The organism is Haloarchaeobius salinus, assembly GCF_024464185.1.
GTDB classification, from domain to species: Archaea; Halobacteriota; Halobacteria; order Halobacteriales; family Natrialbaceae; genus Haloarchaeobius; species Haloarchaeobius salinus.
Map to the genome: position 1 here is coordinate 57672 of NZ_JANHAU010000007.1, position 57671 is coordinate 115342.

Annotated in this window: 48 protein-coding genes and 5 pseudogenes (2 of these 53 cut by a window edge); 34 read left to right on the top strand and 19 right to left on the bottom strand. The window is 57.6% G+C overall.

Annotation, left to right across the window (positions count from 1 at the left end):
- The 6 genes from NO345_RS18055 to NO345_RS18080 form a co-directional block, all read left to right on the top strand.
- Positions 1-775 carry the 3' portion of an acetaldehyde dehydrogenase (acetylating) gene (locus NO345_RS18055; protein WP_256301614.1) on the top strand. 167 nt of this gene lie to the left of the window's left edge, so only the last 775 of its 942 coding nucleotides appear in the window; its start codon lies off the left edge, out of view; it ends in the stop codon at positions 773-775.
- The gene (gene dmpG / locus NO345_RS18060; RefSeq protein ID WP_256301616.1) at positions 768-1793 is read left to right on the top strand and encodes a 4-hydroxy-2-oxovalerate aldolase; all 1026 of its coding nucleotides are present in this window, start codon (positions 768-770) and stop codon (positions 1791-1793) included. The genes NO345_RS18055 and dmpG overlap by 8 nt, the downstream gene beginning before the upstream one ends.
- Positions 1794-1948: 155 nt before the next feature.
- On the top strand, positions 1949-2932 hold the full coding sequence (locus NO345_RS18065; RefSeq protein WP_256301618.1) for a VOC family protein: 984 nt from the start codon (positions 1949-1951) through the stop codon (positions 2930-2932).
- Between the two features lie 86 nt (positions 2933-3018).
- Positions 3019-4317 carry an aromatic ring-hydroxylating oxygenase subunit alpha gene (locus NO345_RS18070; protein ID WP_256301620.1) on the top strand — a complete coding sequence of 433 codons (1299 nt, stop codon included), beginning with the start codon at positions 3019-3021 and terminating at the stop codon, positions 4315-4317.
- A gap of 4 nt (positions 4318-4321) precedes the next feature.
- Positions 4322-4840: an aromatic-ring-hydroxylating dioxygenase subunit beta gene (locus NO345_RS18075; RefSeq protein WP_256301621.1), complete on the top strand. Its 519-nt coding sequence runs from the start codon at positions 4322-4324 to the stop codon at positions 4838-4840.
- 102 nt (positions 4841-4942) lie between these two features.
- Positions 4943-5929: an aldo/keto reductase gene (locus NO345_RS18080; RefSeq protein ID WP_256301622.1), complete on the top strand. Its 987-nt coding sequence runs from the start codon at positions 4943-4945 to the stop codon at positions 5927-5929.
- Between the two features lie 45 nt (positions 5930-5974).
- On the opposite strand, the gene NO345_RS18085 is transcribed toward NO345_RS18080, so the two are convergent.
- Positions 5975-6880: an alpha/beta fold hydrolase gene (locus NO345_RS18085; protein ID WP_256301623.1), complete on the bottom strand. Its 906-nt coding sequence runs from the start codon at positions 6878-6880 to the stop codon at positions 5975-5977.
- A 232-nt stretch (positions 6881-7112) separates the two neighbouring features.
- On the opposite strand from NO345_RS18085, the gene NO345_RS18090 reads away from it, so the two are divergent.
- The 4 genes from NO345_RS18090 (at position 7113) to NO345_RS18105 (ending at position 9138) form a co-directional block, all read left to right on the top strand.
- Complete coding sequence (locus NO345_RS18090; protein ID WP_256301788.1) at positions 7113-7646, top strand: hydantoinase B/oxoprolinase family protein; 534 nt, start codon at positions 7113-7115, stop codon at positions 7644-7646.
- A gap of 12 nt (positions 7647-7658) precedes the next feature.
- Complete coding sequence (locus NO345_RS18095; protein ID WP_256301624.1) at positions 7659-7901, top strand: hypothetical protein; 243 nt, start codon at positions 7659-7661, stop codon at positions 7899-7901.
- A 2-nt stretch (positions 7902-7903) separates the two neighbouring features.
- The gene (locus NO345_RS18100; RefSeq protein WP_256301625.1) at positions 7904-8194 is read left to right on the top strand and encodes an acetone carboxylase subunit gamma; all 291 of its coding nucleotides are present in this window, start codon (positions 7904-7906) and stop codon (positions 8192-8194) included.
- Positions 8195-8367: 173 nt separating this feature from the next.
- Entirely contained in the window at positions 8368-9138 is a 771-nt protein-coding gene (locus NO345_RS18105; protein ID WP_256301626.1) for an SDR family oxidoreductase, read from the top strand.
- 40 nt (positions 9139-9178) lie between these two features.
- Here the strand turns inward: NO345_RS18105 and NO345_RS18110 are convergent, their stop codons facing one another.
- On the bottom strand, positions 9179-9994 hold the full coding sequence (locus NO345_RS18110) for an alpha/beta fold hydrolase (RefSeq protein WP_256301627.1): 816 nt from the start codon (positions 9992-9994) through the stop codon (positions 9179-9181).
- A 197-nt stretch (positions 9995-10191) separates the two neighbouring features.
- Here NO345_RS18110 and NO345_RS18115 point away from each other — a divergent pair, with 197 nt between their 5' ends.
- Genes NO345_RS18115 through NO345_RS18135 form a run of 5 tightly spaced genes read left to right on the top strand, consistent with a single transcriptional unit; the run spans position 10192 to position 14827 of the window.
- The gene (locus tag NO345_RS18115) at positions 10192-11430 is read left to right on the top strand and encodes an ABC transporter substrate-binding protein (RefSeq protein WP_256301629.1); all 1239 of its coding nucleotides are present in this window, start codon (positions 10192-10194) and stop codon (positions 11428-11430) included.
- 53 nt (positions 11431-11483) lie between these two features.
- On the top strand, positions 11484-12218 hold the full coding sequence (locus NO345_RS18120; RefSeq protein ID WP_256301631.1) for an ABC transporter ATP-binding protein: 735 nt from the start codon (positions 11484-11486) through the stop codon (positions 12216-12218).
- Complete coding sequence (locus NO345_RS18125) at positions 12218-12937, top strand: ABC transporter ATP-binding protein (RefSeq protein ID WP_256301633.1); 720 nt, start codon at positions 12218-12220, stop codon at positions 12935-12937. The genes NO345_RS18120 and NO345_RS18125 overlap by 1 nt, the downstream gene beginning before the upstream one ends.
- Entirely contained in the window at positions 12937-13815 is an 879-nt protein-coding gene (locus NO345_RS18130) for a branched-chain amino acid ABC transporter permease (protein ID WP_256301635.1), read from the top strand. The genes NO345_RS18125 and NO345_RS18130 overlap by 1 nt, the downstream gene beginning before the upstream one ends.
- Before the next feature lies 1 nt (position 13816).
- Positions 13817-14827: a branched-chain amino acid ABC transporter permease gene (locus NO345_RS18135; protein WP_256301637.1), complete on the top strand. Its 1011-nt coding sequence runs from the start codon at positions 13817-13819 to the stop codon at positions 14825-14827.
- A gap of 416 nt (positions 14828-15243) precedes the next feature.
- Here the strand turns inward: NO345_RS18135 and NO345_RS18140 are convergent, their stop codons facing one another.
- Positions 15244-15486 (bottom strand): hypothetical protein, encoded by a 243-nt coding sequence (locus NO345_RS18140; protein ID WP_256301639.1) that lies wholly within the window; start codon positions 15484-15486, stop codon positions 15244-15246.
- 102 nt (positions 15487-15588) lie between these two features.
- A complete protein-coding gene (locus NO345_RS18145; protein ID WP_256301640.1) occupies positions 15589-16758 on the bottom strand; it encodes an MFS transporter in 1170 nt (389 codons plus the stop codon).
- A gap of 153 nt (positions 16759-16911) precedes the next feature.
- On the opposite strand from NO345_RS18145, the gene NO345_RS18150 reads away from it, so the two are divergent.
- A complete protein-coding gene (locus tag NO345_RS18150; protein ID WP_256301642.1) occupies positions 16912-17412 on the top strand; it encodes an LUD domain-containing protein in 501 nt (166 codons plus the stop codon).
- Between the two features lie 3 nt (positions 17413-17415).
- Positions 17416-19599, top strand: a complete 2184-nt coding sequence (locus NO345_RS18155; protein WP_256301644.1) for an LUD domain-containing protein — start codon at positions 17416-17418, stop codon at positions 19597-19599.
- Between the two features lie 667 nt (positions 19600-20266).
- Here the strand turns inward: NO345_RS18155 and NO345_RS18160 are convergent.
- Positions 20267-21466: pseudogene (locus NO345_RS18160) on the bottom strand (IS701 family transposase).
- A gap of 327 nt (positions 21467-21793) precedes the next feature.
- Positions 21794-22201, bottom strand: a complete 408-nt coding sequence (locus NO345_RS18165; protein WP_256301646.1) for a hypothetical protein — start codon at positions 22199-22201, stop codon at positions 21794-21796.
- 89 nt (positions 22202-22290) lie between these two features.
- On the opposite strand from NO345_RS18165, the pseudogene NO345_RS18170 reads away from it, so the two are divergent.
- A pseudogene (locus tag NO345_RS18170) lies at positions 22291-22932 on the top strand (IS6 family transposase).
- A 107-nt stretch (positions 22933-23039) separates the two neighbouring features.
- Positions 23040-23550 (top strand): annotated as a pseudogene (locus NO345_RS18175) (transposase); the annotation flags it as partial.
- Here the strand turns inward: NO345_RS18175 and NO345_RS19900 are convergent.
- Positions 23544-23700: pseudogene (locus tag NO345_RS19900) on the bottom strand (site-specific integrase); the annotation flags it as partial. The pseudogenes NO345_RS18175 and NO345_RS19900 overlap by 7 nt on opposite strands.
- 442 nt (positions 23701-24142) lie before the next feature.
- A complete protein-coding gene (locus NO345_RS18180; RefSeq protein ID WP_256301648.1) occupies positions 24143-25819 on the bottom strand; it encodes a transposase in 1677 nt (558 codons plus the stop codon).
- Between the two features lie 298 nt (positions 25820-26117).
- Here NO345_RS18180 and NO345_RS18185 point away from each other — a divergent pair, with 298 nt between their 5' ends.
- The 6 genes and pseudogenes from NO345_RS18185 to NO345_RS19905 all read left to right on the top strand — a co-directional run.
- Positions 26118-26429, top strand: coding sequence for a hypothetical protein (locus NO345_RS18185; protein ID WP_256301650.1), 312 nt, complete (start codon positions 26118-26120; stop codon positions 26427-26429).
- A gap of 85 nt (positions 26430-26514) precedes the next feature.
- Positions 26515-27018, top strand: a complete 504-nt coding sequence (locus tag NO345_RS18190; protein WP_256301652.1) for a redoxin domain-containing protein — start codon at positions 26515-26517, stop codon at positions 27016-27018.
- A gap of 45 nt (positions 27019-27063) precedes the next feature.
- The gene (locus tag NO345_RS18195; protein WP_256301654.1) at positions 27064-28131 is read left to right on the top strand and encodes a two-component system sensor histidine kinase NtrB; all 1068 of its coding nucleotides are present in this window, start codon (positions 27064-27066) and stop codon (positions 28129-28131) included.
- A gap of 559 nt (positions 28132-28690) precedes the next feature.
- Positions 28691-30139, top strand: coding sequence for a cytochrome ubiquinol oxidase subunit I (locus NO345_RS18200; RefSeq protein WP_256301656.1), 1449 nt, complete (start codon positions 28691-28693; stop codon positions 30137-30139).
- Complete coding sequence (locus NO345_RS18205; RefSeq protein ID WP_256301658.1) at positions 30132-31127, top strand: cytochrome d ubiquinol oxidase subunit II; 996 nt, start codon at positions 30132-30134, stop codon at positions 31125-31127. Before NO345_RS18200 ends, NO345_RS18205 begins: the two co-directional genes overlap by 8 nt.
- A 31-nt stretch (positions 31128-31158) precedes the next feature.
- A pseudogene (locus NO345_RS19905) lies at positions 31159-31340 on the top strand (helix-turn-helix domain-containing protein); the annotation flags it as partial.
- 119 nt (positions 31341-31459) lie between these two features.
- On the opposite strand, the gene NO345_RS18210 reads toward NO345_RS19905, so the two are convergent.
- The 3 genes from NO345_RS18210 to NO345_RS18220 all read right to left on the bottom strand — a co-directional run bounded on the left by NO345_RS18210 (position 31460) and on the right by NO345_RS18220 (position 36309).
- Positions 31460-32548 carry a DUF4268 domain-containing protein gene (locus NO345_RS18210; RefSeq protein ID WP_256301660.1) on the bottom strand — a complete coding sequence of 363 codons (1089 nt, stop codon included), beginning with the start codon at positions 32546-32548 and terminating at the stop codon, positions 31460-31462.
- Between the two features lie 147 nt (positions 32549-32695).
- Positions 32696-35542: a DEAD/DEAH box helicase gene (locus tag NO345_RS18215; protein WP_256301662.1), complete on the bottom strand. Its 2847-nt coding sequence runs from the start codon at positions 35540-35542 to the stop codon at positions 32696-32698.
- A 35-nt stretch (positions 35543-35577) separates the two neighbouring features.
- The gene (locus tag NO345_RS18220) at positions 35578-36309 is read right to left on the bottom strand and encodes a hypothetical protein (RefSeq protein ID WP_256301663.1); all 732 of its coding nucleotides are present in this window, start codon (positions 36307-36309) and stop codon (positions 35578-35580) included.
- A 334-nt stretch (positions 36310-36643) separates the two neighbouring features.
- Here NO345_RS18220 and NO345_RS18225 point away from each other — a divergent pair, with 334 nt between their 5' ends.
- Entirely contained in the window at positions 36644-38422 is a 1779-nt protein-coding gene (locus NO345_RS18225; protein ID WP_256301665.1) for a DEAD/DEAH box helicase, read from the top strand.
- Positions 38423-40227: 1805 nt separating this feature from the next.
- Here the strand turns inward: NO345_RS18225 and NO345_RS18230 are convergent.
- The 3 genes from NO345_RS18230 to NO345_RS18240 all read right to left on the bottom strand — a co-directional run bounded on the left by NO345_RS18230 (position 40228) and on the right by NO345_RS18240 (position 41316).
- Entirely contained in the window at positions 40228-40731 is a 504-nt protein-coding gene (locus NO345_RS18230) for a hypothetical protein (RefSeq protein ID WP_256301667.1), read from the bottom strand.
- Positions 40732-40923: 192 nt separating this feature from the next.
- Positions 40924-41124 carry a hypothetical protein gene (locus NO345_RS18235; RefSeq protein ID WP_256301669.1) on the bottom strand — a complete coding sequence of 67 codons (201 nt, stop codon included), beginning with the start codon at positions 41122-41124 and terminating at the stop codon, positions 40924-40926.
- A 3-nt stretch (positions 41125-41127) separates the two neighbouring features.
- Positions 41128-41316, bottom strand: a complete 189-nt coding sequence (locus NO345_RS18240; protein WP_256301671.1) for a hypothetical protein — start codon at positions 41314-41316, stop codon at positions 41128-41130.
- Between the two features lie 291 nt (positions 41317-41607).
- Between NO345_RS18240 and NO345_RS18245 the strand changes: the two genes are divergently transcribed.
- From NO345_RS18245 to NO345_RS18265, 5 genes are all read left to right on the top strand, one after another.
- On the top strand, positions 41608-41865 hold the full coding sequence (locus NO345_RS18245; RefSeq protein ID WP_256301673.1) for a hypothetical protein: 258 nt from the start codon (positions 41608-41610) through the stop codon (positions 41863-41865).
- Positions 41862-42794 (top strand): hypothetical protein, encoded by a 933-nt coding sequence (locus tag NO345_RS18250; RefSeq protein WP_256301674.1) that lies wholly within the window; start codon positions 41862-41864, stop codon positions 42792-42794. The genes NO345_RS18245 and NO345_RS18250 overlap by 4 nt, the downstream gene beginning before the upstream one ends.
- Positions 42795-42799: 5 nt before the next feature.
- Positions 42800-43696, top strand: coding sequence for a hypothetical protein (locus NO345_RS18255; protein WP_256301675.1), 897 nt, complete (start codon positions 42800-42802; stop codon positions 43694-43696).
- A 432-nt stretch (positions 43697-44128) separates the two neighbouring features.
- Positions 44129-45124, top strand: coding sequence for a ParA family protein (locus NO345_RS18260; protein ID WP_256301677.1), 996 nt, complete (start codon positions 44129-44131; stop codon positions 45122-45124).
- Entirely contained in the window at positions 45121-45603 is a 483-nt protein-coding gene (locus tag NO345_RS18265) for a DUF7970 domain-containing protein (protein ID WP_256301679.1), read from the top strand. Before NO345_RS18260 ends, NO345_RS18265 begins: the two co-directional genes overlap by 4 nt.
- Positions 45604-45779: 176 nt before the next feature.
- Here NO345_RS18265 and NO345_RS18270 read toward each other — a convergent pair whose 3' ends face one another.
- Positions 45780-46031 carry a hypothetical protein gene (locus NO345_RS18270; RefSeq protein ID WP_256301681.1) on the bottom strand — a complete coding sequence of 84 codons (252 nt, stop codon included), beginning with the start codon at positions 46029-46031 and terminating at the stop codon, positions 45780-45782.
- Between the two features lie 178 nt (positions 46032-46209).
- On the opposite strand from NO345_RS18270, the gene NO345_RS18275 reads away from it, so the two are divergent.
- Positions 46210-46677, top strand: coding sequence for a hypothetical protein (locus tag NO345_RS18275; RefSeq protein ID WP_256301682.1), 468 nt, complete (start codon positions 46210-46212; stop codon positions 46675-46677).
- Positions 46677-47714: a PIN domain-containing protein gene (locus NO345_RS18280; RefSeq protein WP_256301684.1), complete on the top strand. Its 1038-nt coding sequence runs from the start codon at positions 46677-46679 to the stop codon at positions 47712-47714. Before NO345_RS18275 ends, NO345_RS18280 begins: the two co-directional genes overlap by 1 nt.
- Before the next feature lie 9 nt (positions 47715-47723).
- Here NO345_RS18280 and NO345_RS18285 read toward each other — a convergent pair whose 3' ends face one another.
- Complete coding sequence (locus NO345_RS18285) at positions 47724-49286, bottom strand: AAA family ATPase (RefSeq protein WP_256301685.1); 1563 nt, start codon at positions 49284-49286, stop codon at positions 47724-47726.
- A 323-nt stretch (positions 49287-49609) separates the two neighbouring features.
- Here NO345_RS18285 and NO345_RS18290 point away from each other — a divergent pair, with 323 nt between their 5' ends.
- Positions 49610-51718, top strand: a complete 2109-nt coding sequence (locus NO345_RS18290; RefSeq protein ID WP_256301687.1) for a vWA domain-containing protein — start codon at positions 49610-49612, stop codon at positions 51716-51718.
- Positions 51719-51782: 64 nt separating this feature from the next.
- Here NO345_RS18290 and NO345_RS18295 read toward each other — a convergent pair whose 3' ends face one another.
- The 3 genes in view from NO345_RS18295 to NO345_RS18305 are tightly spaced (each overlapping or abutting the next) and all read right to left on the bottom strand, a layout consistent with a single transcriptional unit that may run on beyond the window.
- Positions 51783-55250, bottom strand: coding sequence for an ATP-dependent helicase (locus NO345_RS18295; protein ID WP_256301689.1), 3468 nt, complete (start codon positions 55248-55250; stop codon positions 51783-51785).
- Positions 55243-56160, bottom strand: coding sequence for a PD-(D/E)XK nuclease family protein (locus NO345_RS18300; protein ID WP_256301690.1), 918 nt, complete (start codon positions 56158-56160; stop codon positions 55243-55245). Before NO345_RS18300 ends, NO345_RS18295 begins: the two co-directional genes overlap by 8 nt.
- A protein-coding gene (locus tag NO345_RS18305) for a PD-(D/E)XK nuclease family protein (protein WP_256301692.1) crosses the window boundary here: on the bottom strand, positions 56153-57671 show its 3' portion. 533 nt of this gene lie beyond the right edge of the window; the window shows 1519 of its 2052 coding nt (coding positions 534-2052); the start codon falls outside the window, past its right edge — the gene reads right to left on this strand; the stop codon is at positions 56153-56155. The genes NO345_RS18300 and NO345_RS18305 overlap by 8 nt, the downstream gene beginning before the upstream one ends.

Genomic DNA, 57671 nt, shown 5'->3' on the forward strand with positions numbered 1-57671 from the left:
AAACAACGGAATCGAGAGTCTGAAAGAGCACGCAGATGAGATCGACATTGTGTTCGAAGCAACGAGCGCAGGAATTCACGAGCAGCATGCCCCGGTCTATGAGGACCTTGGGCTGTTCGCAATTGATCTCACACCCGCTGCGGTGGGCCCTTACGTTGTACCGGCCGTCAACTTCGACGAAGCGTACGGTGATACTCAGAACATCAATATGGTTACCTGTGGTGGACAGGCGACGATTCCGCTTGTTCACGCCGTTGACCGCGTCACAGATGTCGAGTACGGCGAAATGATTTCGACGATCGCGTCGAAGAGCGCAGGTCCCGGGACTAGACAAAATATAGATAAGTTTACACAGACGACGTCTTCAGGGCTTGAACACGTTGGCGGTGCAGATGAGGGGAAGGCTATTATCGTCTTGAACCCGGCCGAACCACCAATTATGATGCGCAATACCGTCCACACGATGGTCAACGAGAGTACGAGCATCGAGGCAGTTCGCGACTCTGTGGCCCGCATTGAAGCGGAGATACAGACGTACGTACCCGGCTACCAGATAACGATCGAACCGACCGTCAGAGACGACGAAAACGTCGGGTTCGATCTCGACGATTCCATCGTCCTCACAATGACGCTCGAAGTCGAGGGCGAGGGCCAGTACCTGCCGCCTTATGCCGGGAATCTGGACATCATGACGAGCGCTGCGCTTGGGGCGGCGGAACGGGTCGCCGAACGGTCTGGCGACGCGGGACCTCTCGGGGGTGTGGCTGATGACTAAGAACCCGCGCATTGTCGACATGACGCTACGGGACGGAATGCACGCCGTCGACCACCAGTTCACTCCGGAGCAAATGGCGGACGTCGCCACGTCGCTGGACGCCGCGAACATGGACGTTATCGAGGTCTCCCATGGCGACGGCATGGGCGGATCGTCGATTAATTACGGAATCTCGGCTGCTGACACGGAGGCCTACCTCGACGCCGTTGCGCCCGAACTCAGCGATACCGAACTTTCGGTGTTGCTCCTCCCCGGTATCGGGACTATAGAGGAACTCGACCTTGCCATCGACAAAGGGGCTGACATATGTCGAATCGCGACCCACGTCACCGAGGCCGATATCTCCCAGGATCACTTCGAGTACGTCAACGAGCGGGGGCTCGAGGCTAACGGTCTACTGATGCTCTCCCACATGGCCTCACCAGAAACAGTACTAGAACAGGCCGAGCTGATGGAAGAGTACGGGGCAGACGCTGTCTATGTCATGGACTCGGCCGGCGCGATGGTTCCGTCGGACGTCCGCGACCGTGTCTCCCTGCTCGCGTCGGAACTCTCCATCGACGTTGGCTTCCACGCCCACAATAACCTAGGACTGGCTATTGGAAACTCGCTAGCCGCACTTGAAGAGGGCGCGGTGACAATCGACGGCTGCTTGCGCGGCCTTGGTGCCGGGTCGGGGAACGCACAAATAGAAGTGCTAGTTAGCGTGCTGGAGAAGTCAGGATACGACGTCAACCCGGACGTGTTTGGCGTCATGGACGCTGCTGGGGATACGCTCGTTCCGATGCTGGACGCGGACACAATGCCAACACTCGATAACGATTCGCTCACGCTCGGCTACGCGGGCGTCTACTCATCATTCCTCCGGCACGCTAGAAGAGCCGCCGACGAGTATGATCTCGACCCGCGGGAGATCCTGGTCGAACTCGGCGAAATTGGCGTCGTCGGTGGTCAGGAGGACATCATCACTGACGTCGCCGACCGCCTGGCCAACGAATCGACGGGCGGAAACGACTGAACATACCCGACTGAAGTGCATAGAGGACGGCCGACGCAGACGGGAGTCGAGGAGAGGCAGCCGTTCCCTCAGACGCAAGTAGCCACCGCCTCATTCCCGCGAATATCGTTGCCGAAACAGAAATATTAAAATCCGAAGAGCGTGGGATCCAACTTATGGGCCAGTTTAACTCGGCACCTGAGCGTCCGGAACTCGCGCGGCTGGGACATGTCGCCTTGGAAACACCGGATCTTGACGAGTCGCTACGGTTCTTCCGGGATACAATCGGACTTCAAGAAACGGATCGAACTGAAGACACGGCATTCCTGCGGTCGATGTACGACACGGAGCACCATACGTTGAGTCTCACTGAGACCGATACAGCCGGGGTCAACCACATTGGGTGGCGCGCTCAGCGCCCCGAACACTTAGAGTTGTTCGTGGACCAACTCGAGAAAGAAGACATAGACGTCTCACGGCTCTCTGCTGGCGAGGAGCGTGGACAAGGCGAGGCTATTCGGTTCGAAGCGCCCAACGGGCACCCCTTCGAAATCTACTACGACGTCGAGAAGCCCGACCCTCAAACAGAAAAAGAATCGCAGCTCAAAGCGAGACGGGTCAGCGGCGACACGCTGGTGCGCGGCGCGCCGACCCGTCTCGACCACGTTCACCTCCGCGACCGGGATGGCGCCGCAGCAACGGAATGGCTTGAGGAACACCTTGGGTTTCAGGTAAACGAGTTCTACCGGAACAAAGGAAAACGCTGGGGAACCTGGCTGAGCGTGACGCCACAACCGCATGATCTTGCGCTCAGCACGCATGAGGATACCGGCGACTCTGATGGCCGAGCCGAACAGTTCCACCACGTCTCGTACCGCGTCGAGACCGAACACGACCTCTTCGCAGCTGCTGACCGTCTCCGAGAGAACGGATACAAACTCGATGCCGGCCCCGGCCAACACGCCATTACCGAGGGGAAGTACCTCTACATGCGTGAACCTGCCAGTGACATCCGTCTCGAACTCTACACTGGTGGGTACCTCATCTTCGACCCCGACTGGGAGCCAATTGAGTGGTCCGACGAGGATATTGGCATTGCCGGCGATCACCAGTGGATCGGTGAACTTGACGAGAGGATGAAACCGACCATCCCCTACTGAGACGACTACATCCAAGACAAAAACTCTCAGCCACCCTTGGATTAGCGTACCAAAGATATAATAATCTACCCAGTTATCCGTGTTGTATGGCGGTTGACCGCATACAGAACCAGATGTCGGACGCGCTTGAAGTCCTAGAACAGGACGGCACAGTTCCGGACGACATCTACAGCAGCAACGAGATATTCGAGCTAGAACAGGATAGAATCTTCCGACGAAAGTGGATACCTGTCGGCCACGAGTCGGAGATACCGGACGAGGGCGACTATATCGTTCGATACATCCTGGAGGAGAGCTTCATTGTCGTCCGTGATGAAGAGGGCGAAGTTCAGGTCTTCGCGAACGAGTGCTGCCACCAGGGCCGACAGGTCTGTCACGGTGAGATGGGCAACGCATCCCACTTCCGGTGCCCCTATCATGGGTGGACATTCGACAACACTGGTGAGCTTGTTGGGATTCCCAATCTCGAGGATGCGTACCAGGGGAACATCGACAAGGACGAAGTTGGAGGCCTTCGACAGCCCAGATTCGACACGTATGACGGACTTGTCTTCATCTGCCTGAGCGAAGAAACCGAGCCGCTCGAGGACTTCCTCGGAGACTTCAAGTTCTATCTCGACTACCACCTCAAAAGAACGAGTGAAGGGATGGAATTACTCGGCCCCCACCGCGTAATCAAGGATACGAACTGGAAGATAGGGGTCATCAACAACATGAGCGACCACTACCACTCACTCGTCACCCACCGCTCGTTCGCGGACGTTCCGAGCATCCTCCCGACAGACCGCCTCGAAGAAGACGAACCTCGATACCACATCCATGCGGGACCGGGCGGACTCGAGATGGCGGAGACTGGGTCGTGGTTCGACATCTATCCCGAGGAGATGCACGATAGTATGCGGGAAGGACTCCCTGAGGAGAACCTCAAGCTGATGGAAGAGAAAGGATACACACCCATCAACGGTGGGTTCTTTCCAAACTTCATCATCAACACCACCGCCGTCGCCACGCCGGAGGGTGAAGATTCCGCTATCGGGATGACGTACGTCATGATGTATCGGCCGATAAGCGCGACGCAATCCGAGGCGTACCTGTGGTGCGCAGTCGAGAAGAACGCCCCCGAGAAGTACAAGGAACGCGCCCACCAAGCGTTCGTCGGCGCATTTGGGTCGTCGGGGGTTGCGGACCAAGACGACGCCAAGAACTGGATGAGCGTGACGAAGGGCTCGAAGGGGACCACTATGGATCTCCGATACGATATGCAAAAGGAGACAAAACCGGTCGACTGGGACGCCCCTGGGACCGCGTACCACAGCTGGTTCAATGAGGCGAACGCACGCCACTTCCTGCGACAGTATTTCGAAGCGATGTCAGGGGAGGACTGATACCATGGCAAGTAAACAGACTGCATACGTCGACCGGAATACCCACTGGGAGATTGAGCAGTTCCTATACAAAGAGGCGGAGTATCTGGACGATCGACGCTTGGACGACTGGCTTGAACTCCTTGATGAGGAGATCGACTACAAAATCCCGGTTCGCGTCTCGCAGGAGGGTCGCACCAGCGACTTCCTTGACACGTACCACATGTACGAGACGTACGAAACGCTCAGCGATCGCATCACCCGACGCGCCGGCGAGTACGCTTGGTCAGAGCGCCCACCTTCTCGGACTCGCCACTTCGTTTCAAACGTCCGCGTCGAACCTGGGGACGGAGAAGACGAGTATGAGGTGAACTCGAATCTCCTGCTGTACGTGAGCAAAGGCGACTCGGGGGACTACGATACACTCTCTGCGAAGCGGGAGGACGTCATTGTCAACACGGATGACGGCTGGAAAATACGGAAACGGACCGCCTACCTCGACATCACTACGATCCCCCTCGATGCTATGAACTATTTCCTCTAACGGGGTCGGGATAGCCGTCTTTAACAGCCGACTCCGTCTGGCTGGTTGGCACGGTCCTAAGCCAACCTAAATTATAAATAGTATCACAGGCACACTCAATCTGTGCAATACACAACGCTCGGCGACACTGGAATGTCAGTCAGTCGTATCGCCCTCGGCTGTGCGGGGTTCGGCGACAGCGCCTGGCGGGATTGGGTACTGGATGAGGAGGAGAGCCGAGAGATAATCGAACGCGCCGTCGAACTCGGTATCAACTACTTCGACACTTCAAACCTGTACTCACTAGGCGAGTCAGAACGACTCCTCGGCGATGTGCTTTCCCAGTACGACCGTGACAGTAAGGTCATCGCCTCGAAGTGCTACTATCAGACCGACCCGGATAACCCCAACTCCGGTGGTCTCTCCCGGAAGGCCATCGATCAGGCAATCCAAAATTCGAAAGAGCGCCTGGGTGTCGACACCATTGACCTCTATCAGATTCACCGCTGGGACTACGATACCGACATCAAGGAGACTCTACGCGCGTTTGACGATGCTGTCACGCGTGGTGACATACACAACTTCGGTGCGAGTTCTATCTGGGGCTACCAGCTTGTTGAAGCGCTCAAAACGAGTCGCTCAATGAATATCGACTCATTTGCCACGATGCAAAACCATTACAACCTAATGTACCGCGAGGAGGAACGCGAAATCATGCCTATATGTCAGCAGGAGGGCATCGCCTTCGTCCCATGGAGCCCGCTCGCGCGAGGCACCCTCGCTCGCCCCCTCGAGAATTTGGACGCGACCCGGAGGGGCCAGACGGACGATCGTACGGAGGGACACCCCTATCTGGAACGCGGCGGCCGCGAAATCAACGAGCGGGTCCAGGAACTGGCCGAAGAGTACGATGCCTCGATGGCCCAGATAAGCCTCGCATGGATGCTGTCGAAGGACATGGTTGATGTCCCGATTATCGGCGCAACCAGCATCAAACATCTTGAAGAAGCCGTCGAAGCCGTCGATATTGACCTCCGCGAGAGTGACATCGCGTATCTCGAAGAGCCCTACAAGCCCGTCCGCGTCTCGGGCAAGAATAAAACCGCTTAAACTCAGGAAGGACAGTCAATGGTCTCGAGGGATCCGGGGTTGATCCTACTGACCGTACTCTTTCACGAAAGCCGCAGTATCGTCGTTGAACTGATCGGCTTCCTCCCACTGCGGCCAGTGCGCGGAGTGTTCGTACAGGTGGTACTCGACAGTCGGCATGAGGTCGGTCGCGAACCGCGCGGCCTTCTCCGGGGCACCGGGGTTGTGCGCCGAGTATATGAACAAGACTGGTACGTCTAAGTTCTCCACTTCCTCCCGTGACCAGAGATGGAAGTCGTCAATGAGTGTGGACTGATAGATCTGTGGCATGACCTCCTGCACTCGATCCTGCTTGTAGATCTTGTACCGTATTTCGACGAGTTCGTCACTCGGCGTCTCGTTGACGAACAGCCAATCCAGGCGTCGACGGACGGTCTCTCTGGTCACGCCCGCGTCGAGCATATCCGTCGTGCGGTCGGCCAAATCCTCGAGCTTCTCCTGGGTGTCGGCCTTGTCCTCCTCGGTGACGCTCGGTGGGTCGAGTTGCAGGAGGCCGGCAGGTGTGTTGAGACCGATGGTCTCGGTCAAGTGCGGGCGGTTGATCCCCATGTACGCGGACACCATGCCACCGAGCGACTCCCCGTGGACATGCGCGCTCTCGTAGCCGAGTTCGTCGATGAGGTACTCAACTTGGTCGGAGTAGTCTTCCAGCGTGTACTCACAATCCTCCGGAGCGCTGGACAACCCGTGGCCGATGTAGTCGATGGCGATGACTTCCCGGTCGTCGAAGCGTTCAGCGAGGGGGATGACGTTCTTGAGATACGATTCTACGTGTCCGCCAATCCCACTAAGCAAGATGAGTGGCGGTTCGTCCCCATTACCCGCCCGCAGGCAACGCGTCCGATAGGGGTCACTGCCGACGTACTGCACTTCTGCACCTAAGGTTCTAATCCAGGCTGTTTCTTCGGACATCAGATGGGATATCTATATCCACCAATAAAAGTATTCGGCTCCGACCGATCGGCCTCCGTGCCGGCCTTCCCTCCGCCCAGCGACGGAAGAGTAATGTGAACGACGCAACGCTCATATTCTGTTGTAGTATGTTAGAGAATTGGTAGCATGTACATTATAGGGGTAGACACCGGTGGGACCTTCACCGACACGGTAGTCACCGACGAAAGTGGGAATCGAATCGTAGGATGACCTGCTTGCCGAATCGTGCGGCTCCTGGCCGACGGTCACCGTCTTAGGACTGGACCACGACGGTAAACCTGTCGCCGACCTGTTCATGGACTCGATGGCCGGCGGATGGAGAGCTCGCTCGTACGAAGACGGCATCGAAACTGGCGGTATCATGTGCACGCCGCGGGGACAGTCCCCGACAGTCGAGCGGACCGAGCACGACCTGCCGATGCTCTACCTGTTCCGCCGGGAACTCGAGGACTCGGGTGGCGCCGGCGAGTACAGGAGTGGCGTCGGCGGCGAGATAGCCTGGAAACCGCACAACGTCGGCGGACCGGAGGCGCTGGACATCCCCCTCGAACTGACGCTGACCAGCTTCGGCGTCGCGTTCCCGCCGGTGCAAGGAATCAACGGCGGACTACCGCCGAACTCGAATCGCTACCAGATCAGCGAGGATACGGATGTCGCCGACCGACTCGCTGAAGGGCGGATACCCGAAGATATCAGCGAATTTGGTGACGCCAACGTCCTCCCGCCGAAGTACGAGATGCAGTAACGGGAGGCGGACGTGTTCCAGTTGTCGTGGGGAGGCGGCGCCGGACTCGGAGACCCAATCGACCGCGACCCGGAGCGCGTCCGCGAGGATGTCGCCAACGGGTACATCTCCCACGAAATGGACCGGTCCACGTACGGCGTCGCAGTCGACGGAGAGGGCATCGACGCCGAAGTGGACGCAGAGGCGACCGAGGCCCGTCGCGAAGAGATTCGCTCGGAGTGCTTCACCGCGGTAAAGCGGGAGGAGGGTGAGTGAACGTGCCGACCACGCTCGACACCCACCTCGAAGCGGCGGACGGTCGCCTCCGGTGTCGTTCCTGCGGCGAGGATATCTGCTCAGTCGACGCCGTCTATAAGGAGCACTTGCTCTGTGCGAAGAAGCCGCTGACGGAGGCGAACCCGCTCATCGACGAACCGGGAATCTACGTCGACGAGGAGTTCGAACTTCGGGAGTACTACTGCCCTGGGTGCGCGACGCTGGTTGAGGCGCAGATGATGCAGTCTGATCGGGATATTCTGGCCGACAAGGAACTGGCGACTGACCACTGAGCCACCAGCTCACCCCTTGGCTGTCGGTCACACGAGCGAGTTATCCGCCACTGCTCGCTCGAATCGTTCGTTCGCCATTGCTTCCCTGACCTGTTCTTTCGCTACCGCATCCCCAACTGAGCGTCCCCGGACGATAGACATAGGTAACTGCGGTTTATACTCCGCATTATCCGATGACTGAACTACTGACGGACAGGACTGCAGTCGTCACCGGCGGGTCGAGCGGTATCGGTCGCGGCATCGCGCTCTCGCTCGCGGGCCACGGCGCGGATGTGGTGGTAGCCGACATCGACCCCGAACCCAGAGGTGGCGGGATTAAGACTGTCGACTTGATCGCCGAGGATACGAACGGAAGCGGGGCATTCGTCGAGTGCGACGTGAGCAAGACATCGGACCTCGAACAAGCGGTCGAGGCTGCCGAGGAAGCTGGCGGACTTGACATCATGGTCAACAACGCTGGTATTCTCCACCGGCAGCCGTTCCTTGATATAACCGAGTCAGATTACGACGACCTGCTGGACGTCAACCTTCGAGGTACATTCTTCGGGTCGCAGATAGCTGCCCGAAAGATGCGGTTCTCCGGTGGTACCATTATTAATGTGGCGAGCGACGCGGCGCTCAAGGGGTATGGGAACCGGACGACATACTGTGCGTCCAAGGGAGCCATCCGGACGCTAACCTTCGCGATGGCTGAAGCGCTTGGTCCGCAAGGAATCCGAGTCAACGCAATCCTCCCCGGGTTAACGGAGACCCAAATGTCCTCGTTACAGCGACTGAACGACGACGAAATGGAGGATCTCTTCAAGAAGATACCGCTACGGCGAGCAGGTCAGCCCTCTGACGTCGGAGACGTCGCCGTTTTCTTGGCGAGCGACCTCGCAAGGTACGTCTCCGGTGCATCACTTCTTGTCGACGGTGGTCTAACAAACACGGACACACTCTGAGGTGGTCAAGAACTGTCTAAAGTGGTGCTCCACGAGTATATTATAGGAACCGGCGGAGCATAGACTCAACCTCGTTGACCTGATCTACCATCTCCCAGTGTCCAGATCCCTTTATTACGTATAGCGACGCGTTATCAATTAGCTCCATGTATTCCCACGTATGAGTGACCGGCGGGCCCAAGAAGTCGTCGTCTTTGCCCTGGAAGATGATAGTTTGGTGCGGCAGGTTAGCAATGTCTTCGTCCGCGAACACGAGTCCGCCACCCTCTAGCATCCTTCGTATTGCGGCATATGCCTCAGGAGCGTTTTCTCTGTTCCACATCTCGATCCGTCGGTCGATCGCTTCGTTTAGGTCAAACTGGTCGGTGACGCTCATCCGTCCTACAATCTCCTCCATATTTGACCGACCGAGCGCTGACCAGTCTTGATCTATGGGGTCTGATTCAGAGATGAGGCGGGCCGACGGGCCGAACAGCACGAGTTTGTCGATCAAGTCGGAGCGCTTGATTGCGGTTCCAATCGCCACAGAGGCCCCGAACGACTGTCCGACGAGCGTGGGTCTGGATAGTTCGAGCGTCTCCACGAAGCCAACTACGTGGTCCTGAAAAACCGTTCCGTCGTAATCGAAATTGTCTGGGTGGGGTATCTCAGACTTGCCGAACCCTACGAGATCCGGCGCGAGGACACGGTACCCAGCTGAAACCAGTTTGGGCATAAGAAACTGCCAGTTCAGCCATGCATCGATTCCTGGACCGCCCCCGTGGAGCAACACGAGTGGTTCGCCCGTACCACCTTCGTAATAGTGGGTCTCAATGCCGTTGACGTCTACTTTCTTCTCGCGGATTTCCAAGGGCATTGATATCGTTTAATACAGCGAGTGATGGTAAAACTACTGCTCACCTCCCGGATATCCGGTTTCAGACCTGCAGGTACGCCCTAAGGCCCGACAGTGACGAATATATCTGAGTGCTCGAAGAAATGGACCCTAGTATGAGTAATAGGGGTGTATTGAACCCAAAGTTTATTATATTGATTGTGAGTGTGTTGCAGTATATGTCCGAGCGACAAGAAGGCTTAGACCGCAGTGAGAGCTACCAGACCACTGTCAGGAATCGTCGTAACGTCCTGAAGGCCATCGGTTCCGTGGGGTCGATTTCCGCGCTTGCCGGCTGTTCAGGCACCATCGGCGGCCAAGGTGGGTCAGGCGGTCCGATAACTGCCGGCATCGCAGTACCGACGTCTGGTGGATACGCTGCCCTCGGAGAAGCAATCATCGCAGGCACGGAGGCGGCGATTGAAGATCGGGACGGCTCGATTAACGGCCGGGAGATAGAGGTCGCTACCCGGGACACGCAAGCAAACCCGAGCACGGCCCGAAACGCAGTTGAACAGCTTGTCAGTCAGGAAAGCGCTGACTTCATTAACGGGCCTGTATCTACGAACGTCGGCGAAGCGCTTCTTCCGATTATCGAGGAGAACGAGGTCTTGACCATCATGTCGAACGCGGCCACAACGGCGGCGGTCACGGATAAGTGCAACCGGTATACGTTCAAGACATCACCCATCAACGAGCAACAGGCGATGCCGATGGCGCAGTGGGCCGCTGAGAACCTTGACGGCGATGCCATCACGTTCTCAGCGGACTACTCTGCGGGGGCGCAAGTAAATGGGTTCTTCAAGAGGTACTTCGAGGAGGGCGGCGGGACAGTCGTTGAAGACATCTACGCGCCCCAGGACGAAAGCGACTTCTCGTCGTACTTCTCTCGGATACAGAACTCCGACGCGGACATCGTGTTCTCGTTCTTCGCTGGGGGGGCCGCAGTCCGATATCTAAACCAGGCTGCGGACTTCGGACTGGGCCAAAACCACGAACTGACTGGCCTCGGGTACCTGACGACTGGCGACGTAATGCCAGCTATCGGCGAAAACGCGAACGGGTGGAAGACTTGCCTCGACTATGCGGACACGCTCGAACGTGAGGAGTTCCAGACTTTCAAATCAGTCATGTCCAATCACGGCGTGTCTGAACCGAATCTTTATCACGCGCGGGGGTACGCCGCTGCCCAGTCCGTGTTCAAGGCGATGGAGGAAAGCGGCTCGACAAACACTGAGGATGTCATCTCCGGGCTCGAAGGACTAGAAGTTGCCGCTCCCCACGGTGACATCAAGTACCGCGCTGGTGACCACCAAGCTATTCTCGACTTCTACATCCGCGAGGTTCGGGACCAGCAGAATGAAATTCTCGACACTCAAGAAGATGTCATCCTGGAGGATCGGTGTGAAGCGTTCTAATTCAAGACAGCGATTACAATTGATGAAGGGCAAGCAATTAATCGTCGGATAATATGCTGACTGCAACAGACCTCACCAAAGAATTCGGTAAATTGCTGGCGGTCGATAGCGTTGACTTCAGCGTCGACGAGGGCACGATTACCTCGATAATCGGTCCGAACGGCGCCGGGAAGACGACGTTTTTCAACCTGCTAAGCGGTCGACTAACCCCGACCAGGGGGACTGTCAAGTTTCTTGGTGAAGACATCACCGAGGATCCACCGTACAAACGCTGCACGGCGGGTATCGGGCGGTCATTCCAAATAAACAATATTTTCCCAGACCTTACGGTACTCGAAAACGTCCGGGCGCCGGCGCAAGCAACCCTCAACCGCCAGTGGACGTTCTGGCGGCACCGAGATGAGTACGAAGACGTTCGCGAACAGGCGATGGCTGCGCTCCGAAACGTCGGCTTAGAGGGCCAGGCCGATCAGCGAGCGTCAGACCTCCCATACGGCGACCAGCGACGTCTGGAGATCGCCATCACGATTGCGACCGACCCTGAGCTGATACTACTCGACGAACCCACGGCAGGGATGTCGCCCGAGGAGACTGAGCGAATAATCAGTCTCATCCAACAACTCAGTAGCGATTTCACGATACTACTGATTGAACACGACATGGACGTCGTCGATGATGTTTCCGATCAAATCATGGTTCTCAACCAGGGCCGAAAACTCGTCGAGGGTCAACCTAGCAAGGTACTGAACGACGAGCAAGTGCAGGAAGCCTATCTGGGGGGCCTCTGATGGCGCTGCTCGACGTGGATTCTATCCACACCTCTTACGGCCGGAGCAAGGTCCTTCACGGCGTCTCGCTGTCGGTGACGGGCGGCGAGGTCGTCTCGCTCCTGGGTAGGAACGGCGCCGGCAAGACGACGACTGTTCGCTCCATCGCCGGTCTGACGCCAGCATCGGAGGGCACCATCGTGTTCGACGACCAGGAAATAACTGACTGGTCACCCGAACACATCTCGAAGGCTGGTATCTCGCTGGTCCCTGAAGACCGCGACATCTTCCCATCACTGACCGTTGAGGAGAACCTTCGCCTCGGCGGGATGGCCCACGACGATTCGGCGGGGCGTCTCGCGCGGATCTACGACTATTTCGCGCGGTTGGACGAAAGGCGCACGCAACTCGCAGGTCAGATGAGCGGCGGTGAACGACAGATGCTGGCTATCGGTCGGTCGCTGATGACGAATCCAGACCTACTGATACTCGACGAACCTAGTGAAGGACTCGCGCCCGTCATTGTCGACGACCTCGTAGACATCCTCAACGAGATACGGGGTGAAGAGGCCGCAATCCTCCTGATAGAACAAAACACGGAGATAGCTATGAAGCTAGCCGACAGACACTACATCATCGAGACCGGACAGAACCGCTTCCACGGCACGACCACCGAACTAAAACAGAACGAAGAGATACTGGAAACGACTCTCGGTGTCCGTCAGAAGGAGGTCGACTAATGGTCGCGACGTCCGCAATAATCGCCCAAGCCCTGAACGGACTCTCTCAGATGATGCTGCTCGTGTTGATTGCGTCGGGACTGACTATCATCTTCGGCCTCATGGACATCCTGAACTTCGCTCACGGGTCGTTCTACATGCTCGGCGCCTACATTGGGCTGAGCACGTACTTGCTGACTGAACAGTTCTTCTTAGCCATCGTAGTCGCGTTCATCCTCGTCGGGGCGCTGGGCGGGTTGCTTGAGTATACGACGCTTCGGCCCCTGTACGGCCGCGATCCGGTGGACCACCTTTTAATCACCTTCGGGTTCCTACTCGTGCTTGACCAGTCGGCTCACTTCATTTGGGGAGCGGACCTAAAGTCGATGCCTACGCCCGACCTGCTCGACTTCTCGCTCCAGCTCGGCATGCTGTCGTACCCGGCCTATAGAATCTTCATCTTCTTGTTCGGTCTGGCATTCGTCGGCGGAATGTTCCTATTGATTCAGCGGTCGAACATGGGCCTGATCATTCGAGCAGGGACGCACAATACCGAGACGGTTCGCTCACTGGGAATCAACTTACCGCGCGCGTTCACGATGACCTTCGCGTTCGGCGCTGGAATCGCCGGAGTCTCCGGAGTCATCGCAGCACCAGTGGTTGGTCTATCCCCGACGATGGGTGTCTCGATAATCATCGACGCGTTCATCGTCGTGGTAATCGGTGGGCTCGGGAGCTTCCGCGGCTCCATCGTCGCGGCGTTCATCATCGCCGAGGTGAGAGCGCTAGGGGCACTGTTCTTCCCCGGCTTCACGTCGATACTCGTGCTCCTCGCACTTGTCGTCACGCTCGTCATCAAACCAGAAGGACTGTTCCCGACGTCCATCACGGAGGCATAACATGAACGTAAATCTAAACACGATTCGACACGGCGCGGTCGAGAACCGCTGGCTAATAGCGATTCTCACCGTGCTAACGGTATTCCCGTTCGTTGCACCGCCGTTCATTGGCTCGTTCTATACAGTGTTGATGATCGAAGCGATGGTATTCGCCATCTTCGCCCTCGGGTATGACATCATGATGGGCTACACGGGGATGATTTCGTTCGGCCACGCCGCGTACTTCGGTCTCGGCGTCTATGGTGGAGCGCTTACGGTACTCCACCTCTCGGAGGGGCTTATTCCCCTCTTATTGGTCGCTGTCGTCCTCAGTGCAGCGTTCGCGTTCATCGTGGGCTACTTTTCGCTTCGGTCCACGGGCGTGTACTTCGCGTTGATAACCTTTGCGTTCGCGCAGATTCTCTACGAAATCGTAATCCGGTCGAGTGACTTCCTCGGTGGCAACAACGGCCTCACCGTTTCAACGCCGACCCTCTTCGCCAGCATCGAAATTTCTGAGATGATGATCTACTATATTGTCTTCCTCACGATGGTGGCCGTCTACATAGGCGCCCGTCGGCTAATGAACTCGCCACTGGGGCTGATATTCCAAGTGATTGGAGAGAATGATCAGCGCGCGGAATTCATCGGCTACAACGTCGACCGTTACAAGCATATATCGTTCATCATCTCCGGAATGGTCAGTGGGCTAGCTGGTGGTCTCTTCGTCGCAGCAGAGGGGTTCGCATCACCCGATATGTTGTTCTGGTTATTCTCTGGAGAAATAATCATTATGGTGGTCTTTGGCGGCGTCGGCACGCTCTACGGTCCGATGATCGGTGCTGGTGTCTTCATCTACCTCGAGACCTACCTCAACTCTACGTTCGACGCGTGGCAGATAATCTTGGGTCTCGTTTTTATCACTGTCGTGTTGTTGTTCCCGCAGGGTCTGGTTGGCCTTCTCAAGGACTCCGACAGTCTCGACTCGCTATCGCTGGAGCGGTTGCGCGACCAGCTAACTTCCAGAGACTGACATCCTACCTCGGTTACCGTCGAAGACTTCCGAGTGCATGTGTGTAAGGGCTTGTAGCTTCCCTACGCACTCGGTGTGAATCGTCGCATTTTGCGGTCGAACAGTAAGGGATGGGTGTTTCCAGCCATCGGCACCTATATGGCCCACCGGAGGACTCTGAGTGTGTTCTATTGGGGAGGCTAATCGCGTGAAGTGGAGTTTCCGAATACACCGGAACGCTAGGACACGCCTCGGAGCGCACAGCCGAACGCGACATCGTAAAACAAGATCGACGCGACGAAACGGGGCGCACCAACACCGTTCTCCTCAGAAGGCCCGAAACTGATTCTCGGGCCCGAACTGCGTGTCGGTTCTCTTCCCGTTGCGTTCACAGCTCCTCTCCCACCCTGACGGACGCCTCAACCAGCTAGACGAAACTACCTGTGTGGACGGTCCAGTTCGTCCGGGTTTAATTCATCCTCAGGACCGAACGGTGTCTCCAGCATCTCGGAGAACACGCTGTGGTCCTGCCACGTCAGACTCTCCAGTTCAAGTGGGTCCAGGCGGATGCTTCGACCGAGCTTCGGGGACCGTATCTCAAGTCGGCGCCCGTTCCTCGTGTCAACCATGCGCATTGTGACCGTAGCGAATTCGTTGGAGAGGGTCTTCTCTTCTTCCATATTACAACGAATAGAGTGATGAGTGATAAGCCTTTGTCAAACTCGTGTTCAGGACCACTATCCGTGTTCGAGGTCGATACCGCTGTCGGCTGGCCGAACGTTTCAGACTCGCCACCAGCAGTACATTCCGAGCAGTATCGTCGCCAGCGTGAACGCAATAACAGGCACGTACGATTCAGTGTTCGAGACGATGGCTGTTCCGACGAGCGGGAGCACTAGGGACGTTACTCCGAAGGCTGTTGTGAATACGCCTATGACAGCTGTGCTTCGCTCGGGGTCGTACATCTCGAGGAGGACCGGGATGTATAGTGTCGCCGCGCCGCCGAGGCCGAGGCCGAACAACACCACGGCGACCAGCGACGTCAGTATTGATGGAACAAATAGGAGTATTGTCGCGACGCCGGCGGTACTCATCGACAGGAGATACGAGGGATAGGCGCCGATGCGGTCCGCGACAACGCCGCTACCTAGTCGCGAGAAAATGCTAATTCCACCGATGAACCCGAACATCAGCGACGCGCGTGACGCGCTGAGGCCCCGGCTCTCGAACAGCCCCAGAGTGAATACACTCAACAGCGAGTACCACCCTAGCGAGAAGGCGACGCCAGCGAATTGGTACGTCAAATCGTTCGACCGCCAGATGCCCACAACCCAATCGTACAGTTCCGTTCCCGTTGTCGATTCGTCCTCGACCCACGGCGGGTCCCGGCAGATCAGTCCTGCGAAGAAGACTGGGACCGCTGTTACCACCAGGAAGACGAAAAATCCCTGTCGCACACCAAGTGTATCTAACGTATAGTGCCATGCTGGCGGGACGAGAAAGAGGCTGAGTCCGTTCCCGGCGAACAAGATGCCAGTTCCCGTACCCCTGTACGTATCGAACCACCGGGGGATAGTCGACGCAAGAACCACGTAGACCGTTCCGAGAATAACACCCATCGTCGCAAACACGAACGCTAGCGCATATATCGATTCAACGACGAAGAGCGATGGGGCGAGTAGCGAGAGCACAGCTCCGCTGACAATGAGGACCCTCCTCGCAGGCACTTTCGATATCAATACACCGAGAATCCCTCCGCCAGCGAAGAACATGAACAGCTGCAGAGAGAAGATACTCGAAAGCAGCACCTCGGAGAACGGATATGTGGGCCCAAAGTAACGAAGGAATACCCCGAATGAGTACGGCGTTCCAAAGGTGAAGATGCTAGCGAACGCGCCGACGAGTGCGACTACCCAACTGTAGAACTCATCGGGGGCTCCCGTTCCCGACATGTAGACTCGGAAACTCAGGGGTCGAGCATAAATGTGGCTTTTGCGGCACTGTCGCCGAGGCACGAAGGACAGTGTCGGGTCGTTGTCTCAACACGCACAAACCGCGGTACGCCGACCCAAAGCTAATTACTCGCCCAGACCCTTTCAGTGTACATGCCGACCGACACCCGCTCGCTTGAGCAATCACTGGCGAGTCTGAACGTGGAGAGCAGGCGTGTCGCTCCGTGTAAGGTAGCTGACGCTGTCGCAGCGTTTGCCGCTGACCCGGCGGTCGCGGTCCATCTAGATCGGGACAACGCCTCCCTACCGGACAGTGTGACCGTCGACCCAACGCCGGTTGAGCTGAAGGATGCCACGACAGGCGTGACGCCGGCAGCCTTCGCTGTGGCCGACTACGGGTCCGTGGTACTCCCCACGACAGCTGCGGGAAGTGAACTCGTAAGCCTCCACGTCGACCGGCACGTGGCTGTCCTCGACGCCGCCGATGTCGTGTCAGATATGGAGTCAGCGTTCGAGCGCTTCGGCCGCGACATCTCGAACAGATACGGTAGCGCGGTTCTTGCGACAGGTCCCAGTGCCACCGCCGACATGGGTGCACTGGTGAAGGGCGCCCATGGCCCGAGTGAAGTCCGGGTCGTTATCGTGGAGGACTGACCCATGTCGAAGGCAGACCGCCTCCGTGAAATAATGGATGAGGAAGGTGATGCGGTCCATGCGAACACGCAGAGTTTCAACCGGGGACGCTACGACTCCGTTGCCGACTTAGAAGACTACGAGGCACTGAAAGAGGAGGCGCGCACAATCAAGGAAGACGCCATCGAGCGTCTCCCAGAGCTCATCGACAGACTTGAGGAAACTGTCGAGGGTAATGGTGGGACGCTGTACCTCGCCGATGACGTAGCGGACGCAAACCGGTACATCCGCGAGGTCGTTGGCGAAGAGTCCGCGAAGACCGTAGTCAAGAGCAAGTCGATGACTTCTGAGGAACTAGACGTCAACGACGCGCTCGCGACGGATGGGCACGAGGTGGTCGAAACTGACCTGGGCGAGTGGGTCTTGCAGGTGGCCGATGAGGCGCCATCTCACATTGTCGCCCCAGCTATCCACAAGTCACGTGAGGCAATCGCGGAGCTGCTCAACGAGCATTTCGACTCTGATGAGCCCCTCGAGACAGCAGAGGAACTAACGACGTTCGCTAGGGAAACACTCGGTGAACGCATCTCTGAAGCCGATGTCGGAATGACCGGTGCGAATTTCATTGCTGCTGATACTGGCACTATGGCGCTGGTCACGAGCGAAGGAAACGCTCGAAAATCCATAGCGGCGACGGATACGCACGTCGCCATCGCCGGCGTCGAGAAGGTCATCCCCTCCATTGAGGACCTCCAACCGTTTGTAGAACTCATCGGGCGTTCCGGGACCGGGCAAGACATCACGTCGTACATCTCCCTGTTGACCCCACCCGTCAAGACGCCGACGATCAACTTCAACGACGACGAAACGCCTCTCTCGGCGCTCGATGACGACGATAGAGAGTTCCACTTGGTTCTAATCGATAACGGACGGATGGCGATGCGCAACGACGACGACTTGCGTGAGACGTTGTACTGCATCCGGTGTTCGGCCTGCTCAAACGTCTGCGCGAACTTCCAGCAAGTCGGTGGACATGCCTTCGGCGGCGAGACATACTCGGGAGGAATTGCCACCGGCTGGGAGGCCGGTGTCGAAGGAACGGACGTCGCGGGTGAGTTCAACGACCTTTGTACTGGCTGTTCGCGCTGCGTCGACGCCTGCCCAGTGAAGATAGATATCCCTTGGATAAACACCGTTGTCCGCGATCGGGTCAACCGCGGGAAGGCTGGGAAGATTGACTTCCTAGTTGACGGGCTGACACCCGACGATGAGGCGGGGAACCCACCACTTCAGAAACGACTCTTCGGCAACTTCGAGACGGTTGCGAAACTCGGCTCCGCGCTGGCACCACTCTCGAATTGGTTAGCTGACACCACCGTCTCCAAGCGGATGATGGACCGATTCCTTGGCATCGATGCCCGCCGCGACCTGCCGGAATTCAAACGCGAGACGCTGACTGAGTGGTGCACTGACCGCGACTCGACGATCCAGAACCCGCGCCGCCAGGCAGTACTGTACCCCGACCTCTACACAAACCATGTACAGATCGAACGTGGAAAGGCAGCTATCCGGGTCCTTGAAACCCTAGGAGTCGACGTAGTGGTTCCTACGGCACCCTCCAGTGGTCGTGCTCCTCTCTCGCAGGGAATGGTGGAGACAGCTCGCGATCACGCCGAACGGGTCGCTGACTCACTCGACCCATTCATCGAGGAAGGGCGTGACATCGTCGTCATTGAACCAAGCGATCTGGCGATGTTCGAACGCGAGTACGAGCAACTGCTGGACCTGGCGACCCAAGAGCGTCTTGCTGACGAGAGCTACGAAATTATGGAGTATGTGTTTGGACTGCTGGAAAACGGCGCAGATGCGGCGGCGCTCTGCGAGGGTGCTGGTGAGCATGTCGCGTACCATAGCCATTGCCAGCAGCGGACGCTCGGCCTTGAGGGCCACACTGTCGCTGTCCTCGAACACTGCGGGTTCGACGTGTGGACCTCCGACGTGGAGTGTTGCGGCATGGCAGGTAGCTTCGGATATAAGTCTGACTACTACGACGTGAGCATGGCCGCTGGGGACGAACTCCGCCGGCAGTTCCATGAAAAGGATACCCAGAACCGGACGGTCGTCGCCAGCGGAACATCCTGCCTTGAACAGCTAGATTCACTCCTCGAACGGCACCCGACTCACCCCATCGAACTTCTCGTGGACTGATGACGGTAGTGGGTCCATCAATCCAACCGGTGTGAACGCAGGCGGTTAGCTGGAAGAACCGGTGCATAATTAGCTGCCCTACATTTTTGAGTTCATCTTGTGTCCGAATACAATTGTCCTCTATACTGGCAGTGAGGGTGGTCAGTCCGCCCGCGTCGCGTAACGGTGGTCGAGGGAGATAAGTTCATGCCACCTTTGGTTTCGGTCACGGGTATTCAATCTCCGTACGCACGGCGGTGGCCGAAAGAAGATCCTTCAAATTCTCCGAACTGCGTGGGGGACTGCGGGTCCTGTTTAAATTCCTCGTATGCTTACCCGGCGACGTAGCGATAGGGGCGCTGGAAGAAAATGGGGTCCGGAAAATTAGTATAAAGACATAGTCACAATACAATATTTTCCGCTTCATCTACTTCTATATACATTGTGAGCATATAGCATAGTGGAGCGCGGTTCGGTGCTGCGTAAACACCGTTACTAGCGCTTCTCAACGTGACCGAAACCCATTCCCACCACGGAGGCCGTGGTCACGTAGATGCCGTGGCTTGCCCGTTTGTCCTTTGTCAAACGCAGGTCCGTGCCCTTTGCCGGGAGGCCTCCCCCGGCAGGATCGACGACATTTCCCAGTTCAGAAACAGCGCAGTCGACAACAGATAATTGAGAACGTTACCTAGCTTTGCACGTTAGCGTTATCTGTTGAGTGAACGAAGAGCTGGTCGATCTCTTGCATGAGATCATCGACGCCTCGGTCATCGTTGTCCCGAATCTACGAGAGAAGGTTGTAGAAAGCTTCTTTCATGGAATGCTCGAGGTTCGCTCGAAGATGACGACTTCGAGCGAACCGTACCCAAGGCGCTCAAGTCGGGATTAAGACGAACGAGGCCGTAGGCGGCCATGAGAAGGTGGCAGTGCCGACTGGCACCTTCGTCGGTCAGCATCTCGGAGTCGCTTAAGCCGAGATCCTGCCTCGGGGCCTCAAAGAACGTCTCGGTTCGCCACCGCATTCTGGAGGACCGAATCACGTGTTCGGTCGATGCGTCGATTTTGTTCGTGGCGAGGTATTTGACCGGGTTATCTTCGCCCTCCCAGGTTTATTTTTAGGCGATGGCCAGCTTCACGTCTCCCAACTGGGAGACGGGAAGCTTCTTCGTCCAAATGTGGTAGGTTTCCTCTTCGGTATAGCTCTCAACCCTGTCGATGCGCTCTGCCAGCGTATCGCCGCTGAATTATTCGCCAGCGTGGGTGACCTTGTGATTGCTGCGGAGCGGGCCGATTCAGCCCTTGTCGTGGAATTCGATTTGGGTGGGAATCCCAGAATCGTGGGCGAACCACGGGTCGAAGAGGTAGGTGTCCGCATGCACACTACCCCTTCTTCGAGTTCCGTAACAATTCCACGGGCGAGACCGTACTAGGTATTGGGGTCGGCGTCCCCGCCATCTTGTTGTTCGTAGAGGCGGAAGGTGAGCGGGTAGGCAGGTTTGTCGTCAGCGTAGAAGGCGTGGATAAGCTCTTCGCCCTAGACAGTGTCGCCTTCACCGCAATCGTAGAAGTGGCCGATACCGGGGATTTCGTCCTCAGAATTCTCGGTGATCGTGTCATCAGAGATAATGTAACCATCCTTCAACCAGCGCGCACCCCCTGTGTTTCTGAAGTTCGTCAACGCGTTCGCGGTTGAGTTGCTGTTCGTTCCAGCCGTACTCGGTGAGGAATTTGTTGAGGGCGCGTTTTCCGTTGGCTGGAAGGACTTCGCGTGCAATACCGCCACGGTCTTGTTGTTGGCCGCAACAAGACCGGTGACGTAGGTTTTGGCGTGACGGCGTTATGCTGGTAACCGCAAGTCGAACCCATCGAACACGCACGTAGACGGCAAGGGTTGTCATGATCGGCATTATCAATCCTTGCTATCGGCTACGTCACGGCCCCGATTCAATGTGCAAAGCTGAGTTCGTAATGAAATCGGCGTTCATGCTCGCAAGAGACTCTCATGGTAAGCGTCTGGAACGTCCATGCGAGGTTCTGGGACGCCCCATATCGTCAGATGGTGGTCCAGATTCCCTGAAGTCGGCGATATGATCCGCATACAGCGTCGGCGTTCAGCGGGGTAAAGTAAGTTGTACAGAGGCTTAGAAATTAACGTCGCACAATAGTAGGTCGTTGGTCCTCCCACGGATTCATCTCTGCAACTCAAACCGACGTCTCAACTGGTTGCTTCGGCAGCTGCATCATCGATAATTGTGGTGAGTTCTTCCCACAGCATTTCATTATTTTGTTCGCTCGAGTTTGAAAATACTGAGTTGAACGTTTCACCCCCAACTGTCGAAATGATGCTCACTTCATCTGTTTCGATGATTACGATTGGAACCACTAAGTCGGCCTCTGAAGTATTTGGGCTACTTCTTTCGCCTGGGTGAACTATGATAATCTCTGTATTAGGGCCCGAGTCCATCCCCTCTGGAAAGATGAGTCCTGACTCAGCCAATATTTCCGATTGGTTATGATATGACTCTACGACCCACTTCTCTCGATCCAGCAACCGTAGGACTTCGTAGAACACCTCCTCGCATCCGGCTTCTACCGCCTTTGTGTACCAAGTCCCTGTTTCCATGTCTGGTAGCCATGTTTTCCAGTATGGTTAAAGGCAGTGTTCCGGGCGGTGCTCAGGTAAGGATACAGAGTGAGGCGGTCGGGTTTTGAGTGACCAATGCTCGAAACCGCCCCCTCACAGAAGGTAGTGACTGCTTTGAGTTAGATTTTCTGGAGCGAGAAGCGACATCCGAGCCAGCGATGAAACTCGGTATCCGACTCAATTTAGCTGGATTATCACTTTCGAATACGGTAACTATACTCGATAAATTGGATGTCGACCACTGATGCTCAACTGTCCATAACCGGGTGCAGAAAGCTGATTTACAGCCCACAGATAGTGCAGACCCGGTTCACGTCCCAGTCGACGGGCGGTGACCCAATTCAAGGACGAACGATTCTGGCGATACGCCGCTGTTGATCCAACAACGAACCACTTGCTTACACGTCCGACTCTTCCCGACGAGAACACAGGCACTGACCGAGAAGTCCCTCGAGAATCTTTGCGAAAAACATCTCGTCGACGATATGGTCTTTCTCGTCGATAGAACTCCGTGGTTGCAGGCAGCCTGTCACCGTCACGTGCTTCGATTCCAGCATGAAATTTACGGGAGTCGAATTTGCGTCGAACGTGCCTTTAGAGAAGTAAAACCCAGTACAAACCAGTTCTCAAACTGCTTCAGTCACGCCGAAGCAGAGACTGTCGAAAGTTGGTTGCAAGCGTTCGACTTCATATGGGATCAGCTAATATGAACACTACCTCCGACGCATGAATATCTTCACGGGGTCTGGTGAATCACTAGATTGCGTCGGCTTCGGCCGTTAGAACTTAGAAAATGAAGTGGGAGACCGCTGATTCTATGCCGAAGATCTCCCGCCGCGCGCAGAAAGCAGTACGATTGACCAAAAATGCTATCAGTGTGTGAGGCGAAGCCGCCGCCCCGGAGAGGGTATCGGTTCCGCCGACTAGGCGGTTGTGTCACTTCACTGTCTGGGGGTTTACCTCGACAAATCCTACCGCGACAGCCTTGATCTGCTGAGCGAGTTACAAATACTCGGGTAGATCGGCCTCGACTAGGCCAATCTCCCAGACCATTCCACGTTAGTCAAGCGTTTGACGAACTTAAAACGGCACTCTGGCGGGTGTTGCTCCGACTCTCGTCGGAGCTGTACGACCCGAGCGATCACGCCGCTATCGACGCCACGTTCTTAGATCGCGAAACCGCGAGCAAGCACTACTGTCGATGGACAAATTACTGCGTTCAAACACTGAATACGACGGCGCTCGTCGACACGGAAACGCAAGCGATTCTCGACGATTACTGCGCGACCGGAAAACCGCACGACACCCAGCACAGCATCCAGTCGGCGTCGTCAAGGACGATCCTTGACAAACCGTTGTCCCCGTGGTCACCGACGGCCAACTCAGTACCGCTCGAGTTCGCGTGCAGCGTTTCGTCGATAGTTCCCACCGTCCCCACCGCGGCCTTTCCCCTTGTCCTGGAGGTAGCGCTCGATCAGGCATCCACCGGCCCTCCACCCTCCTGCGAGCCCGGTCTCGGTGCCTCTACCCTGGGCAAGCGCCGTCGTGAGGTGGTTCCAGCATTCGTGCTTACCCGACAGCGGCGAGGTACTTGACTATGGTCATGATTATTGAGTTAATCAGAACCATCGTGTATTTTCCGTATTTGGCCAATTTCCATGTATAGAACGCCTCTACTGCCCAAACCACAGATATTAAACTGTATATCGCAATATAGAATTCCACGTATTGGAAGTTGAGACTACAGCGGGTTTAGCGGGTCTGTAATGCGTGGTATCGCCCGAATCGATGAGCGAAATCTGCGTCAGATCGGTTTCTGAACGGCCGCTCTTGTTCCACAGGCAACTATTCCAGCGGATTTCCGAGACTCTGGATAGTGTTGCCACTCAGACGCTGCGCTCTCACGGAGAGAGACCCTTGCTATCCGATTCCCGTTTCCTTCTTCACCAGCGTCAGCGTATTGTCTGCCGTCACCATTGGCGAATGTTCATAATCACCGGTCAACTCGACCTGTACCAGCAGATCCACTGCTCGCCAAATCGAGTACAGAAGACACGCGAACCCGAAGTAGAAGAACCGGAGCCCGAAATCCTTCGACGTCGTCGCCGCCATGAACCGTTTGATCGACCTGTACCCGCTCTCAATCTCCCAGCGGTAGCCGTACTCAGTAAGGTGACCACTCCCGCAATTCGTCATGAATACCGAGTATTGCCGGTGGTCGTCGTGCTCGGAGTCTTCTATCCGGCGGTAGATCAGCGTCGTCTTGTGCCACTCATTCTTGCCGAGATGCAACTTCCGGTCCGTCTCGTATCGGTCTTGGTCTCGCTGGAGCAACCGCTTGGCCTGGGCTTTCTCACTGGTCTGCATCCGCTTGGGAACGGCGTAGGAGAGCCCGCGCTGGCTGATCATCTCCAGAACGTGCTGACTGTCAAACTCCCGATCCATCAGGACGTTATCGACATGAACCATCTCCTCGGCAGAATCCAAGAGATCCGTGACGAGTTCTACGCGGGACTCACCCTTCCGAACTGGCCGCGCGTCAAGGACGATTGGGACGGCGTTGCCGACTAATTGGACTGTTGCCCACTGGTAGGCGTACTCGTCGGTTTGCTCCTTCGTGCCGATGATTTCGTCTTCGTGGCCCGTTCGATCGCCGGTGAAGGGATCAGCTTCAGTGATGTCGATGGCGATTATTCCGGCTCGGAAGAACTGCTCTGTCTCTGCGACTTCGTCCAGCAGCCGATTCACCGCCTGTCGGTACATCTCGCGAATCAGCGCGATAGAGAGGCCACGAATGTGTTCTCGGTGGGCGTGACCCAACGGCGTCCGCTCCCGAGTCGATTCGTAGACAAAACTGCGAGCCCCTTCGTTCGCAGCTAACCGCTCGCGGAGTCCGAAATACATCTGTAAGTCCCAGTAGGCGTTCTCGTGAATCTCGCAGCCCTCCCCCCGATCCAGCGAGAATGCCGGGAAGACAACGCGACGGATGTGGTCCGTAATCGGTGCCGCTTCGTCGAGAACAGCGTGATCTTCCGGGCCTGATTCGTCCTCTTCGTCACTGTGAGATGGAAGGTGGTATTCTGGTTCGCGCGGGACTGTGACCCCGGCGTTCTGGGCTTTGATGAGGATCGTCCGGGCAGCTGTTTGGACTGTCTCGCGGAGGTCAGCAGTGAACCGCTGGTGCCAGCTGCGCCACAGCGTCGATTGGTCTGGGACTGTCTCTAGGCCTAGTTGCTCACAGAGGTCTAAGTGGTGAGTAAGGTACGTAACGAGTGCCGTCTCGTGGTTCCAGCCATGGATTTCTTTGAGCAGGAAGACGCGGAACAATTGCGCCATCTTGTATCGTGTTCCCACCGAATACTGGTCGTGAGGGCGAAATTCGACATACGCCAACGGGTAGTGAGAGACGAACTCATCGACAGAATTGAGGGGATCGTGATCGAACCACGCGGCTGCAACGGTGCGGATGTCCTCTTCAAGACCGTTGAGTGAACTCCGATCGTACAACGGTGTCGAATCGTAGGCAGGCCACGTGGTGTGGGAGGTCTGTGCGATCTTCCGGAATACCGTCTGTCGCGTTGTGGGCGATACTGACACAATTTGAGTCTGCACTATCCCACTATCAAGAACGCGTCCAAATGCCCACGACAAATTAACGAACTATCGCGGTTTGTCAAAAGTGATAAAATATTGATGAGGATGTAGTGGCCGACTTAGACGAGTTCTATTCAGCGCAATCCCCCAATAGCCAGCCATTGAGGTCATCGAAGCCGCGTTGGCTTCCGAAATCAAGCACCACTTGTCTACCACCCCTGGCAGTCAGTGGTATCGAATATGGCGTGTTACCCACATAACAAAAAAATCCTGAATAGTAAAACCACCCATCATAATGTTTATGAAGTTCTTATTCCTTCTTATGAAGCCCTTACTGCCGTTGAACGACGGAGAATTTAGCCTCCTTGTCCGCCACTCAATCGACAGTGAGGAAGAAATGACTGAGGCAGTCGTGGATGCGTTCCTCGCTGCGGGGGTGGACGTTTACGATCGCCCCACCACGCTGGCAGGGTGGATTGATCCCGATGTTTTCGAGACCCTCCAGTGGTCTTCTAGTCGTCCGTTGTACCTGGGTACGCTGATTTGGGACCATTACGTGGTCATCACGCCCGATCAGGTCGCAATCTACACGGCTCCGGGGGGGGAGAGTTGATGCGCTCCACAGCTCGGTTCGACCGGCAGACCGGCTCGTCCGAGAGCAGTCGCGTGCCTCAGCGTGATTGGATGGGGACCGACCGATGACGAAGAACGTGGAGCGTGAGCCAAACGAGACCGTTCCCGATTTCCGGTTGCCGGGCACGGAGGGCGACGAGATTCGCGAATATCAACTGAGCAGTTACACCGATAAGGGTGCCGTGGTCCTAGTGTTTTACCCGTTCGATTTTAGCCCCGTCTGTACGGAAGTGCTCTGCAACTTCCGTGATGCGGAGTTCCTAACGTTCACCGAGAATGTCGACGTATTCGGCGTTTCGCTGGACTCCTGTTACGCCCACCAGCGGTTCATCGAGGAGTACGACCTCCCATTCCCGCTGTTGAGCGATACGAGGGGTCGGATCACCGACCAGTATGGGCTGGCCTACGACGAGTGGGAGCACCACGAGGGTGTCCCGAAGCGGGCACTGTTGACGATTGACGAGTCCCGGTCCGTCCGGTACAAGTGGGTAACGGAGGACGCGTACGAGAGTCCGGGCATGGATGCACTCCATCAAACTGTCCTGTCGCTGGAAGAGGTGGACTCATGAGCACGCTCGGGCACACCCGGTCCTCGGCGACGCCGGGATACTACGATGTCTGAGCCGCCGGATGGCGACCGCAGCGGGCACGCCCGAGACGCGGAGGCACCGTATCAGCACCTGATCGAGGGGGTCTCCTCCCACGCCATCTTCATGCTCGATTCGGGCGGGACGATCACCGCCTGGCCGGCGCCAGCCCAAACACTGTACGGGTACGAGCCCGAGTCGATGGTGGGGCACAGTCTGCGGGAGTTGTTTGCCGACGACGGGATCGCCGAGTTCGACATCGACACCGACGAGGACGAATCACATCCCGACGTCGCCGCCATGCTTCGGGAGGCGGCGGCCGACACGATAGAGGATGAGCAGTGGCACCAGCGGGCGGACGGCTCCGTCTTCTGGGCCACGATGACGATCTCGTCGCTCGAGGAGCCGGCGGGATACGCGGTCGTCAGCCGTGACACGACGGCGAAGAAACAGTACGAGCGGATGCTGGAACACCAGAACGACCGTCTCAAGGAGTTCACGGACATCCTGGCCCACGACCTTCGGAACCCGCTGAACGTGATCGACGGCCGGCTTGACCTCTTTAAGGAAACCGGCAATCCCGAGCACATCGAATCGATCGAAGCGACGACCGACCGGATGGAACAGTTGGTGGACGACCTGTTACGGGTGGCTCGGCAGGGCAACATCGTCACCGACCCGGAACCGACCGACATCAGCGACGTGATCGCGACCGCGTGGGAAGGGACGGGTGGCGCTGCGGCTGGGGCAACCCTCGACTACGAGACGGTGCGCCCGGTGAGTGCGGATCCCGACAGGCTCTGTGAGTTGTTCGAAAATCTGTTTCGAAACGCCATCGACCACGTCGGGGAGGACGTGACCGTCCGGGTAGGAGCGCTGCGGGACGGCATCTACATCGAAGACGACGGCCCCGGGATCGCCGAGGACATCCGCGATGAGGTGTTCGATCACGGATTCACGACCCGTGAGGAGGAGTCGGGCTACGGCCTCTCGGTCGTGCGGACCATCGCCAACGCGCACGGCTGGGACGTGCGGGTGGCCACGGCCGACGCTGGCGGAGCCCGGTTCGAGATCACGGGCATCGAGTTTTTATGATCTAAGACTCTCCGAACCAAAACCTCCCAATCCACATCGTATGCATTGAGACTACCAGCCTCAACTTCTGCCACGTAGCAATCGTCCGGTTCTGACTCACCAGGCTCGTTCCAGTGGTATCTGAGCTTCCGTGTCGGTTCACGCGGAATCCCAACACCCGCATTCTGGCCTTCGCTCTTGGGTAGAGGATTGTTAGTGGAGAGTAGCCTGGTGATTTTGTAAGACCTGAACTACGCGATCAATCGATCCAGAACTGGGGCGAAACCGGTTGAAAGAGGAATCTCAGGGGACTCACCCGATGTACGAGATCCTAACCAACAATCTACGCCACAAGAGCGTCCATGTAATTGATTTTCTCGCCATAATATCGTTTACGTCGCCTCTACACAGCCAATTCTGTCGGTTTAGCGTTTACCAAACTAAAGTCAATATAAAGAAAACGATCTTCCTCTGAGGTGTAGGAAAACTACGGGTCTAGTAATCAAAGCTGTTGTGGTGAATGCTCCAAAGTGGGAACCGTGGGGCTACTCATAAGCTATTGTGCCGTAGCGTAAGGTCAATGGGTCCAATCACACTACTGGGTGCCATCGACCCAGGATTGGTGACGTTCCTCTCACCGGAAATCGCGAGCCGCATGCAGTTCGGATGGACAATCTCCGTTCACATCATCTTCGCGTCCCTTTCGATCGGGCTCGCACCGTTTATTATTTACTTTACTTGGAAAGACGTGCGGACGAACGAGCAGCGGTATGCGCGATTGCGCTCGTTCTGGGTGAAGGTTTTCGCCGCCGGCTTCGTGATGGGTACAGTCACCGGGATTCCGATGAGCTTCCAGTTCGGCACAAACTTCCCACAGTTCGCCGAGGTGGCCGGTGAACTGATCGGAGGCCCGCTGGCCTTCGAAGCGAAGATGGCGTTCTTTTTAGAGGCCGTCTTCCTCGGCGTGTTGCTGTACGGCCGCGACCGTGTTGAGGACCGAACATACGTCATCTCGTCGGTACTCGTTGGTTTCGGTGCCTGGCTGTCGGGGTTCTGGATCCTGATCGTTAACGCTTGGATGCAGACCCCACGGGGCTACGAGATGGTCACCCGCAACGGGATGGAAGTCGCCAAACTAACTGATCCGTTCGCCGCGTTCCTCACCCCGCGAATGCCCTGGATGTACGTCCATATGATGAACGCGTCGGTGATCTCGGTCGCACTGCTGGTCGCGGGCGTCTCGGCGTACATCGTCTGGAAAAAGCCCGACACTGAAGCCTGGAACACCGCACTCAAGCTGGCTGTCGTACTCCTGATCATCTCCGCACCGTTCCAAGCGGTCCACGGCGACGCCTATGGCCGCCACGTTGAGGACACCCAGCCACAGAAGTTTGCCGCGATGGAGGCTCACTACGAGACGGGGGAGGCCGACCTACACCTGCTCGCGTTTCCGAAGTCACCTGAGGCACTCACCGACCCGCGAGCCGAGAACCTCGTCACCGTGAGCCTTCCCGCAGTCGGGTCGTTCCTCGCCAGTGGCGGGGACTTCGACGCCGAGGTCATCGGACTGAACGAGTACGAGGAGAACCCCCCAGTAGCACTCGTATTCTGGTCGTTCCGCTTCATGGTCGGGCTCGGATTCCTGTTCATCGGGTTGGCACTGTGGGGCGGTTACCTCATGTATCGCGGGCGGCTGTCCGACAGCACACGCTACCTGAAGGCGATGATCGCTGCATCGCCGTTCGGCTACGCTGCGTTGCTCACCGGCTGGTACGTCACCGAGATCGGCCGGCAGCCGTGGGTCATCCAGGGCGAGCTCAAGACGAGCGAGGCGGTGTCATCGACGCTCACCGGGGCCGAGGCGACACTGACCCTGGTCGGGTTCGTCGTGCTCTACGTCGGGCTGATGCTGACTGCGCTGTACATCCTGAAGTGGCTGGTCCGGGAGGAACTCCGGTCACTCGGCGTTCGAGAGTCGAGTGGCGGCCGCTGGCACGGCCCGATTCCGTGGGTGAGTAGCGATGACTGACCCGCTGTTGCCCGTCGACGCGTACCTCGTCGAATCGCTGCCGGAGATCTGGTTCGGCGCCGTGCTGTTCGCGTTGGGGATGTACGTCGTCCTCGACGGGTTCGACTTCGGTATCGGGATGCTTTACGCGACCCGGACGGACGAACGCGAGCGGGAGACGTTCCTGGCGGCGTTCGGACCGGTCTGGGACGCGAACGAGGTGTGGGTCGTCGCCTTCGGGACGATGCTACTAGCGGCATTCCCGCGCGTGTACTCGCGCCTGCTGGCGGACAACTATCTGCTCGCGCTCGGGTTCGTCCTCGCGTTGGTGTTCCGCGGCCTCGGTCCGGAACTCCGCGAGCAGCGCGATGACGAGCGCTGGAAGCGCTACACCGACTACGCGTTCATCGGCGGGAGCGTGTTCGCGCCGCTCCTGTTGGGGATGCTCGCGGGTCGCTGGCTGTTCGGCGGGGCGACGCTACCAGTGGCGTTGACTGGCGTCGGCCTGGTCGCCGTCTCGATAGTCACGGGGGCGGCGTTCCTCGCAGCCAAGACCGAGCCCGGTCTGGCATCGGAACTGCGAGCGTACGGCATCGGTGCGACACTGGCGTACCTTGGCGGTGTGGTCGTGCTGCTGGGAACCGTCGTCCTGACCGATGCGGGCGGCGCTGCCGACGCGGTGCTCTCGCTGCCCGTCGCTGCAGTCGTCGCTCTCTCGGTCGCCGTCGGACTGGGCGGGAGCGTACTGGCCAGACGCGGACAGTACCGAGCCTGGCTCGCGAGCGCGCTGTCGCTGCCCACACTGTTGACGATCTTGGTCGCAATTCTGCTGTATCCGACGATTTATCCGCCGACCGGGCTGTTGGTTAGAGAAGCGGTCGTGTCGCCACTAGCGCTGAACCTCGTGACCGTCCTCGGGTTTCCGGTCCTGCTGCTGGTACTGTGGTACTTCAAGTTCCTCTACGGCGTGTTTAGCGGCCCAATCGAGGGTGAGGGCTACGGGGGGTAACCCCACCAACCTCTGGTCGTTCCATTCTCCGCTCAGTACTGGTAGCTCTCCGATCGGGGATGTGTACGATATGATAGAATCACACCCTCGCGATAGTGTATCACTCTCGGTGTCACACATCACCAGTGCCGGCAACTAGAACGCGATAGAGTGTATCGGCTTCGGACTGCCGAGGACCGCATTGTGTCGCAGTTTGTCGAGCGGACACTCTAGCTGGGGCCATCGAAGGAAGACAGTTCCATATGCATTGAGTTTGCCAGTCTCAACTATTGTCCTCTACAGTCATCGGCTCCAATGTTTAGAGTACATGTGGGAAGGTCCTTCCGATGCGACTACCGCAGTTCTTCGTCTAAAACCGGCGTCAGTTGCTCGTGGAACTCTACCAACCTATCGACGGCCCACTCTTTGAGCCCCTCATCCTCCAGAGCCTCGTCCAGTCGGCCAACCTTGCGTTTGACGAAGAGCCGCGTGTATCCGCTACTCCCGTACTCTTCGGAGTGGATCCCCTCGGGGACATCCAGAGGTCGGTCTTCGATCGCCGCCAACATCGTCTCGAGCATCTCTTCGTTCCGTGTGGACTCGTCGAACTGGAAGTTCATCACGACGTGGAATTCCTTGTCGCCGGGGTCACCCTTGAAGTGCCACACGAACTCGACGTCCGAGTGGCCGGCGGGAATCGTGATCCAGCTGTCGCTGCTGGCTCTCCTGCTCGTGACGCCGGGGAGTTCAACCTTGAAGCGTTCGAGTACCTCGCCGAAGAACCGCCGGTACTTCTTCTGCTTCGGCGATGCTTCACGCTCCTTGATTTCCTGCGTCTCGTCGGCGCCGATGATCGTCGGGACGAACATCTCGGCGTCGTCTCGCTCGTAGTAGTCGAACTCGACGCAGTTGATCTTCAGGTCGTGAGCGTCCCGCAGCCAGCGCGTCATCCGGCGGACGTCGTCGGTGATCGTGTACGCGACCAACATGAGCTGGGGCGACTCCAGCCCCTCGACGAACTCCCGTTCGAAGTCGTCGATATCGAACTCCGAGTCCTTCTCGTGGTCGAACGCCTCGTACAGTTCCTCCAGCGACTCGTAGTTAGTGAGGTCGAAGAACTCGTCCCGGTCCAGTCGGGCCAGCGAAGACGCGTAGTCGAAGAGTTGGGTCACGGCCGACCGCGGCGAGCGGTCGCGCTTGAACTCAATCGTCGTGAGTGTCCCCCTCTTGTCGCACACGAGCAGGTCGGGCTCCTTGCCGGTGGGCAACTGGATTTTGCTCCCGAGGACGACGTTCTCCCGTGTCGTGAGCGTCCCCATCACCAGCCTCGGATCACTGTGGATTACCTCGTGAAGGTCGTCCTCTAAATGTTCCTCGCTGTACTCAACCTCCTCGAGGTATTCGATTTCGCTATCCTCGCGTCGAAAGCCGATCAGTGACATTGCGGATAAATGTGGGCTCCCACTCAAAGGATTTTGCCGTTAACCAGACTGTTTGGAAGGGATACGCGGGAAATTGATGGAAATATAGAGGGACTCATTGTTGGAGTTCCACGAGAAGTAAGCTAGGGCTCAGATATCCGAGATAGTTCACAGATCCTCAAGCGAGAATTCTGACTCGTCCGTCAAGCTCCCAGTTTCGTCCGCATGATAGGTCAACTCAGATGGGTCACTAACTTCTCCGAGGTACACCCACTCATCATTGAGGAAGGTAATGGCATGGTCGGCTTCGTTCACCGTGACACTCCCGCCACCTTTCTCTCGATAGACGAACGACGCCACTTCTTGGTAGTCCTCAGCCTCGATGATTTTCCGGCCGTTCGAGGTCTTCGAGAAAGCTCGCCCTTCCGAATCGACGCTGAATTGGAACCCCTCTCGTGGTCCCTCATAGGGGTCACCTCTCTCTATTTCATCTGTGTCGGGGACTGTTCGAACAGTCGGGGGTTCCGGAATCTCGTCGTCAGTCGCGGATCGTAGTATACCATCAATCGTATCCTCGTCGGTATCCCACGTGAGGTGTCGAACTTCTGCTCGAGACAACTCCTTCCGCCAGTCGTAGCGATCGAATATATTCTCGTCGACCGTATCCCGTGCGTACAATACGTACAACTCAGCCTGTTTGTCGGGGTTCTCGCCGGTCCGGAGGATTCGCCCTAACGTTTGAATCCGTTGTCGAACACTCCCAGAAGAGACTCGGACGATTCCGACGTCAGCACTAGGTACGTCCACACCTTCGATGAGCGCCTTCACACTTAACATGACATTCGCGAAGCCGTCGTCGCCGAACCACTCGATGGCGAAGTCGTTCCATGCGTCACTACGATGGCCCGAGTGGTACATCACCGGCCGATAACTCGATTTAAAGAAGAGGTCCTCAAGACGGTCGTCAATTCGTTCCAGCTCTGGATATCGATTGTACAGCTTAGCTCGGTCGACATCGGTGTCAGTACCCTCACCAGCCCCGTAATTCCGCCCTCGAGTTTCCTTCGGGGCCACCATCCGCTCTAACTGCTCAATCCGTTCTTGGAAGACGATCGTCTTCTGATCGCTTTCGAGATTTCGATTCAGGAGGTCAAGTGTTACAGCCTGTCGTGCAACGGCGTCGGCTACCAGTTCTCGTCGTTCAGTCGTGTACTCGAAATAGTCGGTGATGGCTGGAGTCGGGCTCTCGGCTTCGTTTTTAATCACCTGTAGCTTCCTGGCAAAACTCCCGTCCAGCTCGTACAGGCGATTCTGATACTGTCGTTCGATATCGGTGATCGCATCAACTACAGCGTCGGTCAAACGGTCGTAGGCCATCTGCTCAGCGTCGGTCAGTTCGAACCCAACGTAGTTGATCCGGAACCGGGGGATCAATCCACGTTCTAACCCTTCATCGTACGAGAGCTCGTAGTAGATCTCGCCGAGGTTCGAGAGCAGCATTTCGTCCTCCGGGCTGAGTTCCTCCCCTGTCGGGTCTGACAGCGGTGTCGCGGACAGGCCGAGGGCAGCAGTCCGTTCACAATCGAAGATTTTCGAGAAGTGGTCACCAGTGTACCGGTGACACTCGTCTGCGATCAATAAGTGCTCAGTCGTATCGATATCGCTCAGCCGCGCGCTCAAAGCATCGTTCTTCACGGCGGAATTGACGATCGAAATCAGAATCCGTGGACCGTCCCCGAACGAATCCTTGTGGCCGTCACCGAGCCAGCCAACATCACTCGGTGGGACTCCCAGGGTGTCGACTAACTCTTCCAACCACTGGTGCATCAACACCTTCGTCGGCACCACAACTGTAACGACACCCTCGCTGTTGTTCTCGAGCCACTGTCGGATCACAGCTAGCGCCATCACTGTCTTCCCGGCGCCCGTCACGACCTGAGCGATTCCGTGCTCTGGTCGGGTTTCAGTATCGGCGAACCACTCGTTGACAGCTTCTCGCTGCCAGTCGTACAACTCGAACTCCTCCGGGAAGGTATAAACCGGCCGGTCGGTTGCTGCCAGTCTTTCCAGATCAGTCCGCGAGAAGCCACTTCCTGCGCCGGACTTTACACGACTTGCTTCTTCTGGAGAATCCGCGTTAGCAATCCGTTCCAGGACAGCCGTTGAGAGCCCAGCGAGATCCCGCGGCTCGAATCTCTCGAACCGACTGCAGATGTCGTCTCGGAGGCGTTTTCGTCGCCGCTCCTGCTCAACGTAGAGCTCTGATCGCCGTAATTTTGGTTCCGAAGAATCCTCGGTTACGGACTCATCGAGGTATTCCTTCCGTGCGGTGTCCAACAACCGGCGGTGTTGACCCACACCACCCGACTCCCGATACATATAGTATTTCGCGAGGTCCCGTTTGACCCGGTCTGACGGAGGGAACGAAGTCGCCCCTTCCCGCTTGAGCCACTGCTCGTACTGCCAGAGAATATCTGCCTGCCGGAACCGGTCGCTGAACTTGTTTGGATTCCCGGCGAGGAACCCACTCTCCCGCTTATCGAGAGCGCCCATTTGCTCCAGCAATGGTAGATACCCCCGGATACCGCCGTCGTTGAACTCGTAACCGTAGCGATCAGCGAGCCGGACGCGGATCTCTTCGCGAGAGATGGGCTCCTCAACTCGTTTTACCACCCGATGGATGTTGTACAGTCCCTCAATTCCCTCTGGATACGATCCTTCCAGCGCCCAGGACTGCTTCACCCCGTACCAGAGCAACGTCTGAAAATCTATCTCGCCTTGTCTCCACTCGTGACCGAACTCGTAGACCGTGATCCCATCTGCAGTCTGATTGAGCACTCCGACATGGGCGTACGTGGAGACAACCCGGGACATGTACTGCTCGGAGTACGCGTCCCCGTTGGGCTTCGTAAGCCGTTCCCGCGCGATCTCTACGAGGTCAGCTTTCGGGATCGGTTCCGAAGACTCACACGCAATTTCCACGAAGCATTCACTCCGATGCCGGATGTCCTCCATGCCAAACAGCGGAGTGGGAAATCGCCGACCCATAACTACCAGTCGGTCGGATCGTCGTCGGGGATGTCCGGTCCATCGTCGTGAGTAGCGTTGCCCGTCGGGTCATCCACAGTATGATCTTTGGGGTTGGTCGCGGATGACTCACCCAGCGAATCAAGCCAGCTATCGACTCCACCCTGCTCGTCGAATGGGTCGGTCAACGACCGCGGCTCGGCGACCGAGAGTGGTGTCTTCTGGATTTGACCCACGTAGATTGGGAGTTTCCGGACCCCGCCACGCTCTCGTCGTAGCGCAATGAGATTCTTGACGACACGGGGGAGAGCGTCGAACTCGTCGCGTGTGTCCTGAGGGAGCCGGTCGAGATCGACGAGCGTCAGGACATCGTTCCACGGTGTCACTCGTAACGAGCCACCCCGTGGTTTGTATCGAGCAAGGCTGTTCACGAGTTCTGGTTCTAAACTATCCTGAACTGGGTGGTCCTTGTGTGTCTGCGGATTAGCCCACCAGATGCGGTCAACGCCTGGACCGAACGAATACTTCGCCCCGTCATATACACTCGGCCAGAGATCGCCCGGTTCAACACCATCGGGCTGGAGAGGGATGCTGTACTGAGGATCTTCCGGGGGAACCAACTCGCCTGAAAGCGAGATTTCCCCGACCCAGTACGTCTCATAGTCATCGCCGTCTTCCATGCGAGTGAGGACATCGTTGTCCTCGGTGATCCGAACCCGACCACCGAGCCGCTTGAGTTCGAGGAGGGACTCCACTAACGCTTCGGGAGTTGGGTCAACGTAGAGGCGGTCCGTCCCTTGGTAGGCCTGCCACCACACATCTCCATCGGGGTTGGTCCGAAGGCGATACCCCCGATAGTGATTCGACCATTCGTCTCCGGGCTCGTATGTTTGAGTCATCGCTTTGGTGTGACGAGAGCGAGAGTCACTTGCTCGGTGGAGTAGGTCCGCAAATATATTTCTGACGACACCACACCCACTCATTCTATCAAAAGTTAAATATTCGAAACCGAAAGCCGAAGTCGGTTTGAAGCTGAGTCTTGATATCGGCGATAAGATTTATTCACCCACCGATTTTCTAACGATCTAGATGTCAGACGATGCGGAATTGCCCGATGTTTCACCTCAGATCTCGTATTCTATTGACGATTCCTCGGCCGCAACCCGCGCACTTTCGGATGACTCCGAGACTGCCACCGGACATCTGTTGAATGTTCAGGCCCGTGAATTCGAGATTGCGCAGGGTCAGCAGGAACTGCTCTCCGTCGAAGAAATAAAGGACCGAATCAAGCTGCTTGACCACCAGCTTCAGGCGGCACACCGTGCGCTCTTCCAGATGAGTGGGGGAGCACTCTTCGCGGACGAGGTTGGACTCGGGAAGACAATCGAGATCGGGATGGTCCTAAAGGAGATGGATTTCCGCGATACTCGAGATACATTCCTCATTATGACTCCTGCTCAATTAGCTCCCCAGTGGCAGAACGAACTCCAGGAGAAGTTCGGTCTCGACTTCGTCTGTAACTACGACGACGACTTTCTCGGCTTCGATGCGCACGACAAAATCATCGCGAGTGTCGACACTGCGAAATCGAAGACGAACCGAGACGATGTTCTCAATCGCCGCTGGGACGTCGTCGTTCTCGACGAGGCCCATTACGTGCGCAACGAAGACACAATGCGGTACGAACTGATCGACGAACTCGACTACGGTGAAGCGTTCTTCGCGACTGCGACACCGATCCAGAACGATATCTCCGACCTGTACAATATTGTCGACCTCATCCGGCCCGGAATGTTGGGTACTCGTCAACAGTTCGACCAGCGGTACGTCGTCGACAGTGACGATGCGCAGATTAAACGAGCCGACGAACTCCAAGAAAAACTCAACCGGGTGATGATTCGGAACCGGCGCGAAGAGACGAAGATCGATTTCACGAACCGAGAAGTCCACACGAACATCTTCGAACCGTCGAGTGCTGAAAGCGAACTCTACGATGCGGTCACGGACTACGTCCGTTCGAACTACTCCAGCCAAGGGGCTCGCCATCTCGTTCTGTTTACACTCCAGAAAGAGGTCGTCTCCAGCCCGTATGCCGTTGAACAGACGATTGACAACTGGGTTAGCGATGACGAGAAACACCTCACTTCATCAGAACGTGAGCACCTCGCTGAAATTCGGGAGATAATCGGGGATATCAGTCGCACGACGAAGCAAGAACGCCTCAGTCATATCATCGAGACGATACGCGACCAGATTGGCACCACACGAGCAGTCGTGTTCACGCAGTTCAGGCCGACACAAGACGCTATCGCGGACGGCTTGAGAGACTTGGACCTCCCGGTTCACATCGTGAACGGCGACCTCTCCAGCAAAGGAAAGGAACGGATGGTTGCAAAATTCCGTGATGAGGGCGGTGTGATGGTGGCGACCGATTCGATCAGTGAGGGGCGAAATATGCAATTCTGCAACGTCCTGGTCAACTACGACCTTCCATGGAACCCGATGAAGGTAGAACAGCGGATTGGCCGTGTCGATCGGATTGGCCAGGACCGTGAGGTCCACGTGTTCAATATGGCGCTTGAGAACACGATAGAGGAACACGTCCTCGACAAACTGTTCGGGAAGATCGACCTCTTCAATCAGTCCATTGGCGGCCTCCGAGATATCCTCTCACGGATGGAGAAGTCTGGCTCGGACTTCGAGCGGGAGGTGTTCGAGAAGTTGCGGCATGCGGATTCCGAGATCGAACTCGAGAACAATTTCGAGGAGATGGCCGTTGATCTCGAAGAGAATACCGAGGCCCAAGAGAAGATGGACGACTTCAATCGGCGAGTATTCGATACTTTCGAGTTCGGTGAGAGCGCATGAGCGTCGACGACGTCGGCTCTCTCAATCGCCTCGAGACACGACGGTTCACGGCATCGACGATCCAAGCCTTCGGCGGTAAAATAGATCGAAGCCAAGCTGATTGCTGGCGAGTCACCCTCCCGGAGCCGTTAACAAATCTTTCGGAAAGTCGGGAAGTGGCAGTCGTCTTCGATCCGAAAGACCAGCAGCCGGGTCGCGAAGAACTCTTGATTCAGCCAGGATCACTCCCGTTCAACGAGCTTTTGGGACTAACAAAACAGGAGGTATCAGTCGGGAGAATCCACCTCTCGGCAGCAGATCTGCAAACTCCGCTCCCGGACGCACTCGACGTGTCAGAGCTGACTGTTCGAGTGGATGAGTTCGAACCAGAACAGACTGCAGATGCAGTCTCGTTCCATTTCCTCGTCGAAATGGAGAGTGTTTCATCATTCCACCGGGAGCGGTTCGAAACAGTTACGCTGGATCTTGCGACTGGGGGACGTCTCCCCGATCTCACCCAGCGCCTACTGGCCCACACGAGTAATCTCGCCAATTCTCACCGAACGGTCTCGATAGATCCCGAGGACGAGGTCGTCGAGGACCGCTACGAGACGGCAGTCGAAGAGGTCGAAGCACGTATCGAAGACGACGCCGCAGAACTGCTCCAGGAGGCGACCGAAGCCGCTGAGACGCGGAGTGAAGAGATCAAGGATCTATACGATCAACGGCGCCAAGAGGCACGGGAGGAGTTCCGCGGCGGCGCCCTCAGGAGACGAAAAGAGGCATTCGCCGAACGGGAGCGGGAAGAAATCGAGGAGATGGTCGCGAGACACGACGTCGCCGTGAACGTGACGCTGGTCGGACTGACTCTAGTGGCACACGATAAAGGGTCCCTCTCTCTCACCCTCGACGACGGAGAGAACACTGCAAGCACGACTGTGCAGTACGCACCAGCCACAGGGACCGTCGATCAGTTCGATTGTGCGACTTGTAGCACTGGATTCGGTCCGAAAACTCGCCCCCAAGTCTGTACATGCGGGACTGTCGTCTGTGCTGGTTGTCTCAACGTGTGTGAGTCATGTACCTCACCCGGGTGTCCAAACTGTGACCCCCCAATGTGTGAGTGCGAACTCTGCCACCGAGTCGAGTGTCACGACTGCAACTCAGAATGTGCCCACTGTGGTTCGATAGTCTGTTCAGCTCACATCGAAACGTGTGGGGCAACCGGCCAAGAAACCTGTCTGGCTTGTGGCCAGCCATGTAACACCTGCGACGAGTTCCACTCCGACGACCATCTCGCCCAGTGTACAGTCGACGGAGACCTCCATTGTGACTCACACTGCAGTCACTGCGGGGTTTGCTCTGAGACCATCTGTTCCGACCACGCAGACGCCTGCACTGCATGCGAACGAACCCTCTGTCCGAGCGATCGAGTGTCCTGCGAGACATGTGGCGACACCCGGTGTAGAGACGACGCGTTTGCCTGCGACGGATGTGGAGGCTATCATTGCGCAGAAGACATCGCAACGTGCGAGGTTTGTGAGGGTCAGTTCAGCGAGGGTCATCTCGCAGAATGTGCAGTTTGTAGCCGGGCAGTCTGTGAATCGGACCATGGACAGTGCCGGCTCTGCGACGACATCGTCTGTACCGAAGACAGCATTGAGTGTGCGACGTGCGGAGCAGTAACCTGCCTAGAGCACGCAGAGGAGTGCGACCTATGTGACGAGTCGTTCTGTGAAGACCACTTGGAGAGTTGTGGCACCTGTGAGACCACAGTCTGTGACTCCGACCGCGTTCACTGTACAGCCTGTGATGCAGTTGCCTGTTCAGACCACGCACAGAGTTGCGACGCCTGCAACGACGATCTCTGCCCTGAGCACGGGACCAGTTGCAGTGAGTGCGAGGATACACTCTGCCCTGAGGACACTGTTCAGTGTGCAGACCACGAGGAACCACTGTGCCCGAGCCACTCGGAAACCTGCATCCAGTGTGAACGAGCGTTCTGCTTCGACCTCGTCCAAACATGCCAGTACTGCCAGGAACCCGTCTGTGACTACGACTCCGGAGAGTGTACCCACACAGGGAAGGCTGTCTGCTCTGACCACCTCGAATCTTGCACAGTCTGTGAGGACTCGTACTGTCCAACCCACGGCGCAGTAACTGAGATAGCCTCTGAGTTCCGTTGCCTCGATCACTCCGCTTGCTGTGCCGAATGCGGCGGTGATTTCGCCCCTGAGAATCTGATCGGCTGTACGCACTGCGGCGAGTTGGTCTGTGACTCTGATGCGGGCGAATGTGTAGTGTGTGACGAGCACTTCTGCATGTCTCACGGCGTGGTGACGGGGCTGACGGGAAGCTTCCACTGTCACGACCACGCGGAACAGTGTGTCGAGTGTGAGGGGTATTTCGACGAGGCGAATCTAGTTGACTGCGATCACTGTGGTGAACCGGTCTGTGATTCGCATAGCGAGGAGTGTGCCGAATGTGGCGACGTACTCTGCCAGACCGATAGTGGACGGTGTTCAGTTGACGATGCAACTCTCTGCGAGAAGCATCTTACTTCCTGCAGTGTCTGTGGCGACGATCTGTGCGACAATCACCTCTCGGTCTGCACATCCTGCGGCGATGTGATTTGTCCAGCCCACGCTGAGCCCTGTGCAACCTGTGACGCCCTCCACTGCCCGGCCCATCTCGAAGAGTGCGCTGACTGTTTCGACTCCCATTGTTCACAGCACATCGAGGCCTGCAAGAGCTGTGGTGATCAGTACTGCGCCGATCATCTCAGCAGCTGTGCTGAATGCGGTGAGCCGGTGTGCATCGTGGACAGTACTCTCTGCCGCGGATGCGATGAGCTGGTGTGTCCGGACCACACTGATCGCTGTAGTGTCTGTGACGGCGAATTCTGTCCAAACCATCGCTCTCAATGTGGGACGTGCGGCGAGACACTCTGTTCAGACCATAGTGTAGCGTGTGGCGACGATGGGGTCGAGCACTGCTCGCAGCACATGTCGAACTGTGAGGTCTGCGAACGCGAAGCGGGAATGAAAGACGTACAACCACGATGTGAGGACCATCTCGTCTCCTGTGTGGTTTGTCAAGAGCGACTCTGCCGTGAGCACGCGTCTTGGGCTCCAATCACGAAGGCAGCGGTGTGTGCTGAGCACCGAGCCGAATGTTCGACTTGTCGGCAATACGTTTCGGAGCGTGTGCTCCAGAATGGCAAGTGCTCCACCTGCCGTAAACTGAGATCTGACGGACTAGCACTGCTGCCGGACGACTTCGAACTCCCGGAGGCAGTGAACACCGACTCGGGGGAATTCGGCGTGAATTCTCGCTATGTCGTTGCTCGTCAGTCACACCTGCTCCGCTCCGACGAAATCATCGTCGTGAGCCGCGAGAGCGAGTCAGTTGTTGAGCGACACAAGATCGGGATGCTCGCGAAGATCACAGGAGGGCGACTATGAGTCGCCGAGGCGATGCACCGACTTGGTACAGTCCAGGTGAGGTGCAATCGACAGTTCGTCGAGCGCTCTCGAACAATGTCGACCTGGAGAAGATCGTCTCCGTATTGGGTGAACGCGAGCTCGACAACGTTCAACACTCCCGCGTCGAAGCGATCATCGAAAATGTCTCTGAGAACACCGAAGAGGCGTCCATCAAACCGCATCTCTCACAACCTCCGTCGACAAAGGCGGAGCCTCGTGAGGTTCGCGGGCGACGGCTAAGCGCCGATGATTTCGAGTTTTTCTCGAATAGGGAAGCTGCCCGCGTACTAGGACTGGTTCTCGAGTCGTTTGACGGGAACACACTCAGGATGGGACCCCACGACCAGGTTGAATCCGATCTAGTCTGGAACCGACAGGGTGGAACCATCGCACTCCTGATCGTCCCCACAACCGAGGAAGCTGTAGACTCTCACCAGGTCGACGCACTTCTTGAAGGCCAGACAGTTCCCGAAGACCGTCGAAGCCCCTCCGAACTCGCGGTGGTGACTAACGGGTCGTTTACGGATCAAGCATTGGGTTACGCCGAAACGAACGACATCCGGTGCTATGATGGCGGCCATCTCGAAGCCTGGCTCCAGCGTGTGCTCGTGCCGATGGATGCCGTGGGAACGGTCTTGGAGGAAGGCGAAGATCATGATGGGCCAATCTTAGAGATCGTCGATATCCCGTCGATCCCAGCTCCCCGCGCCACAATCGCTCCCCTGGAGATCGAACCGGTATTCGAAGTGGAGATGGGCGAAGAGGAGCCAGGGCCCAAAGGTCGGTTAGGACGGGATGACCCACTGAAGGGCACCGACCCTGACACAGGCCAGACCGGGACGCTGTACGCTGACCCAGAAGAAGACGGCGAGTACGGAGCGTTCGAAGACTACCTGGAGAGTATCTAATATTCATGACAGCGATATTTGAAGAGGAGTCCACGACAGTCCCAGTGAAGAATGGCCAATCGATCACCATCGAACCTGGAAATCCCTGGCCGTCTGCGTACCGAGGGTCAAAGTACAGTCTGGTCTCGGACGACGACTTCGAGGATACAGTGTTGAAATGGGAGCACCGAGACCTCAACATCTTCACAGAACCACCGTCAGGTCTCAGGCGAGCGCTGGTACTTCTTGGGAAAAGTGGCGGTCGCGGGAGCATCCGTGTGACTGCAGATAATGAGGTTCTCACGAAGATCCCCGCAAAAGACTACGAACACGTTGACCAGGCACCGGTCGACAGTGGATGGGTCCCCGTCTACGTCGGCAAACTCCAAACCCCGATCGATTTCGAGGAGGTTGAGACTGATCCGACGCCACCCACCCAGTCGAGTATCAAGGTGTGGCAGGGTTTCACGTTCAATAACGGTGAACGATGGGCCGTCGGTCACGACGGCAAACTTGTTTGGAAGTGGCGGGATTATCGATTCGAGTCCGCGTTCAATCACCCCGAACTGGTTGCCGAATATCAGAAATATCGAGGGACTGCGGGCCGGCTCTACATTACCGAGAATGCCCATGTCTGGGTGAATTTGCCAAGACAAGACATTAGATCGGAACAGAAAGAGACGGTTCGGAGAGCCATTACTCAGTGGAAACAAAAGGCCGAAGAGGCTGATGATACTGCCTCGCTTCGACTGGTCAATCGTCGACTGGTCGCAACCAGCCAGCAAGACGACCCCTCGACTGGTCACTTCCCTATCCATATCGGTCATCTGGGGAACTTCGACGGGGGGAAGATTCCGCGGCCGGTCGTCGACGACGAGAGCTACTACCAGGCAGTCTGTGAGTACGAGACAGTGTGGGAGTAGGCCATTCCAGTTTCTCGGGGCTTCGTGATAGAGTCGTCTCAGCTGCGGGCCCAGGGGTATCTGTAGCAATTAGCTCGCCCGTATTTCTGTAACGAAAATCTGTAACGTGTGTCTGTATCGGGCTCCCTCGGCCGGAATCCCGAACAATCACCCACTCGGACGGCCGTATTGAACATCTGTAACAGTTCTCTGTAACGTCCATTCGTGGCAGTCGCCCTATACAGAATGCGGGACAATCGTTCGTACCCTAAATCTGTTACAGAAGTCTGTAATAGGCTTCAGTAATAGCTAACCGTAACAGATTGACAGGGCGGGGACAATCCAGATCACCATAGTGCACCATGGCAGAGATCCATTACAGAGATCTATTACAGATATTGCTCTGTATTGTCTGACACAGATTTATGATACAGGGGGGAAAACGGGTGACGTATGATAACGGCCGTGGTCTATTCAGAATCGGGCGGGACCTACAAAACGACGATGACGGCCAACATCGCCGTCGCACTGGAGCGAATGGGGCTGAACACGCTCGTTCTGGATTTAGACCCACAGGAAGGGAATCTGACGAGCCTGTTCGACGCTGGTGAGAACCGGAGCGATCCAGAGGCGGATAATCTGGTAAAGCACATCCTCGACATGCCAGACGGGGAGTTCGACGACCTCATCGAGACGACCGACGAAGGCATCGACATCATTCCGAGCCACGACATGCTCGGGGACTTCACCTCGAATCTGGAGCAGAAGATCTCGTACGAGACAGGGATGAAAAACATGAGTCGAGAGGAGTATCCACGCTTCGAGCTACTCTACGATCTCCTCTGGGAGAAAGAGAAGTTGCAGGAGCAGTACGACGCGATACTCATCGACCCGAACGCACGTGCGGAAGATCTCCTCTACAACGCTATCTACGCGCTCAGAACGCTCGTGGCCCCAGTCAAGCCCGCAGGTAAGGGGAACCTGAGTCTCGAAGGGCTCGAGGAGCTCGTCGGGAACATGAGCAGTCAGCTCGAAATCGAGATTGGGCTTTCCTGCGTTGTCCCCTCTGGTGTTGGCCAGACGAACGCGCATCAACAGTACCAGCGGCAGTTCGAGAACACGGATGCATTTGACACGCCTGTCGCAATCGGAAACCGCGAGAGTCTCATGGACGCCATGTGGGAGGCCAGAGGCTCTGCGTTCAAGGTTGTCGAGGAACGGTGGAAGACGTTCCAACGAGATGGCGAGATGGTGAGTGAGCCTGGACAGCGTCGAGTGCGGGAAAGGGAAATCGAAACGCTCCGGAAAATCTACGAACTCGCGTGGTTCATTGCGACCGAAACGTTCGATGCTGACGTCGACCCGGTGCTCGAGCTGGACATCGATGACTACGAGACCCGGACAATCGACCTACGAGCGGACAAGGAAACGGAGGCGACCACCGCATGAACAATTTCAAATCCGGTTCAGGAAACCTCGATTTCGGGGGTGATGAGAGCGACGAGGAGCCAGAAGAGGACGAAGAAGACGTGAGTGTAGAGTCATTCCCTGAAGAGGAGCCCGAGCAGACCGAGCAGGAATCACCCGTAACAGCCGACAGTCCCTCGATAGAACGAGCTCGTTCTCCGGCTGAATCCCGCGATTTAGCCACTGAAGGGCCCGATTCGGACGAAAATCCACGAACAGAGTACCCATACTTCATTCGGCGGAACAACGTCGGGGACGAGCGAGACAAGCGTCTGGAGATCCACGTTCGACAGAACGTTGCGGATCAGGAAGCCGACTTCCGGAACGAGCTCGCGGCACAACTGGGGACAGGGGAGGTCTCAAAAACGGATGCTCGCGAGTTTGCACTGCTTGCTGCGTTTGAACACCCAGAACAGGTCGCGGAGCTGATGCGGGATGAGGGATTTGGTGCGCTCGACTGAGAACGTACAGAGTTCACAGGACACCAGAACACGGTAGTAGGTTTGTATATTGAAATTTGGTTTATACCCAGAGGAGTTGGCGAGTCCTACTCATAGGGAGCAAGGTGGAAACAAACCCTTGCAGTGGGTAGCTAGAGCATTTCAGTGTTCCATCGACAGCTATGAGAGAATCACGGTCAGGAATGCCGACCAAAGTGGTAGATGACTCCCCAGAGGAACGAGAGGCCAACCATGACGACGATACTCCCAGCAAACTGCTCATTCACGGGAATCGATGCACCGGTGATTGACTGTGTTTCTCGGATGAGAAAGAGCGAGAACTCGCCAAGAGGAGGCAGGAAATCCCAGACAAATTTCGAAAAAATGGTTCCGACAATCAGCGATGCGAATGCTGCAATTTCGTGTGACGCCCCCGTGGTTGCTGGCATAGTGTGACCAATGAGTAGTTTCCCAAATTACTGTTCTGCTTGAAATACACTTCTCGACAAAGAGTGGACACGGGTTCTAGGGATAGAGGGGATAATCCCGATCAGAACGAAGTGGAGAATGTCGAACCATCTTGCTGGCCGCCAATAGGACTTAGGTCTACTACGACGACCAACCAGTATGACACGCCGCTGGGTTACCTGTGGAACACCCACGATTCCTGGAATACTGAACCCAATGACTGCAGCGTGTGATCGGGGATTTGTTCCGGACACCATCCACATCCTGTCGAATCCACCAGTCATGGAGTATGTCGAAGAGACACGGGGCCTGATGGCCGAAGTGATAGCTGCGTATGGAGGCGATGCAGAAACAGAAGTCCACGAACTAACGCACGAGACCGATTTTACGAGCATCGTCGACTTCTACCGAACACAGGTGGAGCAATCAGCAGATGACGATGAGGTAGCGATCGACGTCACGCCAGGGCGGAAGTTCATGTCCGCAATTGCGTTCCAGGCAGGTATCCAGTTCGGTGCGGACCACGTCTACTACTTTCATCGGAAGTCTGGGGGATACTACGGACAGTTCTATCCCGAGATTCCACGCACAGCGACCGACCTGATCGACTTCACCGAGGTGCTGTAATGGAGGTCAGCCGACGTCGGTTGACCGTCCTGCTGAATGCATTGTATGATGAGGGTGTCGACTCGATTCCGGTCGAGCACCCAGCCAGTGACATCGGAGAGTTGGCCCGTATCGAACTTGAGACAGATGGACAGGTGACCGTCAGATTCACACAGGGGTCGTTCACCTACCAAGAGAACCGAGAGGGTATCCCCGCAAAGTACGGGGAAGCGGCGCACGATGATCTCCCAGACGCCGAGACGTATACCCGGGCAGCAGTCGCGAGTTCTCTTGTCGAGCTCGACAACCGCGATGAGATAGACGCGTTCTTCGACCGGCATGGATACCCCGACCTCGAGGCTGGGCACGGACCGGTCGTCCTTGGATTGGACACGAACATCATTCCCTGGCGACTTCCTGAGATTCTCGGTGTTGACAGCGACACCGGCGACACTGACGAGAAGGGTCGTGCGCCAACGAACGGCTATGCGCTGGCCACGGGTGTGAAGGAAGAGCTCGACTGGCACTACAAGCAGTACAACACACACGAACTCACCGCCGCCTTCGGGGAAGAATTCACACGCCTCGACAATCAGCCGGCAGGGAGCAACCGAGAGGGGTTCATGGGACTGTATGAGTATCGACGCCTCCGGACGAACCGGACGGTCGATATCATAGAATCCAACACCGGTGATGAAGGAATCGTCGACGCCTACGAGGCTTTTAACGAAGAGAGTCGCAAGACTGCGGTGCTTCTGAGCAACGACCGCGGCTTCATCACCAGAGCAACTGAGGCTGGCGTTCCCGCCCAGCACGTCGACTTCCCGCTCGACATGCCGCGGAAGGTGACCGGAACCTGGACTGACGCCTGTGAACTGCTGTACTACCTCGCGGTGCTGTTCGGTGTCGTCAAGCTCCCGAAGGTCACGGTGTACGGTGTCTGGAACGGCAAAGATGGTCGTCACTGGCAACACGAACAGCTCGACATGGACTGTCGCAGTCCCAAGATAGAACCCAGACTGACGCGGGATCTGCGGATTCTCGATGCGACAGACTGAGTCCAGAATTCAACAGAGCAGCAGATAGAACCAATAGGGGAGCTGGATCACGCGATTCTCGCGAAGCGTGATCGGCTCCTCAGTCGAGACGGTATCGCCCGTCAAGAGGAATCCCACCGGAACATCGTATTCGTCGAGGAACTCGGTAATCACGTCGAGGGAGTCGTCGATAGGCGGTCGATACGCGAGGACAACAGGCACTGGTGTGTCATCGATATCGAGGACGAAATCGACCTCACCCTGTCTCCCGCGCCAGAACTGGACGGATGGGTCGCTCTCGGATTCCTGTGCGGCATTGACGCCATAGGCGAACCGCATACTGTGGTCGAAACCGGCGACACGGGCCAGGTCAGCTTCTCGGCCGAAATCACTCAACACGCGATCGGCGTTCCCATCGGCGAGTGCAGTCACGAGGCCAGTATCTCGAAGGTACAACCGGACTGACCGCGGCCGGGCGTTGTCGTACTCAGTCACACCGGTCAAGAGAAACAGGTCTGCGAGCGCGGGAAGATAGCTGTCGGCGATAGTTCGCCGGTCGACATCGAATAGCTCGACGAGCTCCTGATACCGTATTGGTTCCGAGCCACGATTATGGGCGGCAAGTGCACAGAGACGTTCGAGGTCGGCGATCGTCTTGATGGATTCGAACCCAGGGACTTCCTGGTAGAGCGCATCTCGTACTTCCTCACGTAGGCGTGTGTAATCAGTCGTTGTGAGGTTGGACGCAGAATCGATGACTCCGTCGTGCTCGTAGCTTATCGTGCCACCCATCGCGAGGTAATCCACAACCTTCGACTGGATACGGGGTTCGACATCCTCGATCTTCTCGTACTTCCCTCGAAGTTCATCGAGAAGCGGTCCTGTCTCGCCACTCTCGAGGGCTGCTGGGAGGCTCTTTTCTCCGGAGCGTATCGAAGTCGGACTTACACGGCGTTCGGACTCCTCGAGGTCGGGATAGAGGGTGAAAAGGTAGTCACGGAATTTCTCAGGGAGGATGGGCTGCGTGTCGTACTGGTTCTCCGGGAAGCCGGCACTCTCGAGTTCACGTTCGACTTGGACCTCGGCACTCGCTGTGACGATAACGTACCGGTCTGCTGCCTCGTCGAGGATATCGACGACTGGGGTTCCCCAGCCGTCGATCGTCGGTTTCCCCGGGTGTTCGATCTGGTGGACATCGTCAAGGAAGATGAAATGTGGCTCGGGTGAATCGAGTCGCCCCAGGATGCGGCTCTCGTAATACCGGACTGCACGTCGGAGTTGCTCGTCAGATTGGAGTTGATACAACGGGTCCGCGTCAAATGGGAGATAGAGAAACCGTTCTGGCTCGGCACCGGCTTCGATTCGGTGATGGATGAACTGTTTGCAGAGCGTCGTCTTCCCCGCTCCGCGCCGCCCGACTAGACCAAGCAAGGGCTGGTCTTCGAACTGACTCCCAGAGCGGTCCGGCCGGGCGAGGTGATAGAAGTCACTCTTCTGCCGCGCAGGAAGTGTGAATGCGGCAGTACCCTGTTCCCACCACGGGTTGTGATCGTGGAGGGATTGAACCAGGGAGTTTCGCGCGTCAACTGACATCGTTGTCTGAGTATCAGAGCCCACCACAATGGATTTTTCGGGAGTATTTGACCCGGTGGAGAGATTATTTGACTTCTATAGTACTGGCTACCGCGGGTTCTTAGTTCGTATCGGCAGTGATATTCACCGTCAGGAGGTCGTTTTTATCGATATAATAGACTAGGATATGATTCTTACCGATGTTTTTAATACATCTTGGAACACATAGTTGCTTGTGGTGGCCGGGAAAGGAACACTGCGATGTCGGTAATCATCGAGATGGGTTTCCACGGTCGAATCCGGTCACCCGCTGGCTGTACGGGGAAGACAGCGCACCAGAACCGATGAACGCGACATACTCAGATCTAAACGAAGGGGAACGCATCGACATCACTGTCGAGTTCGTCTCACGACGAGCGCTCGACAGCGGGGGAAATCGTGTCTGCCGGCTGCTCGTCGAAGATGACACCGGCAGCCGATTCGCGATCTTCGTCACGCCCGACAAGGGCTTCCTCGAGGGACTTCGAACGGGGGGGAAGTACACCCTCACCGGCCTCCTCGGAAGCGCTCCGAGCGGACCGGTGAGCAGAGGAACGCCCGACTGTCCGGCGTGTGGGGGGCCACTGCGGCGAGGGGTTGTCGCTGACGCGGTCGACACCACGATTACCGACACGGCCTCGCCACTGGGGGTGGAGCAGCTCTTCGGCATCATCGACGAACAGACCACCGTGTCGCGTGCGGAACGACGAACGGATGTCGTGGACGACTGGCAGCCGATGAACGTCGGTGGGAAGAGCGAGTCGGCCGTCACCGCACCCGACTACGTGTGTTCGGACTGCGGCCGAACGCTCGACTCGAGAGAGCTACACGAGAACCAGGGAGAGATAGTCGACTCGGTGGCCAACGAAAGCCCGGCAGCGGCACCGAGCCGAGCCGCACCTGAGACCGTCGGTCTGGCAACAGGGGGAGCGAAGGACGTGGAGAACTTTCGCGAGAACATCGCGAACGGCTACACGCCACAGCCGGAGTCGATCAGCACCGAGGGGCTGTTCTACGACTACTACTTCGAAACGGGGGAACGGACCGAATCGGACGCGCTCTTCGCGCCGCGATACGCTGCAGCGGCGAGCGAGAATCCACTCACGGGAGAGACCGACCAGTTCCTCTCCGTCGGTCTGGATTCGACGCTCGCACTCGAGGACTTCCAGCGACCGCAGCTCGACATCGTCACGGTGCTCGACGTCTCGGGGTCGATGAACAGCCAGTTCGACTCGTACTACTACGATGAACACGGTCGGGAGCGCGAAACAGAGAGTGGCTCCGAGACCAAACTCGAAGCGGCAACGGAGTCGCTGTGTGCGCTGACGGAACGACTTCGCGACGACGACCGACTCGGCGTCGTGCTGTACAACCATCGAGCGCACGTCGCGAAACCACTCCGCGACGTCGGCTCGACAGACATGGACGCAATCCGAGGACACATCCGCGACATCGCGGCCGGGGGGAGTACGAATCTCGCGGATGGATTCGAAGCAGCTGTCGACATGCTCGTCAAGGACGAACAGAACGAGGAGTCCCGGTACGAGGATGACGTCGAGCGACGCGTCGTCTTCATGACCGACATGATGCCGAACACTGGTACTACCGACGGGGGCTCTCTCACACAGCTGTTCGAAGACGCTGCATCTACCGGGATACATACGACGTTCGTCGGGATGGGGATCGACGCGAATGCGGAGCTCGCTGATACGCTGTCTGGCATTAGGGGTGCCAACCACTACTTCGTCCAGTCGGGGCAGGAGTTCGAGCAGCGTCTCGACGACGAGTTCGACTACATGGTGACACCACTCGTCTACGACCTCGAACTGGAGATCATGGGGGATGGCTACGAGATAACGGCCGTCCACGGGTCACCGAGCGATGACGAACCGTCGGACCAACTCATGCACGTGGAGACGCTGTTCCCCTCCGCGAAGGAGGACGGGGATGCTCGCGGCGGTGTCGTCCTCGTCGAAGTCGAGCAGACCAAGCCGACCGCCGAGCTGGACCTCGTCGTCTCGTGGACCGAACGTGACGGCTCTGAACACAGCGAATCTGTGAGCGTCGAAGTACCCACGGTGGCTGGAACCTACGCGCATACCGGCATCAGAAAGGCGATCGCGCTAGCTCGGTACGCCCGGGAACTGCGGGCATGGACACGCGACGTCCACGAGCGCGCCGAGAGTTCCTCGGGTGTCGACGACTGGCTGCTACCCGATAATCGGGGCGAGCACGAACGAGAGTCGGTCTCGCTGGTAGTTTCGACGGGGTATGTGGAGCGCTTCGGTTCGCTCCGCGACTATCTCCACGAGGAGATGGAAGCAGTAGACGATAGAACGCTTCAGCAGGAACTCAACCTGCTCGAGACTCTCTGTCAGAAGCAGCCGGAGCGACCCCATGAAATGACCGAATAGCCACGAACCGACCGGAACAACCAACCAGAGCCAGTCAGCCGTTCCCAGTCATTTTTCTGCCGTCTCAATGTGAGATATCGATGTCTGCCTCATCACTACAGGAGAGACTCCTGTGGGGACAGTACTTGCAGTGGTCTCCAGCCGTGTACGTCCCAAAGGAACTCTCAGCGGCGTCTGAGAGACGGTCGGACAGCTGTTCCCTCACACGGTCCAGGTCCGCGTCGGTGAACTCCCGCAGGTCGATTCGTGGCCCCTGCTCCCCGACATATGCATAGCCGGCAGTCCTGACTGGTTCCTCGAACAGTTGCTCACAGGCAAGCAGGTAGATCGGCAGTTGGAGATCGTCGTCGAGTGACCGCTCTTTCTGCGTGGCTTTGTAATCGAGGACGACCAGATCGCCATTCTGGCGACGGCAGAGGGCGTCAATCAACCCGACGATACTTTCGCCGTCGAACGACAGCTCGAAGCCGCGCTCTGCAGCCAGTATCTCCCACTCGCTCGCCTCAGTCTGGAAGAACCGTTCGATACACTCCTCGACCGCCGGGAGTACATCCCCTTCGCCCCGAATCATCGCGACACGCTCAGCAAGCGCCAGCCACTCTGCTTTGCTCGTGTACCCACGATCGGCCGCTCGTTCCGCAGTGTCGTGGAACAGGATGCCGATCGCTTGTTGGCTGGGGCCACTGTTTCCTGCTCCGATCCCCTGACCGGTGACAGGGTCGTCGAACGCTCTGACGACGTGGCTGAGATAGTGCCGTCGCTGGCAGGTTTCAAACGTGTCTAGCGATGTGTAACTGTGTCGCCGGTGGAGTGTCGCATCGGCTGGTTCACCAATGATGTCCGGGGGGAGCTCGTCAGCAAGCGCAGGGTCGAGATCACCTTCGAGCGCCTGCTTCGCTAGGCCCAAGACGCGGTCCTGTCCGGCCGATCGGCTGTACTGTTGCTGGCCTTCGACTGCGGCAACCCGTCCAGTCACGTCGACCGGGCTTGCGAGGGTTTCGGTTCCGTCTATCGCTGTCGGCGGCCGGCTCTCCTGAATCGTCTCCCAGATGGGGAACGAGACGCCATCGATGGACCACGGGACGGTACCTGGGAGGACATCGCCGACAGTGGCTGGTGAAATGGTCTCGTCGCCGGAGTCGTCGTCAGAGTCGTCGTACCGGCCGCTGAGGATCGAGAGTTCCTCTGCACGAGTGATACCGACGTGGAGCAATCGGCGGGCCTCGTGCTCGTCCCGCTCGGCGAAGTCGTGGTCGAGGGGGGAGCCACCATCGAGGACGTGCTCGACGACGTCGTACGTGCGGGCCTGGGGCTCCCACTCGTCTGCACGGAGTTGCGGGAGGACGACGACCGGGAACTCGAGCCCCTTGCTCTTGTGGATCGTCATGATGGAGACCGCTGCCTCTTGCGCCTCGGGCTGGTCCTCCATCTCGCGGTCGGAGACCTCCGTAATGATGTCGTGCTGGTCGAGGAACTCGATGAACCGGCCGGACAGTTCTGGCTCGACAGCACCCTCCTCGAACGAGCTCACGACTTCGTCGAGTGCCCGTAGGTCGCGGCGCTCCTGCTCGGAGAGGAACCACTCGATACGCATCGTCGACTTGAGCTCCTGATAGAGGCGAGAGAGCGAGTAGGTGTCGCGCTTCGCCCACAGGTCGCCGAGTTGCTCGCGCGCCGTTTCGACCCGCTCGGGTTCGGTAAGTTCGTCCAACGGTAGTTCGAGAAGCGAGGTCTGGAGCGGTGTCTCCTCGTCCGAACCCGTGCGTGGCAGTTCGTGTGTGTTCAATCGTTCGAGGTCCTTCCGATGGATTCGGTACCGCATGGCGAGGACCCTGTTGAGTGCGACATCGTCGTGTGGGTTCGCGAGTGCCTTGAGTGCAGCAATGACGGTCTCCACACCGGGTGCTTCAGACGCGAGATCGCCGCCGAGTTCGTATGGGATACCAGCCGAAGTGAGTTCGTCTGCGATAGGCCGTGCGTGGCGTTTCTTGCGGACGAGGATGGCGATGTCACCGGGACTGTACTCTGTGTCGGCGATGTCGTTGTCTCCGTTGATGAGGCGAACGAGCGCGTTCGTGAGCTGGGCTGCTTCGTCCTCGGGCTCTTCGTCCGCTTCGAGCGTGACGACACCCGTGTCAGCATCTGCGGCGTCTCCAACCGCGGTGAGTTCTTTGTCACTTGCGCGAGCCTCCAGGTGCGAGAGCGCGTTGTTCGCGAGGTCGAGGATCGGCTGTCGGGAGCGGAAGTTCTCCTCGAGCGTCTCGTCGTGCAGGTTGGGGTAGGTCTCGTCGAGTCGCGGACCGATGTTCTCGACGTTCGCGCCCCGCCACTCGTAGATCGCTTGGTCGGCATCGCCGACGACGAAGAGGTCGGCCTCGGCAGCGAGCCGCTGGACGAGCTCGAACTGGACGGTGTCGGTGTCCTGGTACTCGTCACAGAAGACGTAATCGTAGCGCTCGCCGAGCCAGCCCGCGACCGTGTCGTCCTGCAGGAGATCGACCGTCGCGAGGACGAGGTCGTTGAAGTCGAGCAGGTTCTCCTCGTCAAGTCGAGCCTCGTACGCTCTGTACCCGGGGGCGAGGTCGGAGAGTGTCTGGCAGCGCTCGACGAACTCGTCGAGTTTCCCGGGGAGCGAGTAGTCGAGGGAGGGCATCCCCTTCGGAGCACCGCTGTACTGGCCGAACAGGTGCGCGGGGAGTTTGAAGCTGTACGTGAGGTCACCGTCGAGGATCTCCGCTCTGTTTTCGTCGAGGAATACCCCCATTGAGACGCAGGTCTCGGACATAACATCGAGATAGGAAGCCACGTGTGCCTCCATCCCATCGTCGTGCAGGTCGGCGCGGAGTTCCGCCAGTGTCAGTTCCATCGCGCCGAGGTTGTCGATCATCTCGTCGAGGCGGTCCCGGGTGATCTTCTGCCAGCCGACTCTGAGATGCTCGTCCGCGGCGTCGTGGATCTCGTCGGTCAGCGCGCCGAGTTCGAACAGTCGGTCGACGCTCGGCAGGTACGCGTCGACGTCGTCGGGCGTGATCCCGGCACGTTTCATCGCCGGGATGAACTTCAGGAGTCGATCCGAAGCCCCGCTCGCATAGTCTACGCCCTCGTACACGTCCGGGTTCGTGAACCGGTATGGCATCTCGTCGAGGACCTCGTAGCTGAGCGCGAACCGGTCGGCGTCCGTTGCGATGTCGTACCGCGGGTCGAGGTCCGCGTGGTACGCGAACTCCTGCAGGAGCTCGTGGCAGATGGCGTGGTAGGTGTACGCCTCGATGTCGTATCCCTGTTCGCCGACAGTCTCGACGAGTTTCTCGCGCATCGAGTCGGCAGCTTTGTTCGTGAACGTCAGCGCGAGGATACGGTCCGGTGCCGTTCCGTTCTCGATGAGTCGCTGGATCTTCCGAACCATCGTGAACGTCTTCCCCGTACCAGCGCCAGCTCGGACTCGCATCGGGTAGGCATCGCTCTCGATGATGTCACGTTGGGCGTCTCGTGGCTCTGGGACTTGCTCGTGGGCGGTTCTGTTGTCAGTCATCGAGACTCACCTCCGCACCGATGTAGTCACCGCACATTCCCTGATACGAGCAGTCGCCACACGCGTTCTCGTGGATTTCTTCCCACGGTTCCGGCATGAACTCGCCGTCGACGATGCCAGTGTAGCAGTCGTCGATGAGCGACCAGATGGTGTCCTCGTGGGCCTCGTAGATCCAGCCGACGTCGCGGGATTTCCCAGTTACCTCGACAGAGATACCATCGTGTCCAGGAGTCCGGTCGACGTTGTAGAGGACGCTATAGAACGTGAACTCGATATCCATCCCTGGCTCGTAGTGCTCCGTCGCCTTCGCGCCCTCGATGTAGGTGGCAGCTTGGAAGACGCTCTTCAGAATGCTAGCGTGGTACTCCTCGCCGGCGTGGTGGGTCTCGATACGGTTGTGAGTCCGGCCGGAGACGATGCCGGAGAGTGAGCCCTTGTAGTCGATGATCTGGAGTGCCTCGTCGGTCCGGACGATGTTGTCCACGCGCCCACGCAGATGGACATCGCCACGATCGCAGGTGAGCCAGCCTTCCTGTTCGACGGAATTGCGAGCGTGTTCAAGGCCAGCCGCGGCGAAGTACGCGTCTACACCGGCGATCGCGACCTGCCGGTCGTAGGCGAACTGGGCGTCCGAGGCGTACTCCTCACGGTCCGCTTGTTCGTCCCATCGGCGTTCAATCGCTTCGTGAGCGTAGGTTTGGATCTCGTCGTCCGTCGGCGGCTCGGGCTGATCGGCGACCCATGCACACGTGTCCTCGATGGCACCGTGGTAGGCGAGCCCCCGGTCGAGATACCGCCGTGACTCCTCGGGCGACTCGACCGACCACTCCTTGTCGTACTCGTACTGGCGTGGGCAGGTCGCGTAGGTCGCCAGCCTCGACGGCGAGACACGAATGATGTCTTCACTCACGGTGGACCACCCCCTCGGCGAAGTCGACCCGTGTCTGGATCGCCTCCCGAACCTCGTCGGGGAGGTCCTGCCCAAGCAACGACTGAATCGTCGCGAAATCTTCGCGGACTACGTCGACTTCGACAGCGTCACCGATGACTCCGGCACGTCGAATTTCGTCGAGTGCTCTGTCCGAGCGAGTGAGCGCGAACTCGACGGCGCTCCCGTGGCTGTGGATGCCGTCGTGCCGAATTCGCTCGAACGGGCCGAGTGCCTCCTCTGCAGCCGCGAGGAATCGCGATGGTTGGAGGTTGCTCCCTGTGCCACCAGCCTCCTCGCGATATGTGCCGAAGTAGAGCCGGTTCTCGGCTGCGCGGGCACCGACAGCAAGGAACCTTCGGCTCAGCGCTGCGTAGTAGGCACGGAGCGGTCGGGTCAGTAGTTCGGTCTCTGTCGAGAACGTTTTCTTGACGTCCGATTCAGTCGGCGTCGTGTAGGAGGGGTATGCGTCGAGTTGCTCGAGATGTGGCGTCGGGAACAGTGCGGTAAACCGAGGGTCTGCAGGATAGTCGCGATCGACGGCGTTGACCATGAAGACCGTGTCCTTGGTGGTGTTCTTCACGACCCGCACGGTATCGACGAGAACGCCATCAGTCGGAACCTCGAGTTCGGACGCAACGCGGTCCGACGCAGCGCGTTCCATCTCCCGTTCGAGGCCGTGACGGAGCGACTCCCACGACGCATCGATCAGGTCCGAGTCGTCGATGAAGCTCGCGAGTGAGAGCACCTCACGAGCGTGCTCGAACTGGGTCTTGGCTTCGAGTGGTGTCTCGTCCCGACCGACGCGTGCCTTCAGGTCCGTTTCGAGGATCCAGTGCCAGAGCGCCGCTTCGAGGCCAGCGGCTTGTGCTTGGTCGAGGGTTTCGTCGCGAAGGTCTTGTAGCTCGGCCGGGTTTTCGATGCGTGCAGTGAGTGTTGCAAGCGCCCGGTCAGTCGACCAGGCATTCTCAGAGTCTGTCTCGTCGCTGCACCAGCAGACCAGCGCATAGAGCTCCCGTGCGGCCGGGTCGTGTTCCAGTCCGCCGACCGTCGCCGATGTGACGGGAATCCCAGCGTTCTGGAGGAGTCGGAGTGTCTCCGGAATTGGTGCCTTCGAGTCCTGTAACACCACCGCGATGTCGTCGTAGGAGACACCGTCCTCACGTCGTCGTAGTTCGATCTCGTCTGCAATCCGCCGAATCTGTGCCTCGAAAGTTGGGCTCTGCAGGACCGCAACGTGCCCCTCGGTGGTGGGCTCTGGCTGGTCTCCAGTGGCGAGATAGGAGGCAACTGAGCCAGGAAGGCTCCTGTTGTCGGATTCCCTGTGATCGACGATCGAGAGTTCGGAGACGACATCCTCGATGCGGCCGGCTTCGTTCCAGAGCCGCTGAATGGCACTACCCCGTTCAGCGACACAGACCAGCGGTACGTCACGCGTGAGCCACGCGAGATACGCACGGTCAATTGCCGTGAACTCCTCGAACTCGAGGACC

What these genes read in the sequence shown, in the direction of transcription:
- dmpG (WP_256301616.1), top strand. Translation starts at nt 768, where the DNA reads ATGACTAAGAACCCGCGCATTGTCGACATGACGCTACGGGACGGAATG.
- NO345_RS18065 (WP_256301618.1), top strand. Translation starts at nt 1,949, where the DNA reads ATGGGCCAGTTTAACTCGGCACCTGAGCGTCCGGAACTCGCGCGGCTG.
- NO345_RS18070 (WP_256301620.1), top strand. Translation starts at nt 3,019, where the DNA reads ATGGCGGTTGACCGCATACAGAACCAGATGTCGGACGCGCTTGAAGTC.
- NO345_RS18075 (WP_256301621.1), top strand. Translation starts at nt 4,322, where the DNA reads ATGGCAAGTAAACAGACTGCATACGTCGACCGGAATACCCACTGGGAG.
- NO345_RS18085 (WP_256301623.1), bottom strand. Translation starts at nt 6,880, where the DNA reads ATGTCCGAAGAAACAGCCTGGATTAGAACCTTAGGTGCAGAAGTGCAG.
- NO345_RS18105 (WP_256301626.1), top strand. Translation starts at nt 8,368, where the DNA reads ATGACTGAACTACTGACGGACAGGACTGCAGTCGTCACCGGCGGGTCG.
- NO345_RS18110 (WP_256301627.1), bottom strand. Translation starts at nt 9,994, where the DNA reads ATGCCCTTGGAAATCCGCGAGAAGAAAGTAGACGTCAACGGCATTGAG.
- NO345_RS18115 (WP_256301629.1), top strand. Translation starts at nt 10,192, where the DNA reads ATGTCCGAGCGACAAGAAGGCTTAGACCGCAGTGAGAGCTACCAGACC.
- NO345_RS18120 (WP_256301631.1), top strand. Translation starts at nt 11,484, where the DNA reads ATGCTGACTGCAACAGACCTCACCAAAGAATTCGGTAAATTGCTGGCG.
- NO345_RS18125 (WP_256301633.1), top strand. Translation starts at nt 12,218, where the DNA reads ATGGCGCTGCTCGACGTGGATTCTATCCACACCTCTTACGGCCGGAGC.
- NO345_RS18130 (WP_256301635.1), top strand. Translation starts at nt 12,937, where the DNA reads ATGGTCGCGACGTCCGCAATAATCGCCCAAGCCCTGAACGGACTCTCT.
- NO345_RS18135 (WP_256301637.1), top strand. Translation starts at nt 13,817, where the DNA reads ATGAACGTAAATCTAAACACGATTCGACACGGCGCGGTCGAGAACCGC.
- NO345_RS18140 (WP_256301639.1), bottom strand. Translation starts at nt 15,486, where the DNA reads ATGGAAGAAGAGAAGACCCTCTCCAACGAATTCGCTACGGTCACAATG.
- NO345_RS18145 (WP_256301640.1), bottom strand. Translation starts at nt 16,758, where the DNA reads ATGTCGGGAACGGGAGCCCCCGATGAGTTCTACAGTTGGGTAGTCGCA.
- NO345_RS18150 (WP_256301642.1), top strand. Translation starts at nt 16,912, where the DNA reads ATGCCGACCGACACCCGCTCGCTTGAGCAATCACTGGCGAGTCTGAAC.
- NO345_RS18155 (WP_256301644.1), top strand. Translation starts at nt 17,416, where the DNA reads ATGTCGAAGGCAGACCGCCTCCGTGAAATAATGGATGAGGAAGGTGAT.
- NO345_RS18165 (WP_256301646.1), bottom strand. Translation starts at nt 22,201, where the DNA reads ATGGAAACAGGGACTTGGTACACAAAGGCGGTAGAAGCCGGATGCGAG.
- NO345_RS18185 (WP_256301650.1), top strand. Translation starts at nt 26,118, where the DNA reads ATGAAGTTCTTATTCCTTCTTATGAAGCCCTTACTGCCGTTGAACGAC.
- NO345_RS18190 (WP_256301652.1), top strand. Translation starts at nt 26,515, where the DNA reads ATGACGAAGAACGTGGAGCGTGAGCCAAACGAGACCGTTCCCGATTTC.
- NO345_RS18195 (WP_256301654.1), top strand. Translation starts at nt 27,064, where the DNA reads ATGTCTGAGCCGCCGGATGGCGACCGCAGCGGGCACGCCCGAGACGCG.
- NO345_RS18200 (WP_256301656.1), top strand. Translation starts at nt 28,691, where the DNA reads ATGGGTCCAATCACACTACTGGGTGCCATCGACCCAGGATTGGTGACG.
- NO345_RS18205 (WP_256301658.1), top strand. Translation starts at nt 30,132, where the DNA reads ATGACTGACCCGCTGTTGCCCGTCGACGCGTACCTCGTCGAATCGCTG.
- NO345_RS18210 (WP_256301660.1), bottom strand. Translation starts at nt 32,548, where the DNA reads ATGTCACTGATCGGCTTTCGACGCGAGGATAGCGAAATCGAATACCTC.
- NO345_RS18215 (WP_256301662.1), bottom strand. Translation starts at nt 35,542, where the DNA reads ATGGAGGACATCCGGCATCGGAGTGAATGCTTCGTGGAAATTGCGTGT.
- NO345_RS18225 (WP_256301665.1), top strand. Translation starts at nt 36,644, where the DNA reads ATGTCAGACGATGCGGAATTGCCCGATGTTTCACCTCAGATCTCGTAT.
- NO345_RS18235 (WP_256301669.1), bottom strand. Translation starts at nt 41,124, where the DNA reads ATGGGAGTCGAAACAGTCAGCGCACTCTTCGAGATGGGCCGGGCAGTG.
- NO345_RS18240 (WP_256301671.1), bottom strand. Translation starts at nt 41,316, where the DNA reads ATGGTTTGGACAGAATTCGCCGTCACAGACACTACAGCGATCAGTGTG.
- NO345_RS18250 (WP_256301674.1), top strand. Translation starts at nt 41,862, where the DNA reads ATGAGTCGCCGAGGCGATGCACCGACTTGGTACAGTCCAGGTGAGGTG.
- NO345_RS18255 (WP_256301675.1), top strand. Translation starts at nt 42,800, where the DNA reads ATGACAGCGATATTTGAAGAGGAGTCCACGACAGTCCCAGTGAAGAAT.
- NO345_RS18260 (WP_256301677.1), top strand. Translation starts at nt 44,129, where the DNA reads ATGATAACGGCCGTGGTCTATTCAGAATCGGGCGGGACCTACAAAACG.
- NO345_RS18265 (WP_256301679.1), top strand. Translation starts at nt 45,121, where the DNA reads ATGAACAATTTCAAATCCGGTTCAGGAAACCTCGATTTCGGGGGTGAT.
- NO345_RS18270 (WP_256301681.1), bottom strand. Translation starts at nt 46,031, where the DNA reads ATGCCAGCAACCACGGGGGCGTCACACGAAATTGCAGCATTCGCATCG.
- NO345_RS18275 (WP_256301682.1), top strand. Translation starts at nt 46,210, where the DNA reads ATGACACGCCGCTGGGTTACCTGTGGAACACCCACGATTCCTGGAATA.
- NO345_RS18280 (WP_256301684.1), top strand. Translation starts at nt 46,677, where the DNA reads ATGGAGGTCAGCCGACGTCGGTTGACCGTCCTGCTGAATGCATTGTAT.
- NO345_RS18285 (WP_256301685.1), bottom strand. Translation starts at nt 49,286, where the DNA reads ATGTCAGTTGACGCGCGAAACTCCCTGGTTCAATCCCTCCACGATCAC.
- NO345_RS18290 (WP_256301687.1), top strand. Translation starts at nt 49,610, where the DNA reads ATGAACGCGACATACTCAGATCTAAACGAAGGGGAACGCATCGACATC.
- NO345_RS18295 (WP_256301689.1), bottom strand. Translation starts at nt 55,250, where the DNA reads ATGACTGACAACAGAACCGCCCACGAGCAAGTCCCAGAGCCACGAGAC.